Genomic DNA, 53,732 nt, shown 5'->3' on the forward strand with positions numbered 1-53,732 from the left:
CGCCCGACCGTCCGCGGTTCCGTCATGAACCCGAACGACCATCCGCACGGCGGTGGTGAGGGTAAATCCCCGATCGGCCGTCCCGGCCCGGTTACCCCGTGGGGCAAGCCGACCCTCGGTTACAAGACCCGCAAGAAGAAGCTGGCTTCCGATAAATTCATCGTCAAACGCCGCGGCGGCAAATAATTTCTGCGCGGGCCCGTGCCCGCGTGCTGAAAGGAGGACCTTTACGGTATGAGCAGAAGCTTGAAAAAACCGCCTTATGTAGAAGAAGCGCTGATGAAGCGCGTTGTGGCGCTGAACAAATCCGGCGAGAAGACCGTGCTCAAGACATGGAGCCGCGCGTCCACCATTTTCCCGGAATTTGTCGGCCATACCATCGCCGTGCACGACGGCCGCAAGCATGTGCCCGTGTATGTCACGGAGGACATGGTGGGTCACAAGCTCGGTGAGTTTGCCCCCACCCGTACGTTCAAGGGCCATTCCGGCTCTAAAGTCAGCAATTCCAGATAATGCAGGAAGGAGGAACCCCATGCCAGCAGTTGCACACCTGCGCTACGCGCGTATCGCGCCCCGCAAGGTTCAGATCGTGCTCGACCTCATCCGCAACAAACCGGTTGACGTCGCCGTCGCGATTTTGAAACACACGCCGAAATCGGCCAGCGAATACCTGATCAAACTGCTCCAGTCGGCCATCGCCAATGCCGAAAACAACCACGCCATGGATGTTTCCCGGCTGTATGTGTCGGAGTGCTTTGTCTGCCCGGGCCCCATGCTCAAACGGATCCGTCCCAGAGCGCACGGCCGCGCGTTCCCCATCCTCAAGCGCACGTCCCATGTGACCATCGCGCTCGAGGAAGCTGCGGAACCGAAAAACGCTTAAGAGGAGGGAAAGTATGGGCCAGAAAGTCAATCCGCACGGTTTGCGTGTGGGCGTTATCAAAGACTGGGATTCCCGCTGGTTTGCCAAGGACAATGTCTTCGGCGATCTCCTCGTGGAGGACTACAACCTGCGGAATTACCTTAAAAAGAAACTGTTTTCAGCCGGCATCCCGCGCATCGAGATCGAACGCGACGCTTCCCGCGTCCGCATTCACATCCACTGCGCAAAACCCGGCATGGTTATCGGCAAGGGCGGCGTCGAGATCGACAAGCTGCGTACCGAGCTCGAGGCCAGACTGGGCAAGCCGGTTTCCATCAATATCGTGGAAGTGCGCAGCCCGGACGTGAACGCGCAGCTCGTGGCCGAGAACATTGCCGCGCAGCTTGAAAAACGTATTTCGTTCCGTCGCGCCATGAAGCAGTCCATCGGCCGCGCCATGAAACTGGGTGCCAAGGGCATCAAAGTCACCGTCGCAGGTCGCTTGGGCGGCGCCGAGATCGCGCGCGTGGAGCACTACCACGAAGGCACCATCCCCCTGCAGACGCTCCGCGCCGATATCGACTATGGGTTTTCCGAAGCGAAGACCACCTACGGCCGCATCGGCGTAAAAGTCTGGATCTACAAGGGCGAGGTTTTGCCGGAAGTCCGCAGAGCACCCAAGGAAGGGGGAGAGCAGTAATGCTGATGCCCAAACGCGTCAAGTTCCGCCGTCAGCAGCGCGGCCGTCTCACCGGCCGGGCCCTGCGCGGCAATACCGTCACCTACGGCGAGTACGGCATCCAGGCGCTGGAGCCGGCGTGGATCACGTCCAACCAGATCGAAGCCGCCCGTATCGCCATGACCCGTTTCACCAAGCGCGGCGGCCAGGTCTGGATCAAGATATTCCCGCACAAGCCCATCACCGAGAAGCCGGCCGAGACCCGCATGGGCTCCGGTAAAGGCTCTCCCGAATACTGGGTGGCCGTGGTGAAACCCGGCCGTATCCTGTTCGAGATTGGCGGCGTGTCCGAGGAAATCGCCCGCGAAGCCACCCGCCTTGCGATGTACAAACTGCCCATCAAATGCAAGTTTGTTAAGAAGGAAGAAACGGATGGTGAGCAGTCATGAAAGCACAGGAGATCCGGACCAAATCGGTCGAAGACCTCAACAGCCAGCTCAAGGACCTCAAAGCTGAGCTTTTCAACCTTCGTTTCCAACTCGCCATCAACCAGCTGGAGAACCCCATGCGGATCAAGGCCGTGAAGAAGGACATTGCCCGCATCAAAACGGTGTTGCGCGAAACGGAAATGCGCGAAGGCGCCTAAGGCTTTGGAAGGAGGAACATCCATGAGCGAAAGAACCACACTGCGCAAAACCCGCGTGGGCCGCGTGGTGAGTGATAAAATGGACAAAACGCTGGTGGTTGCCATTGAGGACAACGTCAAGCACCCGCTGTATAAAAAGATCATCAAGCGCACGCTGCGCCTGAAAGCCCATGATGAGAACAACGAAGCCAAAATCGGCGACCGCGTTTCCATCACTGAGACCCGCCCGCTCTCCAAAGACAAGCGCTGGCGTCTGGTCAAGATCCTCGAAAGAGCGAAATAAGTCATCCGTTTAGGAAGGAGGCGGCACCGTGATTCAACAGCAAACGTATCTGAAAGTGGCAGATAACACCGGCGCGAAGGAACTGATGTGCATCCGTGTGCTCGGCGGCTCCCGTCGGCGCTATGCCAACATCGGCGATATCGTCGTGGCTTCGGTCAAAAAAGCAACACCCGGCGGCGTTGTGAAAAAAGGCGACGTGGTGAAAGCCGTCATCGTCCGTTCCGTCAAAGGCGTGGGCCGGCTGGACGGCACGCACATCCGCTTTGACGAAAACGCCGCGGTCATCATAAAAGAAGATAAAACCCCACGGGGCACCCGCATTTTCGGGCCGGTGGCGAGGGAACTGCGCGAGAAGGAATATCTCAAGATCCTCAGCCTTGCTCCCGAAGTGCTTTGATGGGAGGCGCAATTGTTATGAGCAAAGTGCACGTCAAAAAAGGCGACACCGTGCAGGTCATTTCCGGTAAGGATCGCGGCAAACAGGGCAAAGTGCTCGAAGTGAGCCCCAAAGAAGGCAAGGTCATCGTGGAAGGCCGCAACATGGTCACCAAGCATGTCAAGCCGCGCAAAATGGGTGAGCAGGGCGGCATTGTCAAAGCCGAGGGCGCACTGTATGCCAGCAAGGTCATGATCGTCTGCCCCAAGTGCGGAAAACCCACCCGTATCGGCCACACCATCGCCGAGGACGGGACCAAGACCAGAGTGTGCCGCAAATGCGGCGCAACTCTGTGAGTTTCAGGAGGATAGCACATGGCCAGACTCAGAGAAACCTATAAAAACGAAATCGCTCCTGCGCTAATGAAGAAGTTCAATTATAAAAGCGTGATGCAGATCCCCAAAATCGAGAAAGTGGTTATCAACGTCGGCTGCGGAGACGCGCGCGACAATGCCAAGGCCATCGACGCGGTGATGGAAGAGATCGGCATGATCACCGGCCAGAAGCCGGTGGTGACCAAGGCCCGCAAGTCTGTTGCAAACTTCAAATTGCGCGAGGGCATGAACATCGGCGTGAAGGTTACGCTGCGCCAGAACAGGATGTATGAGTTCATCGACCGCCTGTTCAACACGGCTCTGCCGCGCGTGCGCGACTTCCGAGGCATCAACCCCAACTCGTTCGACGGCCGCGGCAACTACGCGCTTGGCCTGAAAGAGCAGTTGATCTTCCCGGAAATCGATTATGATAAAGTGGATAAAGTGCGTGGCATGGATGTTATTTTTGTGACCACCGCGCAGACCGACGAGGAAGCAAGAGAACTGCTCACCCTGTTCGGCGCGCCGTTCCGTAAATAAGGGGGTTGTGTTGTGGCAAAGTTATCAATGAAAATCAAGCAGCAGAGGACGCCGAAATTCTCCACCCGGAGCTATAACCGTTGCAAAATCTGCGGCCGGCCGCACGCCTATCTCCGTAAATACGGCGTCTGCCGTATCTGCTTCCGCAATCTTGCCTACAAAGGCGAGATTCCCGGTGTGAAAAAGGCCAGCTGGTAATACAGCTCGAAAGGAGGTTTCGACGCATGCAAGTCACCGATACCGTCGCCGATATGCTTACCCGCATCCGCAATGCAAATTCGGCTAAGCATGATACCGTCGATATCCCCGCGTCCAATTTGAAGAAGGCCATCGCCCGTATTCTGCTCGACGAGGGGTATATCCGGAATTATACCGTTATAGAAGATAATAAGCAGGGCACTATCCGCATCAACTTGAAATATGGCCCGAGCAAGTCCCATGTCATCACGGGTCTGCGCCGGGTCTCCAAACCCGGCCTGCGCATGTACGCAAACTGCGAGGACATGCCGAAAGTGATGAAAGGCCTTGGCATCGCCATCGTTTCCACCTCCAAGGGCATCATGACCGACCGCGAGGCGCGCAAGGAAAACGTGGGCGGCGAAGTGCTGGCCTTTGTGTGGTAAGGAGGGTTTTGTATGTCGCGTATCGGTAAACAGCCGATTGAAATACCGAACGGCGTAAACGTCACGCTGGCGGAAGGCAACACGGTCATCGTGAAAGGCCCCAAAGGCGAACTGACTCAGTCGTTCCATCCCGATATCAAGATCACCATCGAGGGCAGCGTTATCCACATCACCCGCCCCGATGATGAGAAGGAACACCGCGCGTTGCACGGTCTCACCCGCTCGCTCGTCGCCAACATGGTGCACGGCGTGGTCGAAGAGTACCACAAGGAACTCGAAATCAACGGTGTCGGTTACCGTGCCGCCAAGCAGGGTAAAAAAGTGACCTTCAATCTCGGCTATTCCCATCCGGTCATCGTTGAGGAGGTGCCGGGCATCACCATCGACGTGCCCGCGCCCAATAAGATCATCGTGCATGGCCCGGACAAACAGCAGGTCGGCCAGTTTGCCGCGGAACTCCGTGAAAAACGTCCGCCCGAACCTTATAAGGGCAAAGGCGTCAAGTATGCGGACGAAGTCATTCACCGCAAAGAAGGTAAAGCCGGTAAGGGCGGTAAGAAATAAGGAAGGAGCGAGAAGCCATTATGATCAACAAACCCGACAACAACAAAGCACGGCTGCGGCGGCATAAGCGTGTGCGCGGAAAGATTTCCGGCACCGCCGAGCGTCCGCGTCTGAACGTATTCCGCTCCCTCCATCACATCTACGCGCAGGTCATCGACGATGTCGCGGGCGTGACGCTTGTCGCCGCATCCACGATGGATAAAGATTTCGAAGGAACGGGCGGAAACAAAGAGGCGGCCAAAAAAGTCGGCCTTGCAATCGCCAAAAAAGCGGCGGAAAAAGGCATTATCGAAGTGCGGTTCGACCGCGGCGGATTTGTCTATCATGGCCGTATCAAAGAACTCGCAGATGGCGCCCGTGAGGGCGGCCTGAAGTTCTGATTGAGGAGGGATGGCTTTGGCACGGAATAATTTTCGTTCTAATAATAGAGAAGAATCCGATCTGAATGAAAAGGTCGTCGCAATCAACCGTGTTTCCAAAACGGTAAAGGGCGGCCGTATCTTCAAGTTTGCCGCGCTGGTCGTCGTGGGCGACGGCAAAGGCAAAGTCGGTTTCGGCATTGGTAAATCAGGCGAGGTGCCCGACGCGATCCGCAAGGGCATCGAAGACGCGAAGAAAAACCTCTTCACGGTGGCGCTCAAAGGCACCACCATCCCGCACGAGATCGTCGGCGCGTTCGGCGCGGGCCGCGTGCTGCTCAAACCCGCCGCCCCCGGTACCGGCGTGATCGCCGGCGGCCCTGTGCGCGCCGTGGTTGAAGTGGCCGGTATCAAAGACATCCGCACCAAAGCGTTGCGCTCCAATAACCCCTGCAATGTGGTCCGCGCGACCATCCAGGGGCTCAAGAGCATCCGGGGCGCCGAGCGGGTCGCCGAGATCCGGGGCAAAACCGTCAAGGAAATCCTGGGCTAAGGAGGAGCAGCCATCATGGCAGAACTGAAAATCACGCTGCTCAAAAGCCTGAGTGGCAGAAAAGCGTCCCATATCGCCACCGCGCACGCGCTTGGCCTGCGTAAGATCCGCGATGAGGTCACGCAGCCGGATAACCCCCAGACGCGGGGCAAAATCAATCAGATCAGCTATCTCGTCGAGGTAGTGGAAGCATAAAAAGGAGGTGCGAAGCCCATGAAGCTGTATGAACTCTCGCCCGCCGAAGGCGCGTCCAAAGACGCGTTCCGCGTAGGCCGCGGCATCGGTTCCGGCAACGGCAAAACGTCCGGCAAGGGCCATAAGGGCCAGAAAGCCAGAAGCGGCGGCGGCGTGCGCCCCGGTTTTGAAGGTGGCCAGATGCCCCTTGTGCGCCGTATCCCGAAGCGCGGTTTTACCAACATCTTCGCCAAGCCCTATGCGCACGTCAATGTGCAGGCCCTCAACGTGTTTGAGGACGGTGCGGTGGTGGACGCAGCGGCGCTCAAAGAAGCCGGACTGGTCAAAAAGGCTCCCTACGGCGTGAAAGTGCTCGCCCAGGGTGAGCTGACCAAGAAGCTCACCGTCAAAGCTTCCGCTTTTTCCGAAGCCGCAAAGCAGAAAATCGAAGCGGCCGGCGGAACCACCGAGGTGATTTGAGATGTTTGATACGTTCCGTAATGCATGGAGATCGCCCGAACTGCGCAAAAAGCTGCTCTATACGTTGCTTGTCATCGTCATCTTCCGTATCGGCGCGGCCATCACGGTTCCCTATCTGAACCTGACCGCGCTGCATAACGAAATAGCCAGCGGCGGCAATAGCCTTATGGGATATATCGACATCCTCACTGGCGGCGCCCTTTCGCGCGCCACCATCTTTTCCATGTCCGTCACGCCCTATATCAACGCCACCATCATCATCCAGTTGCTCACCGTGGCCATTCCGGCCTTGGAGCGCTTGAGTAAGGAAGGCGAAGTAGGGCGTAAAAAACTCAACAGTATCACCCGCTATTTCACCATGATCCTCGGCCTTGGGCAGGGCCTCGGCATGTATTTTTATCTGCGGGGTTACGGCATCACCGAGTATAACACAGGTTTTTCCGCCGTGTTTTCCGCAGCCGTCATTGTGGCGGTGTTCACGGCGGGCAGCTGCCTGATGATGTGGCTTGGTGAACAGATCAACGACAAAGGCATCGGCAACGGCATTTCCATTCTGCTTTTTGCCGGTATCGTCAGCCGCGGCCCGTCCATCGGCAGCGCCATCTCGAAATACTGGCAGATCGGCGGGCAGTATCATGTGCTCATCCCGCTGCTCGTGGTGCTGGGGCTCTTCGTGGTGGTCGCCATCGTGTTCATGAACGACGCCGAGCGCCGCATCCCGGTGCAGTATGCCAAACGCGTGGTCGGCCGTAAGATGTACGGCGGGCAGAGCTCTTATATTCCCATTAAAGTGACGATGTCCGGCGTCATGCCGATCATCTTCGCGTCTTCCATCGTGAGCATCCCGTCCATCATCGGCGGTTTCCTTCCCAAGACGTCCACTGTTTACAAGGTGTTCACCTGGTTTGGCTATACATCGTGGCTCTACGCGGTGGTCTATTTCGTTCTCATCATTCTCTTTAACTTCTTCTATGTCGCCATCCAATACAACCCCTTTGAAATTTCTAACAACCTTCGTAAAAACAACGGCGGCATCCCGGGTATCCGTCCGGGTAAACCCACCGCCGATTATATCCAGCGCGTCATCTCGCGCGTGACGCTCATCGGGGCGGTCTTCCTCGGTCTGGTGGCCGTACTGCCCATCGCGCTTTCGGCGGGCGCGGGCCTGAACATCGCGCTCGGCGGCACCAGCCTGCTCATCCTGGTGGGCGTGGCGCTGGACACGCAGCGGCAGCTCGAGTCGCAGATGATGATGCGGCATTACAAGGGATTCCTTGAGTAACACGGACGACCGGCGGCACGACCGCCACCGGCCCAGACGGGAGGCAACAATGAACCTGATCCTATTGGGAGCCCCGGGCGCCGGCAAGGGCACGCAGGCAGAAAACATCTGTGCACATTTCCACATTCCCACCATTTCCACCGGCAACATGCTGCGCGAAGCGGTGAAAAACGGCACGAAGCTCGGCCTGGAAGCCAAGGCCTATATGGATGCGGGCAAACTGGTGCCCGACGCCGTCCTGGTGGGCATGATCCAGGAAAAGCTGAAAGAGCCGGCGTATCAGAACGGCTTTATCCTCGACGGTTTCCCGCGCACGGTGCCGCAGGCCGAGGCGCTCGATCAAATGGGCGTGCGGATCGACACCGTGTTGGAGATCGACGTGCCGGACGAACGCATCGTGGCGCGCATGGCGGGCCGCCGGGTCTGTGAGATCTGTGGCACGTCCTATCACACCGAATACCGTCCGCCGAAAACGGAAGGTATCTGCGACGCGGACGGCGGCAGGCTGGTGCAGCGCGCCGACGATGCGCCCGAGACCGTCAAGGCGCGCCTGGAGGTCTACCACACGCAGACCGAGCCGGTCAAGGCATATTATGCCAAGCAAGATAAACTTTCCGTGGTGGAGGGGCAGGAGGATATCGCCGATACCACCCGCCTGACCCTGCAAACGTTAGAAGGCCGGTCATGATCATTCTGAAAAACGAGCATCAGCTTCAAAAAATGCGGGAGGCCGGCCGGATCTCTCAGCTGGCCCTGCTGGAGGGCGGCAAGCATGTCGAACCCGGCATCACCACCGCAGATCTGGATCATATCATGCATGAATTCATTGTCCGGGCGGGTGCCAAACCGTCGTTCCTCGGATACGGCGGGTTCCCGGCTACCGCGTGCATCTCGGTCAACAACGAAGTCATCCACGGCATCCCGGACAAAAAGCACAAGATCCAGAATGGCGACATCGTCAGCATCGATGTGGGCGCTATTTACGAGGGTTTCAACGGCGACAATGCATGGACGTTTCCGGCCGGCACGATCAGCGACGAGGCGCAGGCGCTGCTGGACGCCACCCGCGAGAGTCTGTTTGAAGGTATCCGGGCGGCAAAGCCCGGCAACCGCGTCGGCGATATCGGCCATGCGGTGCAGTCCTATGTGGAGGCGCGCGGCTTTTCGGTGGTGCGCCCTTATGTGGGGCACGGCGTGGGAGAAGACATGCATGAGGAGCCGGATGTTCCCAACTATGGGCGCGTGGGACATGGCGCAAGGCTTGTTCCGGGCATGGTAATCGCGATCGAGCCCATGATCAATCAGGGCGCAAAGGAAGTCCGTACCCTGCAAAACGGCTGGACGGTCACCACGGTGGACGGCAGCCTGTCGGCACATTTTGAACACACCGTCGCCATCACGGAAAACGGCCCCGTGATTCTTACGGCCCCGTGATGGGGGAGGTTTCATGGAGATACAGACCGGAAGCGTCGTGCTCTCCCTGGCCGGGCACGACAAGGGCGGCACCTTTGCCGTGATTGATTTTGCAGACGACAGCCATGCGCTCATAGCGGACGGCAAACGCCGCAAAACGGAAAAACCCAAACGCAAAAAGTGCAAGCATTTGCAGGTGGTAGGCCGTCTGGACCTGCCGGATGCGGGCAGGGCGACCAATCGCCAGATCAGGAAAGCGCTCGGTGCATTCGGCGCCGATGCGGCTGCGGTTTCCGGGGGAGGAATTTAGCTTGTCCAAAGACGACATGATCGAGCTTGAAGGTATTGTGAGAGAAGCGCTGCCCAACGCGATGTTTCAGGTGGAGCTTCCCAATAATCACATGATTCTGGCACACATCTCCGGCAAACTGCGCATGAACTATATCCGCATCTTGCCGGGAGACAAAGTCACCGTGGAAATGTCCCCATACGACTTGACCCGCGGGCGCATCACCTGGCGCTCGAAATAACCGTTCAACGCGACGGCCGCTCCGCGGCCGTGTCCATCCGAAAGGGAGGAACCGTAAGATGAAAGTAAGGCCTTCGGTAAAGCCCATGTGCGAAAAATGCAAGGTTATCAAACGCAAGGGGCGCATCATGGTCATTTGCGAAAATCCCAAGCATAAACAGCGGCAGGGCTGATCTGCCGGAAAACAATGGAGGTGTAACCATATGGCTCGTATAGCCGGCGTGAATCTGCCCAACGAAAAACGGGTGGAGATCGGTTTGACGTATATTTTCGGCATCGGCCGCAAATCAGCGGACGACATTATCAAAGCCACCGGTATAAATCCCGACATCCGTGTCAAGGATTTGACCGAAGAACAGGTCTCCCTGCTGCGTGATATCATCGACAAAGAGTACACCATCGAAGGCGACCTGCGCCGCCGTGTCGCGCTGAACATCAAACGTCTGGTGGAAGTCGGCTGTTACCGGGGCGTGCGCCATCGCAAGGGCCTGCCCGTCCGCGGCCAGCGCACCAAAACGAACGCACGCACGCGCAAAGGTCCGAAGAAGACCATTGCGAATAAGAAGAAATAATCAGGGAGGGATATTGAATGGCCAACAAGGCTGTTGCCAATAAAAAGGGCGCTACCGCCACCCGCAAACGCCGTGAGCGCAAAAACATCGACCGCGGCGCCGCGCACATCCAGTCGACGTTCAACAACACCATCGTCACCATTACCGATACCCAGGGCAATTCGATCTCCTGGGCAAGCGCGGGCGGCCTGGGCTTCCGCGGTTCCCGCAAAAGCTCCCCGTTCGCCGCGCAGATGGCGGCCGAAACCGCCGCCAAAGTGGCGATGGAGCATGGCATGAAAACCATCGAAGTCTTCGTCAAGGGCCCGGGCGCCGGCCGTGAAGCGGCCATTCGTGCCTTGCAGGCCGCGGGTCTGGAAGTGAACATGATCAAGGATGTCACGCCCATCCCACACAACGGCTGCCGTCCTCCGAAACGGCGTCGCGTTTGATTCAGAAACAGGAGGTGTTTGAATACAATGGCAAGATATACGGATTCCGTTTGCAAACTCTGCCGCCGCGAAGGCCAGAAACTGTTCCTGAAAGGCGAGCGCTGCTATTCGGATAAATGTTCGGTGGGCCGCCGCAGCTACGCGCCGGGCCAGCATGGCCAGGACCGCAAGAAAGTCTCCGAGTACGGCATCCAGCTGCGCGCCAAACAGAAAGCCCGCCGCTATTACGGCGTGCTGGAGCGCCAGTTCCGCCACTACTTCGAAATTGCCGAGTCCAAGCCCGGCATCACCGGTGAGAATCTGTTGCGTCTTCTGGAGCTTCGTCTGGATAACGTGGTCTACCGTCTCGGCTTTGCCAGCTCGCACGCTCAGAGCCGCCAGATGGTGCGCCACGGCCACTTCACCATCAATGGCAAAAAAGCCAATATCCCGTCCATGCGCGTGCGGGTCGGCGATGTGGTCGCCGTCAAAGAAGGCAGCCGCACCAACGAATTCATCAAGAGTGTGGTGGAAGCCAATGCTTCCCGCCCGATTCCCAAGTGGCTGGAAATCAACCGCGAGGCCCTTTCGGGCACAGTAGCCGTGCTGCCCAACCGCGAAGACATCGACCTGTCGGTTGAAGAGCATCTCATCGTCGAGCTGTATTCCAAGTAAGGCGATGCCCTCGCAGCTTTGCCGCAGCGCGGCAAAGCACAGCGGACCGCCCTGCCGGGCAACCGGCGCGGCCGGTTTTCAGGAATCGATGCGGGCGCGTTTGCGCCTAACCGTCAGGAGGGTTGTTCATGATTGAAATTGAGAAGCCGAGGATCGAAACAGCGGAGCTCACGTCAGACGGTTCTTATGGCCGCTTTGTGGTGGAGCCGCTGGAGCGCGGCTATGGTACGACGCTGGGCAACAGCCTGCGTCGTGTGCTGCTTTCCTCGCTTCCGGGCGTGGCGGTGACACAGGTCAAGATCGACGGCGTGCAGCATGAGTTTTCCACCGTGCCGGGCGTTAAAGAAGACGTCACCGAAATCATCCTCAACATCAAGGGCCTTACGGCCAAGCTGCACAGCGACGGCCCAAAGGTTGTATATATCGACGCCGAAGGCGAATGCAAAGTGACCGCCGGGGACATCAAAACCGATTCCGAAGTGGAGATTTTGGACCCCAACATGCACATTGCCACGCTGGCGGCGGGTGCCAAACTGTATATGGAGATCACACTGGATAAGGGGCGCGGCTATGTCGCGGCCGAGCGCAACAAGCAAAACCTCCAGCCCGCCATCGGGGTTATCCCGGTGGACTCCATCTATACGCCGGTGCTCAAAGTGAACTATGCGGTGGAGAACACGCGCGTCGGCCAGATTACCGACTATGACAAGCTCACGCTTGAAGTCTGGACGGACGCCACCATTTCCGCAAAGGAAGCGGTGTCCATCGGCGCGAAGATCCTCAACGAACATCTGGGCCTGTTTGTGGCGCTCTGCGCGGAAACGCAGTCCACCGAGATCATGGTCGAGAAAGACGATAAGAGCAAGGAAAAAGTGCTGGAGATGACGATTGAGGAGTTGGACCTTTCGGTGCGGTCGTTCAACTGCCTCAAGCGCGCGGGCATCAATACGGTGGAAGACCTCATCAACCGCACGGAAGACGATATGATGAAGGTGCGCAACCTTGGCCGCAAATCGCTGGAAGAAGTCATCAGCAAGCTCAATTCCCTTGGGTTTTCTTTAAAAAGGGATGAGGAATAAGTCCCTCGTCGCGCACAAAAAGGAGTGAGTGCAATGCCCGGAACCAGAAAACTTGGCAGATCGACAGACCATCGTTTGGCCATGCTCAGAGCCATGGTGACGTTCCTGTTGGAAAACGGCAAGATCGAAACCACGCTGGCTAGAGCCAAAGAAGTCCGTTCGCTCGCCGAAAAAATGATCACGCTTGGCAAAGAGACGGATCTCCATTCCAAACGGCAGATCTACTCGTTCATCACCAAAGAAGCGGTATCCAAAAAGGTGATCGACGAACTCGGCCCGAAATATAAAGAGGTAAGCGGCGGTTACACCCGCATTTACAAAATCGGCCCCCGGCGCGGCGACGCGGCGGAAATGGCCATCATTGAACTGATCTGATCTTTTTGTTGCTATCCGCCCTTTTCCAAAATGCCAGCGGCGCGTTTTGGAAAAGGGCGGTTTGTTTTGTATCCAAATGCGCTTTCGCATGCATATTTGCCCCTGCACCGTGCAAACTACCCGCAGAACGAGCACCCCATGCGAAAGGAGCAAACACAATGCCGGATAAATTTGAGCGCAAGCAAAACGGCGGCACCAGGCAAAAGGGACATACCCCCGCACCGGCGGGCGACCAGATCGGTGAAAATGCCGAAGAAGGCCGCTGGGCAAAAGAAGAAGGTAAAAAGCAAGACCGCAGATCGTAAGACAAACATCACCCGCTGTTCTACAGTTGAACAGCGGGTGATTTCTTATACCGCACAAAACAGGCCTATTTCTTCAGCCGTTTCGCCGTCAGGGACTGCACCGACACCTGAAACACCGCGACGGCGTCCATCATCCGCAGGTCAAACACAAAGGTCTTGCCGGGCCGGTAGTGCCGCATGATGCACTGGAGCGCATGCGCTTTTTCGGCATCGCCCAGCAGTCGGGCGGTACCCCGGCCGATCACGCTCTCATATTCCATGCTATAGCCGCATGCCGAATCTGCTTCCAGCAGGCGGTGTGCACCATCCATCTCAAAGGACACCCGCGGGTCTGCCGCAAGGCAGTCCAGCTTTTTGCCGGTTTTGGCGCAATGAAAATAGAGCAGGAGTGTGTCGCAGGCCTGCTCAAATCCGAAATTCATCGGCACGATATATGGGCTGTCCGCATCAAAAAAAGCCAGGCGGCAGACATCGCAGCGTTGCATGATGGCGATTTGTTCGTCCGGATCGGTCACTTCACGGTCGTTTCTTCTCACTGGGTGGGCCCTCTGCTTTCCGCGTTTCTCAGATGGCCTTCAGGATGCCTTCCACCACATGGTTGGACTGGACGGAGGCTTTCTGTTCAAATTCCTCATAGGTGATGGGCGCGGTTTCGTCTGCCAGATCGGAGATGGTGCGCACGATCAGAAACGGTACTTCGTTGAGGAAGCATACGTGCCCGATGGCGGCGCCCTCCATCTCGCAGCACACACCGCCCAGTTCACGGATAAGTGCTTTGGTCTCGCCTGCTTCCACAAAGCAGTCGCCGGACGCAATATCCCCCATGCGAAAGCACTCCACTTCCGGTGTGGCTGTGCAGACGTTCCGGGCAATCTCCGCCAGGCGCGCATCGCAGGTGAAGCGCGCCTGGAATGGATAGTATTTTTCCAACAGGGAGGCCGGGTTAAAATCGTGGTAGAAAACCTCGTTCCCGATGACCACATCGAGGGTGTGCAGGTCTTTGGCAATGCCGCCCGCAATGCCCATATTGATGATGCAGTCTACCCCGAACGCGTCGATAAGGTGCTGGGCGCAGGCCGCCGCGTTCACTTTGCCGATGCCGCTGCACGCAAACAGGACGGTATTGTTTCCATATGTGCCTTCCCACACTTTATAGAAATGCGGAGTGGAGAGCGGTTTGGCACCGCATTTTTGGATGATGCTCTCAATTTCGACCGGCATGGCCGACAGTACGCCGATTTTTGCCATAGGATCACCTTCCGTTCGTGCGTTGCCGCACGGTTTTCACGTTCTGCCGGATGGTTCCGGCAACCAATTGCCATTATACCATAGAAAAGGTTGCGAAAACAGGAAAAGTATTTTATTATAGAAGGAGTTTATTTGTCCGAGAGGGAAAAACGGGTCTGCCTGTTGGCTGGGAGGAATCGATTTGGATCGCGAAGATGTGTTCCAGTTCATGGAAGAAAACGATGTGAAATTTATTCGTTTTCAGTTTACCGATATCAGCGGCATCATGAAAAACATCGCCATCAACTACTCCAATCTGGAAAGTGCGCTGGACGGCGTTTTGTTCGACGGGTATGCGGTGGACGGGTTTTCCCGCTCCGAAGAATCCGAGATGCTGCTGGTGCCCGAGCTGGATACGCTGAATATTTTTCCGTGGCGGCCCCAGCAGGGGAAAGTGGTGCGTTTTATCTGTGATGTGCTTTCGCAGGACGGCACGCCGTTTGCGGGTGATCCGCGCTATATTCTCAAAAAGATGGTCGCCAAAGCCGCCGCCAAAGGCTATATGTTCTTAGTGGAACCGGAATGTGAATTTTTCCTGTTCCACACCGACGAGCATGGCCTGCCCACCACCCAGACGCACGACACAGCCGGTTATTTCGATCTGGCGCCTATCGATCTGGGCGAAAACGCCCGGCGGGAGGTCTGCCTGTCGCTGGAGAACATGGGCTTTTTGGTGGAATCCAGCCACCATGAGGTGGCTGCCGGACAGCATGAAATTGATTTCCGGTATGATGATGCACTCAAAACGGCGGACAACATCGAGACGTTCCGCATGGTGGTCAAGATCATTGCGCAGAAACACGGCCTGCATGCCACGTTCATGCCCAAGCCGTTGCATAATGAGGCCGGTTCCGGTATGCACATCAATATGTCGCTGGTGCGGGGAGAACAAGACGTTTTGGCCGATCCAAACGACGAACTGGGCCTTTCCAAAGAGGGCTATTATTTTATCGGCGGCATCATGAAGCATATTCGCGGCCTGACCGCCCTGTGCAATCCGCTGGTCAACTCCTACAAACGTCTGGTGCCCGGCACCGAGGCGCCTGCCTATATCCTGTGGGCGCGCAAAAACCGCGGGCCGCTCATCCGTGTGCCGTATTTCAAAGACGGGCGCGCACGCGTCGAACTGCTCAGCCCGGATCCCGCCTGTAACCCGTATCTGTCGCTGGCCGCGTTGCTCGGCGCGGGGATGGAAGGCATTGAGAAACAGATTACACCGCCGCCGGAGATGAAAGCCAACATTCAGGATATGAGTCCGCGCGCCATCCGGGAAGCGGGTATCGAGCGCCTGCCCGCCACGCTTGGCGAGGCGCTGGACGCATTGGAGCAGGATGCGCTGCTACGGGAAATTCTGGGCGAACATGCGTTCCGCAGCTATCTGAGCACCAAACGGGCCGAGTGGGATTCATACTGTGAAACGGTGCACCCCTGGGAAACAGGCCGTTACCTGTCTATCTATTGAGAAGAGGAAGCGGGTGCAACGGCTCACCCGCGCCACACAAAACGTACATTTGGAGGGTGTAGATTGAGTGACGGGATGCTTGTCGTGTGTGGACAGCGTGCTTTCTGCAAAAATCTTTGTGATCTGATCGCTTCGTCGATCGCGATCCATCCCATCGTCGCCACCTCCGGCGCGGAAGCGCGCCGCAAAACGTCCATGCATGAGATGGAGGCGGTGTTGCTGGCAGGCAAGCTGCCGGATGAAAACACGCTGGACCTCGCACTGGAACTGTCACAGAGCGGCGTGGCCGGTGTGATGATCGTCATCGACCGGGGCACGTTGTTTGAGGCGCATGAGGTGCTGGACGGCAGCGGCGTGACCATTTTGGCAAACCCCTTGACCAAAGATGCGCTGATACAGGCTATCCGTCTGGTGATGAAGGTGGCGGAAGGCGGCGGTACGCTCGACCGCGCCAAGCTGATGCTGGTGCAGCAGAAAGGGTGGACCGAACCGCAGGCGCACCGATATATCCAGAAACTGAGTATGGACAAACGTCTGCCACGCGAGTTGGCGGCACAACTGGTCATCAAGGCGCTGGAGCGCGAACAGCAGGCCAAAGAGGAATCATAAAACAGCAGCCATGCCTTGAGGGCATGGCTGCTGTCTGTTTGTGCGTGGTTTGTTCCGGTTTATTTAAACAGATAGAGCGAAGCGCCGGATACACCATTGGAGGAAGAACCGGAAGTCGAGGTGCTTCCGTATGCAGATGCGTTGACGAGGGTTGCGTTCGCTTTTACATAGGAGGTGATCTCCGAACTGGAGCTCATGCCTGCTCCGCTGCTGTCGGAAAGCAGGAAATATGTGACCTTGCCCTCCTTGACCAGCTTCTTGAGCTCCGAGAGGGTGATGCCGTTGTCCGAACCGAGGAACCCGCCGTATGCTACGGCCGGGAGTCCGGTGTCCACGATGAACGCCGCCACATCGTCGGCTCTGGCCGCCACTACCAGATAGCTGCCGGCTTTATAATGCGCTACCAAATAGGTTTCCAGCGCTTTGGTGCCGCTGTCGGCCGTGGTGAGGTTTTCCTGGTTGGTGGTCATGCCCGCTGTTTGGGTGTCGGTGGCCAGTTCCGGTCCTGCATACGGCATGGTGCTGTTGATGGGCGGATACCACACTACTGTCAGGCACCAGTAGAGCGGTCCCGTCAGCATGGCTGCCAGCATGCAGCCGGTTGCGATCAGCCGGATCAGATTTGCGCGGCGCAGCCGGGGAAGGATGCGTGGCAGGAACAGGCCGATGAGAGCCGCGCCCGTCAGCACCGCCATAAGCGGGATCATCCACCCGCGCAGCGCCGGGTAGCCGGAGATGTAGACGGTCTCGGAGACGAACATAGCCGCCAGGGAGGCGGGCAGCAGCCATTGTTTCCAACCCTGCCGATCGCGGAATGCCTTGAACATTTGCACCAGGCCGATGCCAGCCAGCCCGGCGATGCCCGGTGCGAGGATGCAGAGGTAGTACCGGTGGAAGAAGCTGGCGAAGCTGAAGAATCCGACCATAGTGCCCAGCCACAGCGCCCAATAAAGAATCATGGCTGCTTTTTCGTTCCGTTTTTTCCAGGTCGATCTGCTTGCGCAGGCTGCGATGCCGAAGAGAGCAAGGATGATGAGCCAGGACGCCTGCCCGTACATGGTGCTGCCCCACAGACGGAACATGCCGGCGGTGCCGATGTCGTTGCCATTGCCGCTCATGCCGCCCGTGCCGCCGGGCCTGCCGCCTGTGCCGCCGTTCTGCCCGCCGGCGTTGTTGTTCGTGCTGCCGCCGTTGGCATTGTTGTTATTGGCGGTGTTTCCGTTTTGTCCGCCGGGCCCGCCAAAGCCGCCCGTACCGCCGTTCTGCCCGCCGGCGTTGTTGTTTGTGTTGCCGCCGTTGGCATTGTTGTTATTGGTGGCGTTTCCGTTTTGTCCGCCGGGCCCGCCCATGCCGCCGTTCTGCCCGCCGGCATTGTTGTTGTTCGTGCTGCCGCCGTTTTGTCCGCCGGGCCCGCCCATGCCGCCCGTGCCGCCGCCCTGCCCGAACAGCCGTTCCGCTCCGTTGTGGCCCGTGATGAGCTCCCAAACGGTGTTGTTGGTAGAGCTGCCCACATACGGGCGTTCGGACGCGGGCGTGAGGTCTACCGCCACCGTCCACGAGAGAGAAACCGCGAGCATGATGCCGATGCCTACGATGGCCGTGAGGATCCGTTTGCCGATCTTCTGTTTGGAAAATATAAGAAAAACAATGCCCATGGCCGGTACGGCAAGGTAGGCTTCCAGCATTTTGACATTGAAGCCGATGCCGACCATCAGTGCCGCCAGAAAGAAATACCGGGCCTTGCCGGTCTCAATGGAGCGGAAGAGGAACCAGGTGGCCGCCAACAACACGAAGACCAGTTGGAGGTCCATGGTATTGTTGCGCGCGGCCACCACCACCGAGGGCGTGAGCGCGAGCACCAGCGCGGAAATCAGCCCCGCCGGCCTGCCGAACCGTTTGGCCACCAGTAGGTACATCATGAGGGAACAACCGGTGCCGGCCAACGCCTGCGGCAGCAGCATGGCCCAGCCGTGGTAGCCGAAGATGAGGACAAAGATTGCCTGCACCCAAAGCCCGATAGGTGGTTTGTCCACCGAAACCACGCCTGCCGGGTCGAAGGCGACGAAAAAGAAATTGTGGACGTTTTGCGTCATGCTGCGGATGGCCGCCGCATAGTAGGCGTTGCCGTAGCCCACACTGGAAATGCTCCAGAAATTCAGCCCGAACGAAAGTGCCGCGATGCCCGCCAGAATCAGCAGGGCCCATTTTCGGGACAGTTGGCTGGAAGAACTCTTGTCTGGTAAAACGATCATATCTTGCATATGCTCACCCCGTTTGGTCGATGTTGCCGCATGCTTTTCAAGCTGCGTACAGGATACCGCACAGAGGTGAAGGGTGCATGTGCCCTCTGTGAAATCTGCATGAAAGCGGGCACAGCCCACGTTTCGGTTCGGGAAAATGAAGCGGGGATACTGCGTGACAAAGCGCTGCACCCTCCGGATGAGCGGCGGGCACGGTGCAAAATCATCCGTTCGGTGGATTCCTTTTCCGCACCTTTCTGATAACATAGCAGGTGGAAGGTGATGAAAATGGAAACGATTCTGACGGTGAAGAACCTGTCAAAGCGGTTCAAAGAAAAAGAAGTGCTGAAAGGCCTGGATTTTACAGTGGACGCAGGGGAGATCCTCTGCCTGCTCGGGCCAAACGGTGCCGGAAAAAGCACGACCATCAACATCCTCACCGGCGTGCTGGGGCACGACGGCGGTGAGGTGCTCTATCACGGCCAAAGCATCCGCGGCCGCCTGCGCGCCTACCGGCAGCGGCTGGGCGTGGTGCCGCAGGACATCGCGCTGTATGAGGAACTCACGGCTGAGCGCAACCTGCGGTTTTTCGCCGGGCTGTATGGCCTGCGTGGGCGGGAACTCGACCGTGCGACGGACGAGGCGCTGGCGCTGGCGGGGCTGGAAGACCGGCGGCGCGATGTGATCAAAACATTTTCGGGCGGGATGAAACGGCGGCTGAATATTGCCTGCGCTATTGCGCATCGCCCGGAGCTGGTCATCATGGACGAACCCACCGTGGGCATCGACCCACAGTCGCGCAACCACATCCTCGAAAGCATCCGCACCCTGCGCGGTCAGGGCATGACGGTGCTCTACACCACGCATTACATGGAGGAGGTGGAAGCCATCTCCTCCCGCATCATCATCATGGATCACGGGCAGATCATCGCGGAGGGCACCAAAGAGAGCCTCAAGCAGGCCTATGAGGATCAGCGGCGCTACACGCTCACAGTGGAAGGTGCGGAAGGACTGCAGGCGTCAGACCTTTACAGGGTCGAAGGAATCGTTTCGGCGCAGATCGGGGAACATGCCGTCGAAATCACGTCGCTGCGCGGAGTGGCCAATCTCGACCGCATCATTGCCCTGTTGTATGAAAAAGGGGTGGAGATTCAAAACATTACCAGCGAGGAAGCAAGTCTGGAGACGGTATTCCTTAAGCTGACCGGCCGCACCCTGCGGGATTGACGGAAAGGAGGAAAAATATGCGGCGCTTTGGCATCATTTTTCGCATAGACCTGTTCAATGTGTTCAAAAATCCGGTGCTGGTGGGCTACAACACCTTGTTCACGGTGGCGCTGGTGTTCACGCTCGGTTATCTTAACGGCGGCGCCTATGCCGACGGCTGGACGGCTTACCGGTATTATCTGGTGTCGTTTTTGGTCTACTCGGTGCTCACCGGCTCGATGACCGCGTCCAACGCCTTTATGGAGCGGGATATCAAAAAACCCAATCTGCGCATTCTGTTTTCACCGGCGGGCAGCTTCCCTATCTATTTTTCAAAAATTCTGGCTTCGGCGCTGTTCGATTACATTTGCCACGGAACGCTGGCGGTGGCGCTGGGCGCGCTGTTCCATTTCCCCAATTTCGGGCAGTTCTGGCTGTTGCTGTTGGTGCTCATTCCACTGGAACTGGCCTCCGCCGCGCTGGGGACGTTTTTCTGCTGTGTGCTGCACAGTGAGGAAAGCACCAGCAGTCTGCTCAGCACAGTCATCGGCGTGCTGGCGTTTTTGGGAGGGACGTTCTTTTCGCTGGACAGCATGGGTGGGGTGGTGGCGCTGATTTCCCGCTGCTCGCCCGTCAAATGGATCAATGACGCTCTGTTTGCCCTGCTTATCGACGGCAATGCCGCCGTGGCCGCCCCGCTGTTTTTCGGCGCGTTGGCGGCCGCCGCCGCGCTGACGGCGGGTTGCGTCCGCTTTTTCCACACGGAGGATTATGTATGCTGACCATTTTACGGAACGATTACAGCCGCATGCGCAAGCGTCTGGCAGGCATCCTGATCTTTACGGTCGTCACGCTTGTTGCGATGGGGCTTGCGGTCTACCTTGCCCACCAGCCGGTGAAAGGCCATATTGCGCTGGTGACGGCGAACGCCGCCGCGCCGGTCCACTCTGCCCGGCTGGATGTGACGGTGCTGCGCAAAGCGCCTCCGGAATCGGCGCTGGTGCGCGGGCAGTACGACGCGTTTGTCTTTGATGAGGGCGGCGGGCGCTACCGTGTTCAGACATTGCGCAACGCGCAGTTCAAGGCGATGGTGCAGGCCCTGCTGACCGATCCGCAGGCAAAAGTGCCCAGCCAGAGCGGCGAACGCGGCGTGGGGGAAAATGTCATCGGGTTTTCCATGCTCTTTCTGCTGATGAGCACGATCACCAACCTGCTGATGTTTGGGGAAGACAAGGAGCAGGGGCAGCTTTCCCGCATCGAGGTCACGCCGGTTTCGGGCGTCGGCTACCTGGCCGGGCACTGTGTATACGCGCTGACGATGTTTCTGCCGCCGCTTGTGCTGCTGGCGGGGCTGCAAGAGGCGGGCGTGGCCATCGGGTTTTCGCTGGGGATGTATGCGCTGCTGTTCCTGGCGCTGGCGGTGCTTGGCATCCCGCTCGCGTTGCTGCTGTACACCCTGCTTGACAAGGCGGACAACGCCACCATGCTCGGCTCCAGCATTCTTGTATTCACCACGGTGCTGGCTGGCGGATTCTATGCCAACAGCCGAAAAAACGCCGTGCTGGATACGCTGGTCGGCGCGCTGCCGCAGAAACAGTTGCTGCTGTTTGCCGCGCAGGCGGAAAAGGGCGTGGGCGTAGCGCATGCGGGGCATCTGCTTTATGTGTTTGCGTGGGGCGTGGCGCTGTTTGCGCTTTCCGGATTTCTTCTGCGTCGCAGGCGGCAGCGCGGATAGCGGGCTTGCCAACCGGACGGTTTTATCATACAATCTGGGAGGTGAAAGCATTTTCCAAACGGGGAGGGGAGCGGGCCATGCGGTTGCCGGATACGCTGGGCGCGGCGTTGTTGACAAAACTGAAGATGCCTGCGCCGCGGCGCGGATACATCGCGCGCCGCGGGCTGTTTGAAAAACTGGCGCGCTGGGAATCGTTCGGCGTGATCTATATCCGGGGTGCGGCGGGCATGGGCAAAACCACGCTGGTCAGCTCGTTTTTGAAAGAACATACTGCTTTGCATGCCGCATGGTTGTCGCTGGACGCGGAGGACGACGACCTGTTTGTTTTCTGGCATGATTTCGCCGCCGCCATGGCTACGTTGCCGGGTATGGACGCCAAGCGGCTGACCGGGCTGTTTGATGCAGGCGAACTTTCCGGCGCGCAGGCGGACGTGATTGCGCGCCGGGCGCTGGAAGCGGCGGACGGCATGGAGCCCGGCTTACTGGTGCTGGACGATCTGCACCTGTTGCGGGACGAAGGCCTGCTGCACACGCTGGAAACATTTATCGCCGCGCTGCCGGAGCAGCTGCATCTTTGTCTGCTCTCGCGCGAGGCCCCGGCGGTTTATCTCGGCGGGCTGGCGGTGGAGGGCAGGCTGCTGTTCATCGACGGCGAGGCGCTTGCAATCTCTGCGGAAGAAGGCGTGCGCTTTTTGCGCGATACGCTGGGGATGGAAGAAGCGGACGAGCGCGCCGCGCGCCTGGCCGCGCAGGCGGAGGGCTGGATCGGCGGATTGCAACTGCTCGCCGCGGCCGACGGCATGGGGGCCGCAAGCCCACGCACCGGGCGCGCGCTGGCGGGGGAGTATCTTACACATGAGATTTTTGCCACACTTTCCGGTGAAGAGCAGCGCTTTCTGACCGTGACTGCTATCCTGCCGTATTTCGACGCGGTGCTCTGCGCGACGCTGCTGGGGCCGGGTGCCTACCATGAGATCATCGGGCGGCTGGTGGGCAAAAACCTTTTCCTCATCTGCGTGGACGAAGAGTGCGGCGTTTATCGTTACCACAGCATCCTGGGGGACTATTTGAAGCAGCAGTTCGCCGCGCTGCCCCAAGACGAGCAAACCGTGCTGCACCGGCGGGCCGCCGCAGCATTCCTTTCGCGCGGGGAGCGGCAGGCGGCTTTGCCGCACCTGCTGGCTGCAGGGGCCTATGCCGAGGCGGGGCAGCAGCTTGCGCTGCTTTCCACCCGTGCCGAGACCTGGCATTATCTCAATCGGCTGCCGCTCGAGGTGGTGATGGAGGATCCGAATCTTGCCATCCAGTCCGTCTATTATAATTTGCTGGTGCACCCCGATATGGAGCGCGCCAGGCAGGTGTTCCGTGCGTTCCGGGAAGACCGGGCGGGCGAGATATTTGCCCGCACGTTGGGACAGGCGGGTATCTATGTGGGGGAAACGGTGGATTTCAAAAACCCGCCCGCGCCGGTGTCGCCCGAACAGATCGAGCAGACGGGTCTGGGCCCGCTTTCGCAGGCGCTGGCTTATGTGCAGGGCGCGTCGCTGCTGCTGGAGCGCGATGAGTATGCGGAATGCGCGCGTTTTGCTGCGCGGGCATACGATATCGCCGGAGGACGCAGCCCGTTTGTAGATTTTTACCTGTTTTCATCGCGTGCGCAGTTGGCGGAGGAGACCGGCGAGCTAAACGAAAGCCTTCGCATGTATGGGCAGATGGCGGACGCGGTGGCGCGCTCGCCCACCACCAGCCTACTTGGCGTCTACCACGCCATAGGGCGCACCGGGGTCTATCTCAAGCGGTTGGAAAAAGAACCGGCCGCCGCCGCGCTGGAGGAAGCCGACCGGGGCCTGAAAGCGTTTCCCCATTTTCCGTTTTTGATGACCTATGGCTATGCCTATAACCGATTGGAATACGACCTGATCTTCGGCCCGGTTGACGCGGCGATGGACGGGCTGGAAAACTTGCTCCGCTGGAGCACACGGGATTTTCAGAGCGTCCTCGTATGCGACCGGCTGCTGCTGTATCCGTTGGTGCAGCGCTGCCTGCCCGCCGTGTGGGAGGAACGGTTCTTTGCCGAGTATCAAGCGGACGGTGGGCATATCCCGTTTTCCGCGCGGCTGGTGGGGGCGCGGCTGCTGTGGCGGCGGGGCCAACGCGGCACCGCCCTGCGGCAGGTGGAGGAGGCGCTGGCGTTCTCGCGTGCTAACCACAACCGTCTGGCGCTGGTGGGTGCGGGCCTGCTCAAAGCCGCCATGCTGCTCGAAAGCGGAGGGGAGGCGCGCACCGTGCGCAACTTGCTGCGCGAGGCGCTTCATTACGCATGGGAAAACCACATTTTGCTGCCGTTTTATGTGGAGCGTGCCGCATTGGGGGACGCGCTGCACGCTCTGCCCGGCGCGGAACTGGCATCGGGAGAGCGGGCGTTCTGGCAGGAAGTGTGTGCGTTGGCGCCTCCTGCGGCACCTGACGGAGTGGAAACGCTGAGTGCCCGGGAGTGCGAGGTACTGCGCGAACTGGCGCACGGCCTGACCAACGCGCAGATTGCGGATAGGCTGTGTATCACACCGGCCACCGTCAAGACACACTTATGGAAAGCTGGGCGTGTCCACGCGGGTGCAGGCCGCAGAGGAAGCGCACAGGCAGGGTCTGCTGCCGTGAACCGGCGCAAACACATACGGCCCCGCGCGGCAATGCCGCACGGGGCCGTATGTGCGTATCGGGTTACAGGGACATAGATGCCGTTATGGCACGCATGCCGTTTTTAAACAGCAGGAGCAACTGTGAGGAATAGGCTTTGACATAAAGCGGATCGCCCTGGAACAGGCTCACCCAGAACCACTTGTTGCGCTCCTGGCGCTCATGTGACCACTTCTGGATGCCCAGGCTCCAGTTGTATACCCCGCCGCAGACAAAGCTTTTTTTCTGCACCCGCGCGGGGATGAAGCGCCCGTTTTGATCCAGTCGGCAGGACGAGATCGCGTGGTTGCAGAAGAAATTAAGCTGGTCGTACCGGGACCGCAGGATGACCGGCGTTACCGGCGAGGTGAGCAGCGAGGAGACAAAATCATTTTCGTTCTGATAATTGAGAATCTTCCGTTTTTCAGCGGCGACGGTTTCCGCGTATTTTTCTAAAAATGCAAGGCTGAAACCCGGCGAGTTGAACGTGACGCACTGCCGGATATTGGCGCGCACCGGTTCCGGTGAAAGGAACGTGCAGATCTGCGCGACGTGCCCGCCCAGTGAGTGCCCGACGAAATAAAGCGTGTGCCCCGGCTGGCCGAACAGATCGGCGCGCTCGTCAATGTAGGCCAGCGCTTCGCGATGCTGGTCGATGAGCAGGTTGTTGGAGATGTCCAGACTGGCGTGCCAGTCGTTGAGATGGTCTTTGGGATTTTCGCTGCCGCGGAAGACCACCGCGGAGGTATGGTCGTCGATATGTACGGTGAAGCCGTAGAGGCCGGATTCGACAGGTGTGTTGTGCGCGCAGATGCCGGTGACGATCCAGCCTGCGTAGGCGTCGTTGTTCGGATCGGTGAGAAAATGCACCTGATCGTCATAGACCCAGGCGTGCACGCCGGTGAGCTTTGGGGGCCGGAGCGGATCGTTGGGTGTACCCAGAAGCCGACGGTAGGAAGCCAGCAGGTCCCCCACGCTGCATGTCACATGCGCCTGTCCGCGGGAAGGCCACGGCGTGCCGTCCGCGCGCAGCGGGTCGAAATATACCAGCTGCGCCAAAAAACTAAAATCCTGTTCCGTCAGATCATTCTGCAACCCGTCCATCTCCCAAGAGCCGCCCGCAGGCGAATTTCCACAACAGTGTATGCCCATAGTAACATGGAGGTGTGCGCCTGTCAAATCTTAAAATGTAAAGTTTTTTGCACAGCAGACTTTGCGGTGGAAATTCCGGTATCTTCGCGGCCTGGAATTCCGGATTTCTATCCAGTCCGGCGGTTGTGCCGTGCGGTCGAAGCCGCGTTTTCCGCATGCATCTCGGGCATTTTTGAAAATCAAAAGCCATTGGCTGCGTTTTTACGCGCCGCTTCTTCCGGAATGGCGTATGCGTGCAGATGCTCGATTTCGGTTTCAGGCAGTCAGCATGGCAAACAGGGCCGCAATCCGGCCCTTTGCCGCCGCGGCTTTGCGCGGCAGGCCGCGGCAGAACGCTTCCGCCTGCCGACAGCTTTCCGCATCCGTGGTTTCACCGCTGTAGCGCGCCTTCAGATACAGCTCCGTTGTGCCGGCAAAGCCCGTGATGCCGAGAATTCGTTCCACCTCGCGCGCATAGCGCTGGGGCGTTTCGCTGGGGCCGCAGGGGCGCCCCAGCCGTGCGAAGAACCGCAGGCAGTAAAGATACAGCGAGATGACCTGCGTGTTCCGCGGTTTCCGCCGTAGCCTGGCAAACCATACGGCGCGCCCGGCCATTCGGCCTGCCAGAGCCAGCGCGCACAATCCTATTGCTGTCAGCACGATCACCCAGGGAGAAACAGGTCCGCCCGTGGTTTTGCCGTCGGCCGCCTGCCCGGAAGAAGCCGGTGCGGCCGGTGCGGATGACGCGGCGGAAGACGGGACGGAGAGGGTGGACGGGATGGAGGAAGCAGCTTTGCTGCTCTGCGCGGATTGTACCGATGACGCGCCTACCCCGGACGCGGAAGGCCCGATGCCGGGCGTGGGGTCCTCGGTTACGTAACCGAGCAGTTGGGTATACACTTCGACCCATGCGTGCGACTGGTTGTTGGTGACAATGTGTGTACCGTCTCCGTCTTCGCCCGGAGGGGAAACATATCCCTCCACATAACGGGCGGGATAGCCGGCCGCGCGGAGCAGCACCGTCATGGCGGTGGCGAAATGGACACAATAGCCCTCGTGTGAACGGAACAGGAAATCGTCCACAAATTCCGATCCGGCGGGCGCGGCGGGTACATCGGTGCGGTAGCGGCAGTTTTTTGCCAGCCATGCGCGGATAGCGTCCGATGCCTCCAGGGCGTTGCGGCTGTTCTGCGTGAGGGCCTTTGCCAGCGCGAGGGTGCGCTTGGTGACGGAGGCGGGCAGAGCGGTGTCGGCGGCGTATGCGGCTGTGCTTTCCTGCATCAGCGCGGTGTAGCTGTCGGGGGTGCCGGTGCGCACAGTTTCCAGAAACGGCTCGGTTCGCTGGTCGTAATCCGCTTCCAGAGAGGCAAAGGCGGTGCTCTGCATGTCGATGTACGGGTATTCCAACGTATAGCTGTTGCCGGTACGCAGTATGGATGCGGCCTCATATGATCCGTTTTGGAACAGCGGAAACCGGATGCTGCCGGATTGCCATTGCGTGAACCCGAGCGGCAGGAACAGCGTGCGGTATCCGCCGCGCAGCAGGTGAACGGTGAGGGTGCGCAGGGATGCGGAAGCACGCTCCGGGAGCGGTTGATATGGACGAAACCGTGCGGAGCCGGAAAGGAAGGCAGATCCCATCATCGGGTGCAGGGTTTCGAATGAGGAAAAATCGGAGGCGGTCTGTGTTTTGTCCACCGTCCAGGTGCCGTCGCGATAGGTGGTATAGGCGCGCCCCTTAAGATAAAACGGCGCTATACCGGTGACCGAGAAGATCTGCGTATCGTCCGGATACAGCGGACCGCCGAGCTGCTTGGTGGTGATGTTGTCCGCAAAGCCGGACAGCCCGCCTTTGAACAGGTCCGCCAAGCCTTTGATTTGCAGGCGCTGCATGTCCTGCACGGCGGGGAGTTGTTCAAGCCCCGCCAATATGGCGAGCGTGACGAGGAACGCGGCGCCGAGAAAACCGTTCAGCGCGCCCAGGCGCCGCAGGCGATGCCGGGAAGGCGGTAGCTGCATGTCCAGAAAAAGCGCCGCGCAGAATAGGCAGAAGAGCGCCGTCACGCGGATATCCACGTCATAGCCGCCGGCGGCCAGATAGGTGATGCCGATCAGTCCGCCGGCGGCCCAGAAAAGGGTGCCGGTGCGTGTACGCACGGCATAAAACCCCAATATGGCGACCGGCATGGCGACAAGGTAAAACAGCCATGGGTAAAGCAGCGTCTGTGGGGAAGCGAGGATGTCCGTGAGGTGGAAAAGGGCATACAGGATGAGCGCGATGCCGGCGGAGACCCAGGCAAATACGGAGAAATACAGGGATTTCCGGCCGCGTACGCACAGGATGAGCGGCAGGAGCACCGCTGTGTCCAGTCCCAGCAGGGGCCACGGGGAGTCGGTAAATGTGTGCGGGATCAAAAATGCCTTGAACAGTTCATGCGTGAGTGCGGCCGCCGAACCCAGCAGCAGTGCCATACGGATGAGCCGATCTGCGGTCGCCTGCTTCATCCGGGCTCTCCCTTTGTGTCGGCGGCGCGCGGCGCTCCGTCCTGCACGGTATCCATGGAAAGGACGCGGCAGTTCATACCCGCTTGCACGAGCGGCGTAAGCCGTGCGTCCGTGTCGAATGGCGCAGTATCTGTGACCCACAGCAGCGCCGGTTGCGCGCCTGCCTGCCGCCAAGCGAGCAGTTTACGTATCAGCGCATCGGTCAGTCGAGCGGTGCAGAGCAGTATGCCGTCGGCCTGCGTGCCGGACAGAGCGGTAGGAAGATCGTCCGCAGAGGGATGGTCCGCTGCGGCTGCCCAATGTCTCCCCAGCGCCTCCAGATCCTGTCTGCCTGCCGGATGGCACAGACGCGGACCGTCCGAGCCTGTGTAAAGGACGGTCACCTCCAACCCGCTCTCCAGCGCGGTGAGCGCCGCGCGCAGCGGTTCCTCGGCCAGCCGGTCGAATTCCGCGGGTGTACCTGCCTGCGGCGCGAGGTCGGCGGCGATGACCATACCGCGTCGTGTGGATCGTTCATACATGCGGCTCATAAAAGCGCCGGTATGGGCGGTCAGTTTCCAGTGGATGCCGTGCAGCGGGTCGCCGGCGGCGTATTGCCGGACACCGTCGTAGTTTCCGGAGGGTATGCCGGATTGTGAAACGGCGGAGTCCCCCTCCTGCCGGTGGTACGCTGGTGCGCCCGCAGTATCCAGGCGCGGTGCGACTACGGTTTCCAGCGTGGCATGGCCGTGCATGGAAAAATTGAACAGGCCGCTGATGTCGCGTACCGTGAACCGTTCCAGCCGGATACGGCAGAGCCCCACGTGCGCGCATGCGACAGGCAGCGTGAACTGCCGCGTTTGCCCGGGTGCGAACGTCAGTGTCTGGGTGAAACGCTGTGCCTCGCAGCCCGGTTGGATGACTTCCGCTGTGACCGTTACGCAGGGCAAAGGCAGGAGGCTACGGTTTTTCAGCGTGAAAACGCCCTCCGCGGCTGCACCGCGGACCAATGCCCGTCCGCGCAGGCAAACGCTGCACTTCATCCGCAGAGCGCCCGCCAGTGCGCAGACAGCCGAGCACAGAAGCAGGGAGACGAGCAGGGCGGCGGGAAAAAATCCGCCGATGGGGCGCATGACCAGTGCAGGCAGCAGGGCGATGGCAACCAGCACGAAAAGCAGCAGGAGTTTGTATGGCAAACGCATGGGTATTCCTCTTTACGGCCGGCTCTGCACCAGGGAAGGCGCGGGAATTCCGGCAAACACCTCGTCCAGCACATCCTGTGTGGTCCGGCCGTCCAGCCGGGCGGCACCGTTCAGACGGATACGGTGGCAAAGCGCATGCGGGGCCAGCGTGCGCACATCGTCCGGCACAACATACCCGCGCCCGCGAAGCAGCGCGTAAGCGCGCGCCAGTTGCAGGAGCGCCAGGGAGCCGCGCGGGCTCACGCCCAGCTCCACGCCCGGATGCCGACGGGTGCCGGTGATGACGGCGACGATATAACGGGCCACGCTCTCGTCCACCCGCACCTGTTCCGCCGTTTTGCGGATGCGCAGAAGGTCCGCCGCGGTGGCAACGGGGGTTAGACGCGTTTTCTGTCCTTTGCCGTCCAGCAGAATGCGCACTTCTTCCTCAAAAGCGGGGTAGCCCAGTGAGATGCGGATGAGGAAACGGTCGATCTGGGCCTCCGGCAGCGGATATGTGCCGACGAATTCGATGGGGTTCTGGGTGGCCAACACCATGAAAGGCTGCGGGAGCGGGTAGGTCTGGGAATCGACGGTGACCTGGTTTTCCTCCATGATCTCCAACAGGCCCGCCTGTGTTTTGGGCGAGGCGCGGTTGATCTCGTCCGCCAGTACGAAATGGCTGATGACCGGGCCGGGCCGGAACGTGAAGACACCGTCTTTGGGGTTGAAAACGGAAAAGCCGGTGATGTCCGACGGGAGAATGTCGGGCGTGAACTGGATACGCCGGAAGTCGCAGTCCACCGATGCGGCCAGCGCCGAGGCAAGCCGCGTTTTTCCCACGCCCGGGATATCCTCCAGCAGCACATGGCCCCCGCAGGCAAGGGCGGTCACCACCAGTTCGATGGCATCCCGTTTGCCGACGATGACGTTCTCCACATTTTCGATGATGCGCTCTAAAATACGTTGGGCGTCCTCCATCATTTTTCCTCCAGCAGCCGCGTCTGTTCCCTGAAAAGAGGATGGACAGCACAGACGCACCTCATACATACGACGGCGAAAACAGGCACAAACCGGGCAAAAGATCGTACAAATTGTAGAATAAACTCATAATATTACAAAAAGCGGCGGCAGGCGCACGGTCTGTCGATGATCTGATGCGGAAAACCTAAGATCCGGCGTTGGTCCAGCAGGCGCGTGCGGCTTCAAGGTTCTCGGCGAACGCCTGGTCGGCGGTGCGCGAGCCGCTGAAGATCTGCAGCACGGGGGAACCCTGCGCAGGCCAGTCAAACAGGCGCTGGTAATAGACCGGCTGAGTGGAAAGCATGTAAAGGGTGTCCCCTTGCCAGAGATCGGCTGCGCTTTTCAGCAGGCGAGGCAGAGCGTTTTCCTGTTTCTTGTCCAGAAGAAAAGGGGTGGGGGTTCCGGTCGCCGAGATAAACAGGGCAAGTTCCTCATCCGAGGTGAGGTCGGAAAGGAACGTCTGCGCCAGCGATGGAGCGGCGGCTTTGGCAGGCACCACGGCGATGCCGGGGATATAGGCGGCAAGCAACGCGGCGCTTTTCGAGCCGTCCGGCGCTGGGAGCGGCATGACGCGAATATCCGTGTTTTCCTGTGAGGTGTCCGCGGCGAAAGCGGACAGATAGCCGATCGGCATCATGGCCGCGTGCCCGGCGCTGAAGGCTTTGACGGCCGCATCCTGGTTCATTGTCAGAGGTGTGCCGTAGGAGTTCTGAGGCACGAGCTGCTCAAAAGCCTGCAACCCCACCAGGCGCCCCTGTTGCCCGTAAACGTCCGGACTCTGCATGGACAGGTAGGTCTGTATGGACGCCTGTCCCTCATATTGTGTCCACCAGGTGGCCACATTGTCCGTCCAGTCGTCCGCATGATCCGCGCTCCATGCGAACGGGGAAAGGCCGGTCTGGCGGATCTGCGTGCACAGGGTTGCAAACGCCGACATGGTTTGCGGCACCTGCCAGCCGTTTTGTGCGAACAGGTTCGCGTGGTAGAGCAGGCCGCCGGTCTGCGCGCCCCAGGGATAGATATAATATTGCCCGTTCAGCGCGCAGGAAGCGGCGACGCCGGCGCGCAGTTCGGTAAGGAGCGGCGTGCCGCCGCCGGAGCCGGTATAGAGGGTGTTCAGGTTGGCCAGCAAGCCCGCCGAAGCGTCCTGCTGCCAGTTGGTGCGGGCAAGGAAGATCAGGTCGGGCGTGTTCGGCCCGGACTGGAGCAGGGCGGTGTAATGTTGTGTCAGGTGGTTGTCCGCTGTGATCTTCAGCGCAATATCCGGATGCGCTTTGGAAAACGCTTTGGAAACGCTGTCCATCCAGTTGGTTCCGTACAGGCTGCCGTCATAGGTGATGCGCAGTGTCTTTTGGACGGGCCGGCTGGTTTCCTCCGTGTTTTTGGTGCAGGCTGTGGCCAGCAACAGCAAGCAGACGGCCAGAACCGCTGCCAGGGCCTTTTTCATGCGCATTTACCTCCAACGCCGTAGGATTTCCTTCTTATTCTACCATTATATACGCTTATCCTGCCGGTTTTCAAGGGCAACACAAAGGGCTGCCGGAAACATATCTTTCCGGCAGCCCTTTTGCAACAGGTATCGTTACGCGTTCACGCGGTCACGCACATTCTCTTTGTTTTTGGGATCAACTTTCCAGAGATCATCGGCGGTTTCCGCCCAAAGTTCGGCCTGTTCCTTGGTTTTGGAGGTCAGCACATCCACATCTTCGGGGCTGAGGGCCTCGGTGGAATGCGCGCCGGTCGCTTTGACCATACCGGCCAGCGCTTCGGGATTATCCAGCAGCGGGCAGGGGCGCAGCATGTTTTTGTTGAACGGCTGGCCTTTGTGGTAGGCCATGAACAGCGGGGATTTCAGAATCTCCATCACGGATTTCTCGCGGATATTGTAGTTGGAGTAATGAATGAACGCGCAGGGTTCCGCGTCGCCCGCGGAGTTGATGTGGAAGTAGCGGCGGCCTGCGGCGATGCAGCCGTCCACATAGGCGCCGTCGTTCCAGAAATCCAGCACGAAGATCGGCTTGGTGGCCCGGATCTCGTTGACGCGTTTGTACATATGTGCGCGCTGTTCCGGGGTGGCGAGCAACTCCTTGTGCGCGTCCGCGCCCACCGGCATATAGGTGAAATACCAGCCGAAGAGCACACCTTTTTCAATCATGAAATCGACGAACTCGTCGCTGCCGACGTAATCGGTGTTTTTGCTGTGGTAGCAGACGGACATGCCAAACGCCAGATTGCGTGCATGCAGGATGTCCATGGCGCGGATGACGCTCTGATAAACGCCCTTGCCGCGGCGCATGTCGGTGGCTTCCTCGAAGCCCTCGATGCTGATGATCGGCACGAAATTGCCCAGGCGTTCCATTTCGGAGGCGAATTCCTCGTCAATGAGGGTGCCGTTGGTGAAGGCGGCAAAGAAACAGTCGCTGTGTTTTTCACATAAGCGCAGGATGTCTTTTTTGCGCACCAGCGGTTCGCCGCCGGAGAAGACGTAGAAATAGATGCTGAGCTTTTTTCCCTGCTCAATGACGTTGTCCAGCTCTTCAAACGTCAGGTTGTTCTGCTTGGCATATTCCGCCGCCCAGCAGCCGGTGCATTTGAGGTTGCAGGCACTGGTAGGATCCATGAGAATGGTCCATGGGATGTTGCAGTCCAGCTTCTCAGCCATTTTCTGCTGTTCGGTGAAGCCGATGATGCTGGCGTTGACCAGAAAGTTGGTGGCAAACTTTTTGCGCTGGTTGGGATTGAGCTTGGTCAGATAGTTGATGAGATATCCGCGCCACGGGCTGCTCTCGTCATGCCACATATCGTCGAACTGCTTGATGATGTTCTGATAGAACGGGTCGCGGCCCTTCACGAGTACTTTCGCGATGCTGATGAGGCGGTCGAAGTGCTTCTCCGGCTCATGCTCCAGATATTTCACGGCTTCTGTTACCAACAACGACATCGCTTGCTTCTTGATATCCATAACTGAACTCCCCCATGACCTGTTACTTCTTGTATCAAAAACCCGCACGGGGCTATTTTGCCAGATGATAACCGTGCATATGGTTTTCAATTTTAAGCAGCAAATTCTCCACGGCACGCCCGAGGCTCTGGTCGAGCGGCGCCTGAAAAAAACCGTGCCGCTTGAATGCCTCGTAATGGTTGCGCGCCTTTTCAAAAAAACCGGCGTCCTGCCGTTTTCGGATGTAGCCGGCCGGCTGCGGATGCTCTACTTCTTTGAGAAAATCCCGCAGAGCATTCGAAATTTCCTGGCAGGCCAGACGCACATTGTCGTTAAATTGCCCAACCAGTTTTTCCTCATCCTGCCTGTCGATAAAATTAAACCGCAGCACCGATGCGTCGCCGCCGAACAGATGGATCTCCGCCCGCAGATTTTGCAGATAGGTATTGTTCCACATATTCATGGGCAACACGGCCAGCCCCTGCTGGTAGCAGATGGCGCCTGCCTGTTTCAGTTTTCGCCAGACATACACACGGTATTTGGACGGGTGCGATGGCAGTTTGTAGACCAACGCGGCCCAGTCCGCCGTGCCACTTTCATCACTCAAGGTAATTCACGGCTTTCCGTCCCTTCCAAGAAAGTGCCAACCCGCATTCCGATGTAACAGACGCTACATTTCTCGCACATTTATTGTAATACCTGTTACAAGTGTTGTCAACGTGGAGGAACGGTCGAGTTTTCAAAAGAACGACAAAGATGGTTTGACAAAATATGAATATTTTATGAATGTTGTTGGATGGATTACAAGAATAAACGATGGACGAACCATCCGAATGCAAAAATGAACGCCCGCCCGAGCACAAAGCGCCGGGCGGGCGTAAAACCGATGGTGTTATGATTTTTTGCTTCCGGCGCGTGCACGCTGGTTGTGGTCGAGAATGGCCTTGCGGATGCGGATGCTTTTCGGTGTGACCTCAAGCAGTTCGTCCGGCGCAAGGAATTCCAGCGATTCCTCCAGACTCATGGTGTGGGGCGGCACCAGGCGAAGCGCCTCGTCGCTGCCGGAGGAGCGCATGTTGGAAACGTGCTTGCGTTTGCAGACGTTGACGACCAGATCTTCGCTCTTGGGCGAATAGCCAACGACCATGCCCGCGTAAACCGGCGTGGCCGGGCCGATGAACAGCGTGCCGCGCTCCTGCGCGTTATACAGACCGTAGGTGATGGATTCACCGGTCTCGAACGCGACGAGGGAGCCGTAGTTGCGGCCCGGAATCTCGCCCTTATAGGGCTCGTAGCCATAGAACACCGAGTTGAGAATGCCCTCACCCTTGGTATCGGTGAGAAACTCGCTGCGGTAGCCGAACAGACCGCGCGAAGGAATCAGGAATTCCACGCGCATGCGGTTGCCCATCGGCTCCATGTGCTGAAGTTCGCCTTTGCGCACGCCCATTTTTTCCATGACCGAGCCGAGCGCATTCTCAGGCACGTCAATGACCAGCTCCTCAATCGGCTCCAGTTTCTGGCCCTCTTCTTCTTTAAAAAGAACCTGCGGCGTGCTCACCTGAAACTCATACCCCTCGCGGCGCATGGTCTCAATGAGAATGGAAAGGTGCATTTCGCCGCGTCCGGCCACCTTGAACGCATCGGCGTTTTCGGACTCGGTCACGTGCAGGGAGACGTCTTTGAGCAGCTCTTTCATCAGCCGGGCGCGCAGCTGGCGGGAGGTCACGAATTTGCCTTCCTTGCCGGCGAACGGGCTGTCGTTGACGGCGAAGGTCATTTCGATGGTCGGGTCGGAGATCTTTACGAACGGCAGCGGTTCGACGGCATCGGTGGCGCAGATGGTATCGCCGATGAACGCGTTCTCGATGCCCGAGAAGGTGACGATGTCGCCAACCTTGGCTTCGGTGACCGGGGTGCGCTTGAGCCCCTCGAACTGGTAGATGTTGGTGACCTTCGCGCGGTACGGGTCGTGGTCGCCGTGGAAGTGTGCCACCATAACCTCCTGCCCTTGCTTGAGGGTGCCGCGGTCGATGCGGCCGATGGCGATACGCCCGACAAACTCGTTGTAGTCGATGGAGGAAACCAGCAGCTGCAGCGAGCCGGTGTCGTCGCCTTCCGGCGCAGACATATACTCAATGATCTTTTCAAACAGCGGGGTGAGGTCGGTGCCCAGCGTGTCGCGGTCGAGGCTGGCAATGCCCTGCCGGCCCGAGCAGTAGATAAACGGACTTTCAAGCTGCTCATCGTTGGCGTTGAGCTCCATGAACAGCTCGAGTACTTCGTCCTCCACCTCGGGGATGCGGGCATCCGGCTTGTCGATCTTGTTTACCACTACGATGACCTTGTGCCCCAGACTCAGCGCCTTTTGCAGCACGAAGCGGGTCTGCGGCATAGGACCCTCGGCGGCGTCTACCAAAAGCAGAACGCCGTTGACCATTTTCAGGATGCGCTCCACCTCGCCGCCGAAATCGGCGTGGCCCGGGGTGTCCACAATGTTGATCTTAATGCCTTTGTAGTTGGCGGAGGTGTTTTTGGCCAGGATGGTGATGCCGCGTTCACGCTCCAGATCGTTGGAATCCATCACGCGGTCCTGCACGGTCTGGTTTTCACGGAAAACGCCGCCCTGCTTGAGCATTTCGTCCACCAGTGTGGTTTTACCGTGGTCGACGTGGGCGATGATTGCGATGTTTCTCAGGTCACTGCGTACCAATAGAATCTGCTCCTCTCAAAAAAGCCGCGGAAACTTGTTCCTTATATTCCGGTAAAGCGCGCTGCGCGCAGAATTTCATACCGTCAACTCTCTCATTTTACCCTTTGCGGGTGGTCTTGTCAAATGCGGTCGCGGTGCGGCGGCGCGGCCGGAGCTTCGTTTTGTCCCGTGGGTACGCCCGACGCGGGCCGTTTGACGCCGGTTTCGGGAAAATAGATAAAACAGGGCGCATGCATGCCGGGAAAATCGTGGTTTTGACGCGTGCGGCGGCAAGACAATGACGGAAGACGCCGCCGCTTGTCAAAATGTGCAAAAAAATCAGGAAGACTAATCAAATTTTTGGCGCTGCGCGCTCTTGCAACTTTACACAGCGAGGCATATAATTAGGCTTGCTAAATAAAAGGCGACCTAATTAATTGTAGAATGGGGAAAGGGGTGAAAACATGCGGGAAAAAGACGCGTCGGATGAATTGGTGCACCGGTATTTTCTGACCATCCTCCAGTTCCACCGCGTGTTTATGAACGAAAACAAGCAGCCGCCCGACAAGTTTCCCGAATCCACGTATACCGGCACGCTCAGAAAACACGCGCACACCATCAAGCACAGCGAAAAAATGCTGATGTTTGCCCTGCACGCCGTATCCCGCGAGTTTCCAAATGATGTGAACGTGAGTGATCTCAGCCGCCTGCTGCATGTCAAGCCGCCGTCCATCACCGCGCCGCTCAACCATCTGGAAAAAATGGGGCTGGTGCGGCGTGTGCAGGATGAACATGATCGCCGCATCGTCCGTGTTCATATCACGGACGAAGGGCAGGACTTTTTGCGGCAGGCCAAAGACGTATTTTATGAACGCACACGCGGGCTCATCGACTATCTGGGCGAAGAAAAGGCCAAACAGTATGTGTCTTTGATGGAAGACGTGCTGGCGTACATCAAGACCAAACACGAACAACATGACCAGCGCGACCAAATCTGACGGAGGTGCTTATGCTAAAAATCTACAAAAACCTCAAAGGCTATATCCCCCACATCTGCGTCATCCTGGTGCTGATTTTCGCGCAGGTGCTCACCGACCTCTACCTGCCGACATTGATGTCCGACATCGTCAACACCGGCATCATGAAAGAAGACGTGAACTATATCCTGCACATGGGCGGGCTGATGATCGGCGTGGCCGGCATCGGCATCGTCTGCGCCGTGGTGGCGGTCATGATCGGCTCGCGCGTGGCGATCGGGCTGGGCGGCATCCTGCGCAGCAAGATCTTCCGCCATGTGGAAAAATTCTCGCTGCACGAGTTTGATAAATTCGGCTCGTCCACCCTCATCACCCGCACCACGAACGATATCATCCAGATTCAGACCGTTACCATCCTCATCATCAACATGATGCTGCGCGCGCCGCTCACGGCCATCGGCGGCATCATCCTTGCCTACCGGGAGGACAAAAGCCTCACGATCATCTTTGCCATCGCGCTGCCGGTGCTGATTGCGGTCATCGCCATCATCATGAGCAGGGCCATGCCGCTGTTCAAGCAAGTGCAGAAAAAGCTTGACAAGATCAACCTCGTGCTGCGCGAGAACCTCACCGGCATCCGCGTCATCCGCGCGTTCAACCGCATCGGCCATGAGAACGCGCGCTTCGACGAGGCCAACCAGGACCTGACCCGCACGTATATCACTGTCAACCGCATCATGGCGTTTTTGATGCCGGTGCTGATGCTTGCGCTCAACGTTATGCAGTTGTCCATCATCTGGTTCGGCAGCGTGCGGGTGGACGCGGGCAGCATGAACATCGGCGCGCTGGCGGCGTTCATCCAGTATGCCGCGCTCATTCTCATCAACTTCATCATGCTGGCCATGATGTTCATCTTCATCCCGCGCGCGCAAGCGGCTTCCGAGCGCATCAGCGAAGTGCTGGAGACGGCTCCGGAGATCCTTGATCCCGCCGAGCCCAAACATGCGGACGGCGAACAGGGTTATGTGGAGTTCCGCAACGTCTGCTTCAGCTATCAGGGAGCTGAGCGCCCCGCGCTTTCCGGCGTGAGTTTCTCCGCGAAACCGGGCGAGACCACCGCGATCATCGGCGGCACCGGCAGCGGCAAATCCACACTGGTCAACCTCATCCCGCGGTTTTACGATGTGGACGAGGGGCAGGTGCTGGTGGACGGCGTGGACGTGCGTGAGCAGTCGCAGAAAGAGCTGCGCGCCAAGATCGGCTTTGTGCCGCAGAAAGCCATCCTTTTTACCGGCACCATTACCGCAAACCTGCGTTATGGAAAAAAAGACGCCACCGATGAGGAAATTACCCATGCATCGGAAATCGCGCAGGCATCCGGGTTTGTAGGTGAAATGCGGGAAGGCTACGACACGGTGTTGGCTGAAGGCGGGCTGAACCTCTCCGGCGGCCAGAAGCAGCGGCTCTCCATCGCCCGTGCGCTGGTGCGCCGCCCGGAAATCTATGTGTTCGACGACAGTTTCTCCGCCCTTGATTTCAAGACCGACGCCAGGCTGCGCGCCGCATTGAAAAAAGAGACCGGCGACGCCACGGTGCTGATCGTGGCACAGCGCGTGGGCACCGTGATGGGAGCCGACCGCATCATCGTTCTCGACGACGGGAAAGTGGCCGGTATCGGCACACATGAGGAGATGATGAAGACCTGCGAGGTCTATCGTGAAATCGTGTCCTCGCAGCTTTCGGAGGAGGAACTGGCATGAGTGAACAGAAAAAAACAGCCGGCCCGATGAACCACGGCGGACCGGGCGGTTCCCTCGGCCGGCCGGTGGAAAAGGCCAAGGATTTCGGCGGCACGCTCAAACGCCTGCTGGGCTATCTGCGCCCGCAGCGCATGCGGCTGACGGTGGTGGTCATTTTCGCCGTGCTCGGCACTGTTTTTATGGTGGTCGGGCCCAAGATCAGCGGGCAGGCCATCAACAAGCTGACCGACGGCTTCATCGCCAAATCGGCTGTGAACAACGTTTCCAAGATTCAGACACAGGCGGCTCCCAATATCAAAAAGCTGCTCGATGGGATGTCCGCTGCGAAAGCGCAGGCGAAAGCCGCCGCGGACGCGAAAGTGGAGGCGCAGTTTGGCCAGGCGGGCGCGGATGTGACGAATTCAGCCGCATTGGCGGCATCCGCTCGGGCTACGGCGGAGGCGCAGGCCATGCAGACCGCACAGGCCGCGGTGCTGAAGCAGGCAAACCTGACGCAGGCGCAGTTTGACGCCATGCAGGCGTTTTACAACCTGCCCAATGTCAAGACCATCAAAAGCGCCAATGAAAAGGCAGACACCGTTCAGAAAATCTTCGATCTGAGCAAGCAGATGCCGCAGAGCAGCGGCAACAAGGCGAGCATCAAAGAGTCCGACCTCAAAACGGCGCTCGCGGATATCCGCGAGACCGGCGGCGCCGTGCCGTTCGGCGACATCTTCCGCATCATCGTTCTCATGCTTGCGGTTTACGCGCTGAGTGCGATCTTTACTTTCGTGATGCAGTACCTCATGTCCACCGTGGCGCAGAAGACGGTGTACGATATGCGGCGCGACGTGGACCTCAAGCTGGCCAAACTGCCGCTGAAGTATTTTGACGGGCACAGCAACGGCGAAATTCTTAGCCGCGTGACCAACGATGTGGATACCATTTCCACCACCCTGCAGCAGAGCCTCACACAGCTCATCCAGTCGGTGCTGCAGTTGGTTGGCTTTATCATTATGATGCTGACCATCAGTCCGGCGCTTACCGGCATCACGCTGGCCACGCTGCCGCTGTATATCTTCGCGACCGCGATGATCGCCAAACAGTCCCAGAAACATTTCGCCAGACAGCAGAAATACCTTGGCCAACTCAGCGGGCACACCGAGGAGATGTTCACCGGCCACAAAATCGTCAAGGCCTTCGGGCATGAGGATGAGGCCATCGACATTTTCGAGGATTCCAACGAGAAACTGTACGCCGCGGGCTGGAAGGCGCAGTTCCTTTCCGGCATCATGTTCCCGACGATGAACTTCATCAGCAACATCGGCTATGTGCTCGTTTCGGTGTTCGGCGGCCTGTTCGTCACCAAAAACTGGCTGAATGTCGGCGATATTGTCGCGTTCATCCAGTATTCCCGCCAGTTCACCATGCCGATCATCCAGACAGCCAACATCACCAACATCATCCAGTCCACCATCGCCTGCGCCGAGCGTGTGTTCGAGGTGCTGGATGAGGATGAGGAAACTCCCGAACCCGCAAACCCGCCTGTGCTGGAAAATCCGCTGGGCAACGTGGTGTTCGAGCATGTCAAGTTCAGCTATAAGGATACGGAGCCGCTGATGGAGGATATGAACCTCCACGTCAAAAAGGGCGATACCATCGCCATCGTGGGCCCCACGGGCGCCGGCAAGACCACGCTCGTCAACCTGCTGATGCGCTTTTATGAGATCAAGGGCGGCAAGATCACGTTTGACGGCGTGGACACGCGCGAGATGCGCCGCGGCGACCTTCGCACCCTGTTCGGTATGGTTTTGCAGGATACCTGGCTGTTCACCGGCACCATTGAGGCAAACATTGCCTACGGGCGCGAAGGGGCGACTCATGAGGATGTGGTGCGCGCCGCCGAAGCCGCGCACGCCGACCACTTCATCCGCTCGCTGCCGGATGGCTACAACACCGTGCTCAATGAGGAGGCCACCAATATTTCGCAGGGGCAGAAACAGTTGCTCACCATCGCGCGCGCGATTCTGGCCGACCCGGCCGTGCTTATTCTGGACGAAGCGACCAGCTCGGTCGATACCCGCACCGAGGTGCTCATCCAGCATGCGATGGCCAAATTAATGGAAGGCCGCACCAACTTCGTAATCGCGCACCGGCTTTCCACCATCCGCGACGCCAAGATGATCCTGGTGATGAACCACGGTTCGGTCATCGAGCAGGGCAACCACGAGGAACTGCTTGCGAAAGGCGGCTTCTATGCCGACCTGTACAATGCGCAGTTCTCCGGGGCAAGCATCGACGAGGCGGGCTGACCGGTTCGGTTCCCCGCAGCGCAGACAGACGAAAGAGCGGCAGCCAAATGGTTGCCGCTCTTTCGCGCGTGGATGTTCTTGCGCTCTGGATTACTGCCGCAGCGTGAAGCGGCTGACCGCGTCCAGCAGCATCTGGGCCTGACCGGAGAGCTCTTGGCTGGATGCCGCGGTTTCCTCGGCGGTGGCCGAATTGTTCTGCACGGACATGGAGATCTGCTGCACCGAAAGGTCTACCTGCGTGATGGCGTTGGCCTGCTCGTTGCTGGCTTCTCCGATGACATGCAGCAGATCGGCGACCTGTGCGGCGTTGGCTGTGATGACCGAGAATTTTTCGGCCGTCTGTCCGGCAATCTCAGTGCCGGCGTGGACTTTCTGGATGCTGGTTTCGATCAGTTCGGCGGTCTCATGCGCGGCGTTTGCGCTCTTGGTGGCCAGGTTGCGCACCTCGTCGGCGACTACGGTGAAGCCCTTGCCGTATTGCCCCGCGCGTGCGGCTTCCACCGCCGCGTTGAGCGCCAGAATATTGGTCTGGAATGCGATATCGTCAATGGTCTTGATGATTCTGGAGATATTCTGTGCGGATTTGCCGATGTCTTCGATCGCCCGCAGCATATCCTGCATGCTCTCATTTCCTTCGTCGGCACGGGTCTTGGTCTCATCCGCAAGCTGGTTGGCCTGCGTGGATTTCTCCGCGTTTTCACGCGTCTGCGAGGACAGTTCCGCTACCGAGGCGGTGACTTCTTCGATCGCGCTGGCCTGCTCCGTGGAGCTTTGCGAAAGCGTCTGGCTTGCGTCCGAAACCTGGCGGGAGCCGGCCGATACTTCGGAAGCGGCGATCTGCACGCTCTGAATCAGCTCGTTGAACGAGATAATAGCGTGGTTGAACGACTCCTGCATCTGGCTGTATGCGCCCGAATAGCTGCTGGTGATCTGCACATTCAGGTTTCCGGCCGCCACCTCGTTCAGGCCGGACTGCAGTTCCGAGATGGGTTCGGCAAAGGCCTGCATGGTTCGGTTCATGCCGGAAATGATGTTGCGGTACCCTCCCTGGAAACGGTCTTCGTCCACGCGCGCGGACAGATTGCCTTCCTGCGCGGCTTGCGCCATTCCCGTGGCCTCGGTGATGAGATCGCGGATGCTCTGAAGACCTTCCGTCACCGCGGGCGTGAGCTGATCCGCTTCGCAATAGCGGCCGACTTTGCGAACCAGCTCCAGCGAACTGGTGTCGCCTTTTGCAAGCTTGAGGAAGATGGTCTGGATCAGCAGGAAATGCTCACGCACGTTGTTGACATCCGTGGCAAGTTTGGCCATCTCGCCCTGATAATCCTCTCGTGCTTTTGCGACAAAGTCGTGCTTTTGCACGTTGGTCAGGATGGTGCGCACCTCGTTGAGCGGGAGGAGGATATTGTCCAGTGTCTGGTTGAAGCCGTCGAGAATCACGGCGTAGCGCCCGTTCAGGCTGCCGGTATCCCCGCGCGTTTCCAGGTCGCCCACGGCGCCGGCGGCGGCCATTTTATCCGTTTCGCTCTGAAGAGTTTCCAGAGCCACGGCGAGCAGACCCAGGCTTTCGATCAGTTTGGCGGGATAACCCTGATAGGGGTTGTCCGTGGCAATCTGCCCGCCGTCGGCAAGGGTGGTCAGCCGTTCGATCACCACGTCCATCGGCTCTTGAATATTTTGGAACGCAAGGTTGATCCCGTCTACGATCTCTCCGTAGATGCCGCGATAGCGGGACGTGTCGCCGCGCGCGGTCAGGTTGCCTTCCGCGCCGGCGGCGGCAAGCTGTACGACATCGGCATGCAGCGAAGAGATCACTTGGCGGATCGTTTCCATGCTGGCACCCATTTGGCCGAATATGCCGGGGTCATCGGTGGCGATGGGCTGGAGGTGTTCGCCGTTTGCAAGACTTCCCAGCGTTTGGGTTGCGGATTCGATGGAGAGATTGACGATCATGAAGATATCCAGCATTCTGTCGATGATTTCGCGATAAATGCCCTGATGCTGGGAGGAATCCACCTGCACGGCAAGGTTGCCCTTGTTGCAGCCTTGCATCAGGTGATCCACGTCGTTTTTCATAGCAATCAGGTGTCGGCGCACATCGTCAAACGCACGTGCCAGCACGCCAAGCTCGGAAGCGTCGTCTGTGTCGATGTCCAACTCCAGGTTGCCGGCCGCGAGCAGACGGGCTGCCTGGGTGATTTTGCCGAGCTCGTTGCGGATGAAGGATGCGACCCGGCCGGAGAACCGGTTGGCGACCCAAATGACTCCCAGTGCGCAGATAGCCATCAGCGCGATGCCGATGAGCATCATAATCGTATTGTTTTGCAGGCGCGAGCTGGCGGCTTGGCTGGTGTCCCGCTGGGCGGAAGAAACGGCGTTGTCCACCGTGCGGTAAACGTTGAGCGCCGCGGCGGTAGAAGTATTCAGCCCGGCAATGTCCTTTGCCTGAGCCATTTGCAGGCGGGGGTTGGTGATGGCGTCGAATTCGGTCATCACACCTTTCAGGCGGGTGTAATCCTGCCGCACTTCAGGCACGGAGTTCAGCTTATACAGCCGCGCAAGCTGGGTGTCCATGTCTTTCCGGTAAAGCGTGTACTGCTGCTGGTCGAATGTGATGTCGGCGGCGTCGGTGCGCTCGGCCATACGCAGAACGATGACGCGGGTTTGCAGATAGTCTGAGGAAAACTGCTGCAGGATCTCCAATTCGGACATATTGATGTTGTAGACGATGGAGGAATTCACAAGGCTTACGATGAAGATGGCGATGCTGATCGCGCCTAAAATGACGGACGAGACGATAACAGGCAGGCGGCAGGCTATGTTGATTCGGTATGCAAGGCTGTTCTTTTTCTCTATCTTGGCTTCTGTGCTCGGTTCCATTACGGAATCCCCTTTCATCTAAACAAAATTCAATCAGATAAGGTAGAATACGGTGTCTTCATGGCGCCGGGGGCTGCAAAGGCAAAAGACAGAACCGTATCGAGACAATGCCCACATGGCCTCTGCATGCGGCAAATCGCCGGGCATGCGGTTGGTGCGGCCAAAAGGGTTAAACCATGTAATCGGCCACGACGCGGGTCATGGTCACTTCCCGGATAAATTCCTGAACACGGATATGCTCCGGATGGACCTGATAGCCCTCCAGCGCATCGTGGTCGTTGAATTCCGAGTAGAGCACCACGTCGTAGCCGCCGGGGTTGTAGTTGATGCCGACTTCCATTTTGTAGGCGCCCGGCACCACTCCCTGCAGCGCTTCCAGTCTCTTTTTCATCTGGATGGCGTTGGCTTTTTTGTCCGCTCCGGCAGCGAACTCTTTCAATTTCCACATGACAATATGCTTGACCATCACTAACTTTCCTCCGTATAAAATGATATCGGATACGGTGCGGGTGCACCGTTTATGCGCCGTTGTTCCAGTATTTGCGGTCCAGACTGCGGTATTGCACCGCCTCCGCGATGTGCGCGGGAGCGATGGCGGCGCTGCCTTCCAGGTCGGCGATGGTGCGCGCCACCTTGAGGATGCGGTCATAGGCGCGGGCGGAAAGCCCCATATTTTCGTAGGCGGCGCGCAGCAGCGAGGCTGCCGCGGTATCGAGCGCACAGTGCTCGCGCAGCATGGCGGGCGTGAGGCGGGCGTTGCAGGCGATGCCGCTGCCCGCGTAACGCTTTTGCTGGAGGGCGCGCGCCCGGTTGACCCGTGCCCGGATGGCCGACGAGGCCTCGCCGGCTTCGCCGTGCAGTTTTTCAAAGGAGACCGGAGGCACTTCCACATGCAGGTCCAGCCGGTCGAGCAGTGGGCCGGAGATGCGCGCGAGATATCTGGATACTGCGCCCCGGGAGCAGGTGCAGGGGCGGGATGGGTGCCCGAAGTAGCCGCAAGGGCAGGGGTTCATCGCACAGACCAGCATGACCGAGCACGGGTAGGTGAGGGTGCCGGACACGCGCGAGATGGTCACGGTATGTTCCTCAAGCGGCTGGCGCAGCACTTCCAGCGCGTCGCGCGAAAATTCGGGCAATTCGTCGAGGAACAAAACGCCGTTGTGTGAGAGGGAAAGCTCGCCGGGCTTGGGTATCCGTCCGCCGCCGGCCAGCCCCGCCGCCGAAATCGTGTGATGCGGCGCGCGGAACGGGCGGGTGCGGATAAGCGGCGTATCCAGGGTGCCCGCGATGGAGTGGATCTTGGTGGTCTCGATCGACTCGCCGAACGTCATATCCGGCAGGATGGACGGCAGACGTCTGGCCAGCATGGACTTGCCGGCGCCCGGCGGGCCGACCAGCAGCACGTTGTGCCCGCCGGCCGCCGCGATTTCCAATGCCCGCCGGGCCTCGAACTGCCCGCAGACATCCGCGAAATCCGGCGCCGGTTCTCCCTGTGCGTCCGCTTCGGGCGGCACTGCGGGGATGATGGGTGCGCCGCCCGTCAGGCAGCAAACCAGGCTCTGCAGGTCCTCTACCGGGCAGATCTCGATGCCCGAGACCACCGCGCCCTCGGCGGCATTGGCTTTCGGCACGAAAAAACGGCGGAAACCGGCCTCCCGGGCCTTGATGGCCATGGGCAGGACGCCGTTGACCGGTTTGACTGTCCCGTTCAGCGAAAGCTCTCCCGCGAACGCGCAGCCGGAGAAGTCGCCCGAAAGCTGCCCGGTGGCGCAGAGCAGCGCGAGCAGGACCGGCAGGTCGTAGAGCGGGCCTTCCTTTTTGATATCGGCAGGCGCGAGGTTGACCGTGATGCGGCTGACCGGAAAAGAATACCCGCTGTTTTTCATGGAGGAGCGCACGCGCTCGCGCGCTTCCCGCACGGCGGCATCCGGCAAGCCGACGATGTCGAACGCGGGCAATCCCTGCGAGATATCCGCTTCCACATCCACCACAAAAGCGTCCATGCCGTATAATCCCAGACTTTTTAACTGCGCAAACAATGGCATCTTCCTTTTTTGCAGCCGGCGTGCGGCCGATCTGCCCTGCGGCGCGAAATACCGCCTAGTATATGGAATTACTGCGATTATACACGGAAAAACACCCGCATGCAACAAGGAAATGGAAAAATCCGGCGAAAAAGCGCAAAGCGGCCCGACTTCCACGAAAACCCCGCTCCGCAAGCCCCTTGATTGCACGGGCGGGCTGTGCTACTATGGTATCGCCGCCCTGTTCAGTCGAGGTTCAGCGTCAGTAATTCCAGAACGGCGTGGATCTCATAATCCGGTCGGAATTCCGTGGTGTTGACGCGGCCGGAGTAGTTGGCCCACACGGCCTGCATGCCCGCGCCGTGCGCGCCATAGATGTCGTTGGTGAGATTGTCTCCTATATATATCGCCTCGTCCGCCGTTATGCCGAGCGCGTCAAGGGAGGCGCGGAAGATGCGGGGGTCGGGCTTGTCGCAGCCGAACGTGCCGGAGACGAGGATGTTGTCGAACAGCCCGCGGAAACCGGTGTGGTCGATCTTGTGGTTTTGCAGCACCGGGTTGCCGTTGGTGATCATGCCGAGCAGGCAGCCGTCCGCTTTTAGCGCGTGCAGGCAGTCTTCCGCGCCGGGGACGGGAACGGTATGGTCGGCGAAATGTTCGTTCCAGAAGTCTAAGAGTTCCCGGTCGGACGGGCGTTCCGTGATGCCCAGCGCATCGTGGAACAGATGGAAAAGGCCCGGTCTGGCCGTATTACCGCCGTCGTCCATGCGCAGGAAGGTTTCATAGATCCGGTCGTATTCCGCACCGGCGGCGTGGGGAAAATAGCGATGCAGAAACAGCGGCGCAAATACTTCCATCATGGCGCGGCGCTCGATCAGTGTGTCGTCCAGATCGAAGATGACGGCTTTCGGTTTGGGCATATTCATTCTCCTCCGTGATTCCGCCCGCGCGCAGGCGCTGCGCCGGCCGGTTGTTTCCACGGAATATTGTAACAGGTATTTTTATGTATTTCAATTCGCCCGCATTGCGGCTGCGTGCGCACAGAGGGAAGCATATGGATTTTGAAGAGTTCGGGGGCGCGATTTTCGACCTGGACGGGACGCTGCTCGATTCGATGGGCGTCTGGCATGCTGTGGACGTTGCGTTCCTGGCCAAGCGCGGCATCCCCTGCCCGCCCGATTACGCCGCGGCGCTCAAGCCGCTCAACTATACGCAGGCCGCGGTCTATACCAAAGATCGATTTGAGCTGCCCGAATCCGAGGAGGCGATCATCCGGGAGTGGGACGACCGGGTGCGCGCGGCCTATGAGGCCGGGCTGCCGATGAAGCCGGGCGCGGCGGTGTTTTTGCACTGGCTGAAGGCGCAGGGCGTAAAGATCGGGCTGGCCACCGCGTCGTCGCAGACTTTATATGAAGCGGGGCTGAAGGCCAACGGGGTCTACGGCCTGTTCGACGGGTTCGTCACGCTCGATGAGGAGAACCTGCGCGGCAAGAAATTCCCCGACATCTACCTGCGGGCGTCGGAGCGGATCGGGGCGGGGCCGGAGGGCTGCGTGGTGTTTGAGGATATCCTAGACGGCATCCGCGGGGCCAAAGCCGGCGGCATGCGGGCGGTGGGCATCTACGACGCCTGTTCCGAACCCGAGAAGGCGCAGATCATGGCGGAAGCGGACGCCTATTATATGGATTTTACCGAGATCGAACGATGAACGGGGAGGGGAACCGGATGAAAACCGTTCTGGTCACCGGCGCGTCGCGGGGCATTGGCCGTGCGGCGGCGGCGGCCTTTGCGCGCGAGGGATACCGCGTGTGCATCAACTACCACCGGCACCGCACTGAAGCGGAGGAACTGGCCGCCCGCCTGCGCGCGGAGGGTGCGGATACGCTGGTGCTTGGCGCGGATGTGGCCGACGCCGCCGCTGTGCGGGAGATGGTGCGGCAGGCGGGTGGGGTGGACGTGCTGGTGAACAACGCCGGCATCGCCGGGCAGCGGCTCTTCACCGATGTGACGGAGGAGGAGTGGCAGCATACGCTGGCGGTAAACCTCACCGGTCTGTTCCACTGCGCGCAGGCGGTGCTGCCCGGCATGCTGCGGCGCAAGGCGGGGAAGATCATCGCGCTTTCCTCCATTTGGGGCATTACGGGCGGGTCGTGCGAGGTGGCGTATTCCGCCGCGAAAGCGGGCGTGATCGGGCTGGTGAAGGCGTTGGCCAAAGAATTGGGCCCGTCGAACATCCAGGTCAACTGCGTGGCGCCCGGCGTGATCGACACTGATATGAACCGCGCGCTTTCCGCGGCCGACCGTGCCGCCCTCTGCGAAGAGACCCCGCTGATGCGCATTGGCACGCCGGAAGACGTGGCGCGCTCCATCCTGTTTCTTGCGGGGCCGGGCGGCGATTTCATCACCGGGCAGGTGCTCAGTCCCAACGGCGGCTTTGTGATCTGAGCGGGCACTCCGGCAAACCATTCCTCACAAAAAACAAACGGGACGCGCCGATGGAAATTCGACCGTCCCGTTTTTGTTTTAGCTGATTTCGGAGGATAAACCCGGTGGGAAGCGTCAGGCCCAGCGCGGCATGGGGTGCGGACCGGCAAGGCGGCAGAGCACGTCGTCCATGTCCTGCGCGGCGACTTCAAGCGCTTTGTACCGCCCGACGCCCGGCGTTTCCGCGCCCTGCACCAGGATGGGGTCGAAGGTGGCTACACCGAGGTGCTTGAAAATGTCGTGACAGTATTTAACCGCATAGTTCATCTGCCCGTAGAAAATCTTCGGGTAGACCCCACCGGAGGACTGCACATAAACCATACGCCGCTCTTTGTCACCCAGCAGGCCGTGGAATCCGGTGGAGTCGATGGAGAAAAGGTGGTCGATCAGCAGAATGCAGTCAAAATATTGTTTCAGTCTGGAAGGAAAACTCATGCCCCACATCGGCGCGGAGATCACATAGGTGTCGGCCTGCTGAAATTGTGTGCAGAGCTGGTTCATTCTGTCGATGACGGCCTTGTCTTCCGGGCTGAGCGCTTCGTAGGCCGGGCCTGCCACCAGGTGGCTCTGCCGGTCGAAATGCTGGTGGCCGGGCATGGGGATGTCGCTGGTGTACAGGTCCAGTTCTTCCAGTTGGTAATCGGTCTCCTGTGCCATCAGGCGTTGGATGAACGTGCGGGCGGCCTGTTTGCTCACCGATTCGGTTTCGGGTTTCGGGCTTGCCGAGATATACAGCAGTTTTTTCATAAACAGATGGTTCCTTTCCTAAACAGTGATTTTATTTACAGAAAACATGCTTGCCGATCCGCAGCAGGATGGGCCGTGAGCGGATCCACTGGCTGATGGCGGTGTCCGGGTTATAATAATACAGAGAACCGTTGCTTGGGTCCCATCCGTTGATGGCGTTCTGTGCCGCGCGGAACGCCGATTCCGCCACCGGCTGGTTGAACTGGCCGTCGGTCAGGCAGGTGAATGCGCCCGGCTGGTAGACGACGCCCGCAATGGTGTTGGGAAAGAGCGGGCTGTCCACCCGATTGAGGATGACCGCCCCGACTGCCACCTGCCCGACGAACGGCTCGCCCCGGGATTCCGCAGAGATGACGCGTGCGAGCAGTTGGTAGTCGCTCTGGCTGTATTGCCCATATCCGCCGCTGCTTCCGGCGGGGAGGCCGATGGCGCGCAGGGTGGCGCTGCCGGCTACGCCGTCCGCCGTCAGACCGTTTTTGCGCTGAAACGCGATCACTGCGGCGCGTGTACCGGCACCGTATACGCCGTCCACCGTACCGGTATAATAGCCCCAGCTTTTCAGCCGCGTCTGGATCTGCCGCACTTCCGAACCGGTGGAACCCAGCCGCGAGAGTGTCTGGATGCCTTGCTCGTTTAGTCGGTTCCTGGCAAGCGCGACGAGCAGCACCCCAAGGACAAGGAGAATGCATATCTGCAAAAAACGGATTGCTTTTCGTTTGGTATTCATAATTTTCCCCCTCGCCCATCATTTTTTCCACCTCTGGACGGTTTATCCCCGTCCCATTGGAATTTTTGGCGAAATGCGGTATTTCGGCGCATTGCAAAAAGAAATGTCGAAAAAGTGCTGAAAAATGCTTGACAACCCATTCTGCATTTGCTAATATAGTAGGGCACCTTTACGGAGGGCACCGCGAAACGGCCCGCCGAAAGCCGCATGAAGCAAGCGTTTTGTGCGTGCGGCGGCCGGGGAACGGTCTCCTGAAAGGGTGCGGGCAAAAAATATTCAAACAAAACGCTTGACAGATTGATTGCTCTGTGGTATACTACTTGAGCGCTTCTGCTCCGGCAGACCGCCAAAAAAAGAATTTCAAAAAAGTTCTTGACAAAGCGGAATGTTGTGTGGTATACTAAGCGTCGCGCCTCTGGGGTTCACGCCCCACGGTGCGGTTCCGGACCTTGAAAATTAAACAACGTCTAAACACAAACCCTGTGTTCAATTCGGTACTTTGAGTACCAAAACGCGGATTTATCCGCAAACACATTTGGATTTTTAAGCCAGATGTTCAAAGAGCTTTCAAAAGCTCCAAAGCGTGTCTTTTCAGGCTTCGGCCTTTTAAGAACCATATGTTGGAGAGTTTGATCCTGGCTCAGGACGAACGCTGGCGGCGCGCCTAACACATGCAAGTCGAGCGGAGTCCTTCGGGACTTAGCGGCGGACGGGTGAGTAACGCGTGAGCAACCTGGCCTTCAGAGGGGGATAACGTCTGGAAACGGACGCTAATACCGCATGACATGGCGGAGTCGCATGGCTCTGCCATCAAAGGAGTAATCCGCTGAGGGATGGGCTCGCGTCCGATTAGGTAGTTGGTGAGGTAACGGCTCACCAAGCCCGCGATCGGTAGCCGGACTGAGAGGTTGGCCGGCCACATTGGGACTGAGACACGGCCCAGACTCCTACGGGAGGCAGCAGTGGGGGATATTGCACAATGGAGGAAACTCTGATGCAGCGACGCCGCGTGAGGGAAGAAGGTCTTCGGATTGTAAACCTCTGTCTTTGGGGACGAATCAATGACGGTACCCAAGGAGGAAGCCACGGCTAACTACGTGCCAGCAGCCGCGGTAATACGTAGGTGGCAAGCGTTGTCCGGAATTACTGGGTGTAAAGGGTGCGCAGGCGGGGCGGCAAGTTGGATGTGAAAACTCCGGGCTCAACCCGGAGCCTGCATTCAAAACTGTCGCTCTTGAGTGAAGTAGAGGCAGGCGGAATTCCCGGTGTAGCGGTGAAATGCGTAGATATCGGGAGGAACACCAGTGGCGAAGGCGGCCTGCTGGGCTTTTACTGACGCTGAGGCACGAAAGCATGGGTAGCAAACAGGATTAGATACCCTGGTAGTCCATGCCGTAAACGATGATTGCTAGGTGTGGGGGGTCTGACCCCTTCCGTGCCGGAGTTAACACAATAAGCAATCCACCTGGGGAGTACGGCCGCAAGGTTGAAACTCAAAGGAATTGACGGGGGCCCGCACAAGCAGTGGAGTATGTGGTTTAATTCGAAGCAACGCGAAGAACCTTACCAGGTCTTGACATCCACCGAATCCCCCAGAGATGGGGGAGTGCCCTTCGGGGAGCGGTGAGACAGGTGGTGCATGGTTGTCGTCAGCTCGTGTCGTGAGATGTTGGGTTAAGTCCCGCAACGAGCGCAACCCTTGTGAATAGTTGCTACGAAAGAGCACTCTATTCAGACCGCCGTTGACAAAACGGAGGAAGGTGGGGATGACGTCAAATCATCATGCCCCTTATGACCTGGGCTACACACGTACTACAATGGCCATCAACAGAGGGAAGCAAGGCCGCGAGGTGGAGCGAACCCCTAAAAATGGTCTCAGTTCAGATTGCAGGCTGAAACCCGCCTGCATGAAGATGGAATTGCTAGTAATCGCGGATCAGCATGCCGCGGTGAATACGTTCCCGGGCCTTGTACACACCGCCCGTCACACCATGAGAGCCGGGGACACCCGAAGTCGGTTGGGTAACCGTAAGGAGCCCGCCGCCGAAGGTGGAATCGGTAATTGGGGTGAAGTCGTAACAAGGTAGCCGTATCGGAAGGTGCGGCTGGATCACCTCCTTTCTAAGGAGACTCGTTTCTTTAGAAACAGTGTCAGCGCAGGGATTTGTGGAAAGATGTTGTTTAATTTTGAGGGTCCGGGCGGACGCGGTTCGCTTTTAAGCCGCCGGCCATGCAGATCGGATTGGGAGCGAACAGCCCCGATGCAGGAAGCATGACGGCAGTTTGAAGACGGGCGGCGTCCCAAAGAACCTTCAAACGGTGGAAAAGAGAATAGGACGACCGATTCCCAGGCAAAGCGTGGGGTATAGCTTTCAGGCTGAGCAGTCCGAGAACAGGAGATTTTCCTGAACTTGCGCCGCGCAGCGGTGAACTTGCCGCTACGGTGAGTAGGGGGTGTAGCTCAGCTGGGAGAGCACCTGCTTTGCACGCAGGGGGTCAGGAGTTCGATTCTCCTCATCTCCACCACGCCTGCGGCGGATATGACGCGCCAAGGCAGCCGAAAACGAAAATGCAAAGCCGCGAGGCCAAGCGTCGACGTTGAGGAAGCCAAAGCATGCATGCCGGTGCAGGCAAACCAATGGCCCGGGCGGGAACGGACGACCGAGATGCTCGGATTGCATGGGCTCATAGCTCAGGTGGTTAGAGCGTGCGCCTGATAAGCGCAAGGTCGGTGGTTCGAGTCCACTTGAGCCCACCAGCGGGCAGTGCCCGCACACAATTCGCGGGAAGTTTGTTCAAAGCAGAGGTCGGCCGCCGCGAAAGCGAGACGGATCGAAGCAAGAACAGATGGATCGCAAAACCGCTTGCAAAAGAGGTAAGATTTCAGGCTGAGCAGCCGCGTAAGCAACGACTTTCCTGAACTTGCCTCCGCCGCAGGCGGGGGGACCTTGAAAACTGAATAATGTTCTAATCTGCAATTTTTTTAATGAACGAAGCGAGTAGCGGCGGAAGTTTCAGGCTGAGCAGCTGTGTAAGCAGTGGGCTTGCTTGAACATACGTCTTGCGAAGCAAGTTCGTTGGGTAAAATTCCGATTGACACATAAGGTCAAGCTACAAAGAGCGCAAGGGGAATGCCTTGGCACCAGGAGCCGATGAAGGACGCAGCGATCTGCGAAAAGCCACGGGGAGTCGAAAGCAGGCATTGATCCGTGGATATCCGAATGGGGCAACCCGGCGGAGCCATACTCCGTCAGCGTGCAGTGAATCCATAGCTGCACGTGGGGAACCGCCTGAACTGAAACATCTAAGTAGGGCGAGGAAGAGAAATCAAACGAGATTCCGCAAGTAGTGGCGAGCGAACGCGGAGAAGGCCAAACCGGAAGTGGAAACACTTCCGGGGTTGTGGACAGCGTAAACCATTGCAATCACTTAGCCGAACGGCATGGGACGGCCGATCATAGAAGGTGAGAATCCTGTAGGCGAAAAGTGAGAGCAGGGGGCTGTATCCAGAGTACCACCGGACACGAGAAACCCGGTGGGAAACCGGGGGGACCACCCTCCAAGCCTAAACACTACCTGGTGACCGATAGCGTATAGTACTGTGAAGGAAAGGTGAAAAGCACCCCGGGAGGGGAGTGAAATAGAACCTGAAACCTTGTGCTTACAAGCACACAGAGCACGTCAAGGTGTGATGTGGTACTTTTTGTAGAACGGTCCGGCGAGCGTATGAATGCAGCAAGGTTAAGGGCCTCTGGTCCGCAGCCGAAGCGAGAGCGAGTCCGAATAGGGCGTCAAGTTGCATTTATAGGGCCCGAAACCGAGTGACCTACCCATGCTCAGGGTGAAGTGGCGGTAAAACGCCATGGAGGCCCGAACCGACCTCCGTTGAAAAGGCGGCGGATGAAGTGTGGGTAGCGGAGAAATTCCAATCGAACTCGGAGATAGCTGGTTCTCCCCGAAATAGCTTTAGGGCTAGCCTTGTGTTAGATTACCGGAGGTAAAGCACTGAATAGCCGCGGGGC

57 protein-coding genes, 2 tRNA genes and 2 rRNA genes (2 of these 61 only partly in view) are annotated in these 53,732 nt (G+C 58.8%); 44 read left to right on the plus strand and 17 right to left on the minus strand.

What is annotated here, in order from left to right; genetic code table 11:
• From rplB to ETHHA_RS15395, 29 genes are all read left to right on the plus strand, one after another.
• Window positions 1-186, plus strand: partial view of a 50S ribosomal protein L2 gene (gene rplB, locus ETHHA_RS01905; RefSeq protein ID WP_013484336.1) — the final stretch only. The gene continues 648 nt to the left of window position 1, outside the view; only the last 186 of its 834 coding nucleotides appear in the window; its start codon lies beyond the left edge, outside the window; its stop codon occupies window positions 184-186.
• Between the two features lie 48 nt (window positions 187-234).
• Complete coding sequence (gene rpsS / locus ETHHA_RS01910; protein ID WP_013484337.1) at window positions 235-513, plus strand: 30S ribosomal protein S19; 279 nt, start codon at window positions 235-237, stop codon at window positions 511-513.
• 19 nt (window positions 514-532) lie between these two features.
• On the plus strand, window positions 533-883 hold the full coding sequence (gene rplV, locus ETHHA_RS01915) for a 50S ribosomal protein L22 (protein ID WP_013484338.1): 351 nt from the start codon (window positions 533-535) through the stop codon (window positions 881-883).
• A 13-nt stretch (window positions 884-896) separates the two neighbouring features.
• The gene (gene rpsC / locus ETHHA_RS01920; RefSeq protein ID WP_013484339.1) at window positions 897-1,562 is read left to right on the plus strand and encodes a 30S ribosomal protein S3; all 666 of its coding nucleotides are present in this window, start codon (window positions 897-899) and stop codon (window positions 1,560-1,562) included.
• Window positions 1,562-1,990, plus strand: a complete 429-nt coding sequence (gene rplP / locus ETHHA_RS01925) for a 50S ribosomal protein L16 (protein WP_013484340.1) — start codon at window positions 1,562-1,564, stop codon at window positions 1,988-1,990. Before rpsC ends, rplP begins: the two co-directional genes overlap by 1 nt.
• Window positions 1,987-2,187, plus strand: coding sequence for a 50S ribosomal protein L29 (gene rpmC / locus ETHHA_RS01930; RefSeq protein WP_013484341.1), 201 nt, complete (start codon window positions 1,987-1,989; stop codon window positions 2,185-2,187). Before rplP ends, rpmC begins: the two co-directional genes overlap by 4 nt.
• 22 nt (window positions 2,188-2,209) lie before the next feature.
• Window positions 2,210-2,470 carry a 30S ribosomal protein S17 gene (gene rpsQ / locus ETHHA_RS01935; RefSeq protein WP_013484342.1) on the plus strand — a complete coding sequence of 87 codons (261 nt, stop codon included), beginning with the start codon at window positions 2,210-2,212 and terminating at the stop codon, window positions 2,468-2,470.
• 28 nt (window positions 2,471-2,498) lie between these two features.
• Window positions 2,499-2,867, plus strand: coding sequence for a 50S ribosomal protein L14 (rplN, locus tag ETHHA_RS01940; protein ID WP_013484343.1), 369 nt, complete (start codon window positions 2,499-2,501; stop codon window positions 2,865-2,867).
• 17 nt (window positions 2,868-2,884) lie between these two features.
• Window positions 2,885-3,202: a 50S ribosomal protein L24 gene (rplX, locus tag ETHHA_RS01945; protein ID WP_013484344.1), complete on the plus strand. Its 318-nt coding sequence runs from the start codon at window positions 2,885-2,887 to the stop codon at window positions 3,200-3,202.
• 18 nt (window positions 3,203-3,220) lie between these two features.
• Complete coding sequence (gene rplE / locus ETHHA_RS01950) at window positions 3,221-3,760, plus strand: 50S ribosomal protein L5 (RefSeq protein WP_013484345.1); 540 nt, start codon at window positions 3,221-3,223, stop codon at window positions 3,758-3,760.
• Between the two features lie 12 nt (window positions 3,761-3,772).
• The gene (locus ETHHA_RS01955) at window positions 3,773-3,958 is read left to right on the plus strand and encodes a type Z 30S ribosomal protein S14 (protein ID WP_013484346.1); all 186 of its coding nucleotides are present in this window, start codon (window positions 3,773-3,775) and stop codon (window positions 3,956-3,958) included.
• A gap of 26 nt (window positions 3,959-3,984) precedes the next feature.
• The gene (gene rpsH / locus ETHHA_RS01960; protein ID WP_013484347.1) at window positions 3,985-4,383 is read left to right on the plus strand and encodes a 30S ribosomal protein S8; all 399 of its coding nucleotides are present in this window, start codon (window positions 3,985-3,987) and stop codon (window positions 4,381-4,383) included.
• Window positions 4,384-4,395: 12 nt separating this feature from the next.
• Window positions 4,396-4,947: a 50S ribosomal protein L6 gene (rplF, locus tag ETHHA_RS01965; protein ID WP_013484348.1), complete on the plus strand. Its 552-nt coding sequence runs from the start codon at window positions 4,396-4,398 to the stop codon at window positions 4,945-4,947.
• Window positions 4,948-4,967: 20 nt separating this feature from the next.
• Window positions 4,968-5,327, plus strand: a complete 360-nt coding sequence (gene rplR / locus ETHHA_RS01970; RefSeq protein WP_013484349.1) for a 50S ribosomal protein L18 — start codon at window positions 4,968-4,970, stop codon at window positions 5,325-5,327.
• Between the two features lie 10 nt (window positions 5,328-5,337).
• Window positions 5,338-5,859 (plus strand): 30S ribosomal protein S5, encoded by a 522-nt coding sequence (rpsE, locus tag ETHHA_RS01975; protein WP_049776521.1) that lies wholly within the window; start codon window positions 5,338-5,340, stop codon window positions 5,857-5,859.
• Window positions 5,860-5,874: 15 nt separating this feature from the next.
• Window positions 5,875-6,054, plus strand: a complete 180-nt coding sequence (rpmD, locus tag ETHHA_RS01980; RefSeq protein WP_013484351.1) for a 50S ribosomal protein L30 — start codon at window positions 5,875-5,877, stop codon at window positions 6,052-6,054.
• A gap of 18 nt (window positions 6,055-6,072) precedes the next feature.
• The gene (gene rplO, locus ETHHA_RS01985) at window positions 6,073-6,513 is read left to right on the plus strand and encodes a 50S ribosomal protein L15 (protein WP_013484352.1); all 441 of its coding nucleotides are present in this window, start codon (window positions 6,073-6,075) and stop codon (window positions 6,511-6,513) included.
• Between the two features lies 1 nt (window position 6,514).
• Window positions 6,515-7,795 carry a preprotein translocase subunit SecY gene (gene secY / locus ETHHA_RS01990; RefSeq protein ID WP_013484353.1) on the plus strand — a complete coding sequence of 427 codons (1,281 nt, stop codon included), beginning with the start codon at window positions 6,515-6,517 and terminating at the stop codon, window positions 7,793-7,795.
• A 49-nt stretch (window positions 7,796-7,844) separates the two neighbouring features.
• A complete protein-coding gene (locus ETHHA_RS01995) occupies window positions 7,845-8,483 on the plus strand; it encodes an adenylate kinase (protein WP_013484354.1) in 639 nt (212 codons plus the stop codon).
• Window positions 8,480-9,229 (plus strand): type I methionyl aminopeptidase, encoded by a 750-nt coding sequence (gene map / locus ETHHA_RS02000; protein ID WP_013484355.1) that lies wholly within the window; start codon window positions 8,480-8,482, stop codon window positions 9,227-9,229. Before ETHHA_RS01995 ends, map begins: the two co-directional genes overlap by 4 nt.
• Window positions 9,230-9,242: 13 nt before the next feature.
• Window positions 9,243-9,518 carry a KOW domain-containing RNA-binding protein gene (locus ETHHA_RS02005; RefSeq protein WP_013484356.1) on the plus strand — a complete coding sequence of 92 codons (276 nt, stop codon included), beginning with the start codon at window positions 9,243-9,245 and terminating at the stop codon, window positions 9,516-9,518.
• A gap of 1 nt (window position 9,519) precedes the next feature.
• Window positions 9,520-9,738 carry a translation initiation factor IF-1 gene (gene infA, locus ETHHA_RS02010; RefSeq protein ID WP_013484357.1) on the plus strand — a complete coding sequence of 73 codons (219 nt, stop codon included), beginning with the start codon at window positions 9,520-9,522 and terminating at the stop codon, window positions 9,736-9,738.
• Between the two features lie 58 nt (window positions 9,739-9,796).
• The gene (rpmJ, locus tag ETHHA_RS02015) at window positions 9,797-9,910 is read left to right on the plus strand and encodes a 50S ribosomal protein L36 (RefSeq protein ID WP_013484358.1); all 114 of its coding nucleotides are present in this window, start codon (window positions 9,797-9,799) and stop codon (window positions 9,908-9,910) included.
• A 30-nt stretch (window positions 9,911-9,940) separates the two neighbouring features.
• Complete coding sequence (rpsM, locus tag ETHHA_RS02020) at window positions 9,941-10,309, plus strand: 30S ribosomal protein S13 (RefSeq protein WP_013484359.1); 369 nt, start codon at window positions 9,941-9,943, stop codon at window positions 10,307-10,309.
• 17 nt (window positions 10,310-10,326) lie between these two features.
• Window positions 10,327-10,740: a 30S ribosomal protein S11 gene (rpsK, locus tag ETHHA_RS02025; RefSeq protein ID WP_013484360.1), complete on the plus strand. Its 414-nt coding sequence runs from the start codon at window positions 10,327-10,329 to the stop codon at window positions 10,738-10,740.
• Window positions 10,741-10,767: 27 nt separating this feature from the next.
• Entirely contained in the window at window positions 10,768-11,394 is a 627-nt protein-coding gene (gene rpsD / locus ETHHA_RS02030; RefSeq protein WP_013484361.1) for a 30S ribosomal protein S4, read from the plus strand.
• A gap of 128 nt (window positions 11,395-11,522) precedes the next feature.
• The gene (locus tag ETHHA_RS02035; RefSeq protein ID WP_013484362.1) at window positions 11,523-12,473 is read left to right on the plus strand and encodes a DNA-directed RNA polymerase subunit alpha; all 951 of its coding nucleotides are present in this window, start codon (window positions 11,523-11,525) and stop codon (window positions 12,471-12,473) included.
• A 33-nt stretch (window positions 12,474-12,506) separates the two neighbouring features.
• Window positions 12,507-12,848 (plus strand): 50S ribosomal protein L17, encoded by a 342-nt coding sequence (rplQ, locus tag ETHHA_RS02040; protein ID WP_013484363.1) that lies wholly within the window; start codon window positions 12,507-12,509, stop codon window positions 12,846-12,848.
• Between the two features lie 158 nt (window positions 12,849-13,006).
• Window positions 13,007-13,153, plus strand: coding sequence for a hypothetical protein (locus tag ETHHA_RS15395; RefSeq protein ID WP_013484364.1), 147 nt, complete (start codon window positions 13,007-13,009; stop codon window positions 13,151-13,153).
• Window positions 13,154-13,218: 65 nt separating this feature from the next.
• On the opposite strand, the gene ETHHA_RS02045 is transcribed toward ETHHA_RS15395, so the two are convergent.
• Window positions 13,219-13,689 (minus strand): pyridoxamine 5'-phosphate oxidase family protein, encoded by a 471-nt coding sequence (locus ETHHA_RS02045; protein WP_013484365.1) that lies wholly within the window; start codon window positions 13,687-13,689, stop codon window positions 13,219-13,221.
• 28 nt (window positions 13,690-13,717) lie between these two features.
• A complete protein-coding gene (locus ETHHA_RS02050) occupies window positions 13,718-14,401 on the minus strand; it encodes a 5'-methylthioadenosine/adenosylhomocysteine nucleosidase (RefSeq protein ID WP_013484366.1) in 684 nt (227 codons plus the stop codon).
• Between the two features lie 181 nt (window positions 14,402-14,582).
• Here ETHHA_RS02050 and glnA point away from each other — a divergent pair, with 181 nt between their 5' ends.
• Both glnA and ETHHA_RS02060 read left to right on the plus strand, forming a co-directional pair.
• The gene (gene glnA / locus ETHHA_RS02055) at window positions 14,583-15,902 is read left to right on the plus strand and encodes a type I glutamate--ammonia ligase (RefSeq protein ID WP_013484367.1); all 1,320 of its coding nucleotides are present in this window, start codon (window positions 14,583-14,585) and stop codon (window positions 15,900-15,902) included.
• Window positions 15,903-15,965: 63 nt separating this feature from the next.
• On the plus strand, window positions 15,966-16,511 hold the full coding sequence (locus ETHHA_RS02060) for an ANTAR domain-containing response regulator (protein WP_013484368.1): 546 nt from the start codon (window positions 15,966-15,968) through the stop codon (window positions 16,509-16,511).
• Between the two features lie 59 nt (window positions 16,512-16,570).
• Here the strand turns inward: ETHHA_RS02060 and ETHHA_RS14245 are convergent, their stop codons facing one another.
• On the minus strand, window positions 16,571-18,772 hold the full coding sequence (locus tag ETHHA_RS14245) for an ArnT family glycosyltransferase (protein ID WP_049776522.1): 2,202 nt from the start codon (window positions 18,770-18,772) through the stop codon (window positions 16,571-16,573).
• Window positions 18,773-19,039: 267 nt separating this feature from the next.
• Between ETHHA_RS14245 and ETHHA_RS02070 the strand changes: the two genes are divergently transcribed.
• From ETHHA_RS02070 to ETHHA_RS02085, 4 genes are all read left to right on the plus strand, one after another.
• Complete coding sequence (locus tag ETHHA_RS02070; RefSeq protein WP_041687035.1) at window positions 19,040-19,978, plus strand: ABC transporter ATP-binding protein; 939 nt, start codon at window positions 19,040-19,042, stop codon at window positions 19,976-19,978.
• A 17-nt stretch (window positions 19,979-19,995) separates the two neighbouring features.
• Complete coding sequence (locus tag ETHHA_RS02075) at window positions 19,996-20,739, plus strand: ABC transporter permease (RefSeq protein ID WP_013484371.1); 744 nt, start codon at window positions 19,996-19,998, stop codon at window positions 20,737-20,739.
• Window positions 20,733-21,692: an ABC transporter permease gene (locus ETHHA_RS02080; protein ID WP_013484372.1), complete on the plus strand. Its 960-nt coding sequence runs from the start codon at window positions 20,733-20,735 to the stop codon at window positions 21,690-21,692. Before ETHHA_RS02075 ends, ETHHA_RS02080 begins: the two co-directional genes overlap by 7 nt.
• A 77-nt stretch (window positions 21,693-21,769) precedes the next feature.
• A complete protein-coding gene (locus ETHHA_RS02085) occupies window positions 21,770-24,427 on the plus strand; it encodes a helix-turn-helix transcriptional regulator (protein WP_013484373.1) in 2,658 nt (885 codons plus the stop codon).
• Here the strand turns inward: ETHHA_RS02085 and ETHHA_RS02090 are convergent.
• The 8 genes from ETHHA_RS02090 to typA form a co-directional block, all read right to left on the minus strand.
• Window positions 24,414-25,472 carry an Mbeg1-like protein gene (locus ETHHA_RS02090; RefSeq protein ID WP_013484374.1) on the minus strand — a complete coding sequence of 353 codons (1,059 nt, stop codon included), beginning with the start codon at window positions 25,470-25,472 and terminating at the stop codon, window positions 24,414-24,416. The genes ETHHA_RS02085 and ETHHA_RS02090 overlap by 14 nt on opposite strands.
• 303 nt (window positions 25,473-25,775) lie before the next feature.
• Entirely contained in the window at window positions 25,776-28,004 is a 2,229-nt protein-coding gene (locus tag ETHHA_RS02095) for a DUF4129 domain-containing transglutaminase family protein (protein WP_013484375.1), read from the minus strand.
• Entirely contained in the window at window positions 28,001-29,185 is a 1,185-nt protein-coding gene (locus ETHHA_RS02100; RefSeq protein ID WP_013484376.1) for a DUF58 domain-containing protein, read from the minus strand. The genes ETHHA_RS02095 and ETHHA_RS02100 overlap by 4 nt, the downstream gene beginning before the upstream one ends.
• Before the next feature lie 12 nt (window positions 29,186-29,197).
• Window positions 29,198-30,145, minus strand: a complete 948-nt coding sequence (locus ETHHA_RS02105) for an AAA family ATPase (RefSeq protein WP_013484377.1) — start codon at window positions 30,143-30,145, stop codon at window positions 29,198-29,200.
• A gap of 187 nt (window positions 30,146-30,332) precedes the next feature.
• The gene (locus tag ETHHA_RS02110; RefSeq protein ID WP_013484378.1) at window positions 30,333-31,634 is read right to left on the minus strand and encodes an ABC transporter substrate-binding protein; all 1,302 of its coding nucleotides are present in this window, start codon (window positions 31,632-31,634) and stop codon (window positions 30,333-30,335) included.
• Between the two features lie 135 nt (window positions 31,635-31,769).
• Window positions 31,770-33,149, minus strand: coding sequence for a radical SAM/SPASM domain-containing protein (locus ETHHA_RS02115; protein WP_013484379.1), 1,380 nt, complete (start codon window positions 33,147-33,149; stop codon window positions 31,770-31,772).
• A 52-nt stretch (window positions 33,150-33,201) separates the two neighbouring features.
• A complete protein-coding gene (locus ETHHA_RS14250; protein WP_013484380.1) occupies window positions 33,202-33,735 on the minus strand; it encodes a Chromate resistance protein ChrB in 534 nt (177 codons plus the stop codon).
• Between the two features lie 285 nt (window positions 33,736-34,020).
• Window positions 34,021-35,841: a translational GTPase TypA gene (gene typA / locus ETHHA_RS02125; RefSeq protein ID WP_013484381.1), complete on the minus strand. Its 1,821-nt coding sequence runs from the start codon at window positions 35,839-35,841 to the stop codon at window positions 34,021-34,023.
• Between the two features lie 443 nt (window positions 35,842-36,284).
• On the opposite strand from typA, the gene ETHHA_RS14255 reads away from it, so the two are divergent.
• Genes ETHHA_RS14255 through ETHHA_RS02140 form a run of 3 tightly spaced genes read left to right on the plus strand, consistent with a single transcriptional unit; the run spans window position 36,285 to window position 40,848 of the window.
• On the plus strand, window positions 36,285-36,818 hold the full coding sequence (locus ETHHA_RS14255) for a MarR family winged helix-turn-helix transcriptional regulator (protein ID WP_013484382.1): 534 nt from the start codon (window positions 36,285-36,287) through the stop codon (window positions 36,816-36,818).
• An 11-nt stretch (window positions 36,819-36,829) separates the two neighbouring features.
• Window positions 36,830-38,557: an ABC transporter ATP-binding protein gene (locus ETHHA_RS02135; RefSeq protein ID WP_013484383.1), complete on the plus strand. Its 1,728-nt coding sequence runs from the start codon at window positions 36,830-36,832 to the stop codon at window positions 38,555-38,557.
• Window positions 38,554-40,848, plus strand: coding sequence for an ABC transporter ATP-binding protein (locus ETHHA_RS02140; protein WP_013484384.1), 2,295 nt, complete (start codon window positions 38,554-38,556; stop codon window positions 40,846-40,848). The genes ETHHA_RS02135 and ETHHA_RS02140 overlap by 4 nt, the downstream gene beginning before the upstream one ends.
• A gap of 90 nt (window positions 40,849-40,938) precedes the next feature.
• Here the strand turns inward: ETHHA_RS02140 and ETHHA_RS14260 are convergent, their stop codons facing one another.
• The 4 genes from ETHHA_RS14260 to ETHHA_RS14265 form a co-directional block, all read right to left on the minus strand.
• Window positions 40,939-43,728 (minus strand): methyl-accepting chemotaxis protein, encoded by a 2,790-nt coding sequence (locus ETHHA_RS14260; RefSeq protein WP_013484385.1) that lies wholly within the window; start codon window positions 43,726-43,728, stop codon window positions 40,939-40,941.
• Window positions 43,729-43,897: 169 nt separating this feature from the next.
• Window positions 43,898-44,194: a Dabb family protein gene (locus ETHHA_RS02150; RefSeq protein WP_013484386.1), complete on the minus strand. Its 297-nt coding sequence runs from the start codon at window positions 44,192-44,194 to the stop codon at window positions 43,898-43,900.
• A gap of 52 nt (window positions 44,195-44,246) precedes the next feature.
• A complete protein-coding gene (locus tag ETHHA_RS02155) occupies window positions 44,247-45,767 on the minus strand; it encodes a YifB family Mg chelatase-like AAA ATPase (RefSeq protein ID WP_013484387.1) in 1,521 nt (506 codons plus the stop codon).
• Between the two features lie 230 nt (window positions 45,768-45,997).
• Entirely contained in the window at window positions 45,998-46,672 is a 675-nt protein-coding gene (locus ETHHA_RS14265; protein ID WP_013484388.1) for an HAD family hydrolase, read from the minus strand.
• 134 nt (window positions 46,673-46,806) lie between these two features.
• Here ETHHA_RS14265 and ETHHA_RS02165 point away from each other — a divergent pair, with 134 nt between their 5' ends.
• Both ETHHA_RS02165 and ymfI read left to right on the plus strand, forming a co-directional pair.
• Window positions 46,807-47,460 (plus strand): HAD family hydrolase, encoded by a 654-nt coding sequence (locus tag ETHHA_RS02165; protein ID WP_013484389.1) that lies wholly within the window; start codon window positions 46,807-46,809, stop codon window positions 47,458-47,460.
• Window positions 47,461-47,477: 17 nt separating this feature from the next.
• Window positions 47,478-48,197 carry an elongation factor P 5-aminopentanone reductase gene (gene ymfI / locus ETHHA_RS02170; RefSeq protein WP_013484390.1) on the plus strand — a complete coding sequence of 240 codons (720 nt, stop codon included), beginning with the start codon at window positions 47,478-47,480 and terminating at the stop codon, window positions 48,195-48,197.
• Between the two features lie 114 nt (window positions 48,198-48,311).
• Here ymfI and ETHHA_RS02175 read toward each other — a convergent pair whose 3' ends face one another.
• Both ETHHA_RS02175 and sleB read right to left on the minus strand, forming a co-directional pair.
• On the minus strand, window positions 48,312-48,983 hold the full coding sequence (locus ETHHA_RS02175; protein ID WP_013484391.1) for an FMN-dependent NADH-azoreductase: 672 nt from the start codon (window positions 48,981-48,983) through the stop codon (window positions 48,312-48,314).
• 31 nt (window positions 48,984-49,014) lie between these two features.
• Window positions 49,015-49,710 carry a spore cortex-lytic enzyme gene (gene sleB, locus ETHHA_RS02180; RefSeq protein WP_013484392.1) on the minus strand — a complete coding sequence of 232 codons (696 nt, stop codon included), beginning with the start codon at window positions 49,708-49,710 and terminating at the stop codon, window positions 49,015-49,017.
• A gap of 617 nt (window positions 49,711-50,327) precedes the next feature.
• Here sleB and ETHHA_RS02185 point away from each other — a divergent pair.
• From ETHHA_RS02185 to ETHHA_RS02200, 4 genes are all read left to right on the plus strand, one after another.
• Window positions 50,328-51,831: ribosomal RNA gene (locus tag ETHHA_RS02185) — 16S ribosomal RNA — on the plus strand.
• Between the two features lie 329 nt (window positions 51,832-52,160).
• A tRNA-Ala gene (locus tag ETHHA_RS02190) sits at window positions 52,161-52,236 on the plus strand.
• A gap of 155 nt (window positions 52,237-52,391) precedes the next feature.
• Window positions 52,392-52,468, plus strand: a tRNA-Ile gene (locus tag ETHHA_RS02195).
• Between the two features lie 346 nt (window positions 52,469-52,814).
• Window positions 52,815-53,732 (plus strand): 23S ribosomal RNA (locus tag ETHHA_RS02200); it runs 1,914 nt beyond the window's last position.
• The 16S and 23S rRNA genes sit together here with 2 tRNA genes alongside, the layout of an rRNA operon.

The organism is Ethanoligenens harbinense YUAN-3 (assembly GCF_000178115.2).
Taxonomy (GTDB): Bacteria; Bacillota; Clostridia; order Oscillospirales; family Ethanoligenentaceae; genus Ethanoligenens; species Ethanoligenens harbinense.

What these genes read in the sequence shown, in the direction of transcription:
- rpsM (WP_013484359.1), top strand. Translation starts at nt 9,941, where the DNA reads ATGGCTCGTATAGCCGGCGTGAATCTGCCCAACGAAAAACGGGTGGAG.
- rplP (WP_013484340.1), top strand. Translation starts at nt 1,562, where the DNA reads ATGCTGATGCCCAAACGCGTCAAGTTCCGCCGTCAGCAGCGCGGCCGT.
- ETHHA_RS15395 (WP_013484364.1), top strand. Translation starts at nt 13,007, where the DNA reads ATGCCGGATAAATTTGAGCGCAAGCAAAACGGCGGCACCAGGCAAAAG.
- rpmD (WP_013484351.1), top strand. Translation starts at nt 5,875, where the DNA reads ATGGCAGAACTGAAAATCACGCTGCTCAAAAGCCTGAGTGGCAGAAAA.
- rplQ (WP_013484363.1), top strand. Translation starts at nt 12,507, where the DNA reads ATGCCCGGAACCAGAAAACTTGGCAGATCGACAGACCATCGTTTGGCC.
- ETHHA_RS02075 (WP_013484371.1), top strand. Translation starts at nt 19,996, where the DNA reads ATGCGGCGCTTTGGCATCATTTTTCGCATAGACCTGTTCAATGTGTTC.
- ETHHA_RS02105 (WP_013484377.1), bottom strand. Translation starts at nt 30,145, where the DNA reads ATGGAGGACGCCCAACGTATTTTAGAGCGCATCATCGAAAATGTGGAG.
- secY (WP_013484353.1), top strand. Translation starts at nt 6,515, where the DNA reads ATGTTTGATACGTTCCGTAATGCATGGAGATCGCCCGAACTGCGCAAA.
- sleB (WP_013484392.1), bottom strand. Translation starts at nt 49,710, where the DNA reads ATGAATACCAAACGAAAAGCAATCCGTTTTTTGCAGATATGCATTCTC.
- ETHHA_RS02085 (WP_013484373.1), top strand. Translation starts at nt 21,770, where the DNA reads ATGCGGTTGCCGGATACGCTGGGCGCGGCGTTGTTGACAAAACTGAAG.
- rpsK (WP_013484360.1), top strand. Translation starts at nt 10,327, where the DNA reads ATGGCCAACAAGGCTGTTGCCAATAAAAAGGGCGCTACCGCCACCCGC.
- rplV (WP_013484338.1), top strand. Translation starts at nt 533, where the DNA reads ATGCCAGCAGTTGCACACCTGCGCTACGCGCGTATCGCGCCCCGCAAG.
- rplX (WP_013484344.1), top strand. Translation starts at nt 2,885, where the DNA reads ATGAGCAAAGTGCACGTCAAAAAAGGCGACACCGTGCAGGTCATTTCC.
- ETHHA_RS14265 (WP_013484388.1), bottom strand. Translation starts at nt 46,672, where the DNA reads ATGCCCAAACCGAAAGCCGTCATCTTCGATCTGGACGACACACTGATC.
- rpsC (WP_013484339.1), top strand. Translation starts at nt 897, where the DNA reads ATGGGCCAGAAAGTCAATCCGCACGGTTTGCGTGTGGGCGTTATCAAA.
- ETHHA_RS02035 (WP_013484362.1), top strand. Translation starts at nt 11,523, where the DNA reads ATGATTGAAATTGAGAAGCCGAGGATCGAAACAGCGGAGCTCACGTCA.
- ETHHA_RS02135 (WP_013484383.1), top strand. Translation starts at nt 36,830, where the DNA reads ATGCTAAAAATCTACAAAAACCTCAAAGGCTATATCCCCCACATCTGC.
- rpmJ (WP_013484358.1), top strand. Translation starts at nt 9,797, where the DNA reads ATGAAAGTAAGGCCTTCGGTAAAGCCCATGTGCGAAAAATGCAAGGTT.
- ETHHA_RS14260 (WP_013484385.1), bottom strand. Translation starts at nt 43,728, where the DNA reads ATGGAACCGAGCACAGAAGCCAAGATAGAGAAAAAGAACAGCCTTGCA.
- ETHHA_RS14245 (WP_049776522.1), bottom strand. Translation starts at nt 18,772, where the DNA reads ATGCAAGATATGATCGTTTTACCAGACAAGAGTTCTTCCAGCCAACTG.
- ETHHA_RS01995 (WP_013484354.1), top strand. Translation starts at nt 7,845, where the DNA reads ATGAACCTGATCCTATTGGGAGCCCCGGGCGCCGGCAAGGGCACGCAG.
- ETHHA_RS02100 (WP_013484376.1), bottom strand. Translation starts at nt 29,185, where the DNA reads ATGCGTTTGCCATACAAACTCCTGCTGCTTTTCGTGCTGGTTGCCATC.
- rplF (WP_013484348.1), top strand. Translation starts at nt 4,396, where the DNA reads ATGTCGCGTATCGGTAAACAGCCGATTGAAATACCGAACGGCGTAAAC.
- rpsQ (WP_013484342.1), top strand. Translation starts at nt 2,210, where the DNA reads ATGAGCGAAAGAACCACACTGCGCAAAACCCGCGTGGGCCGCGTGGTG.
- rpsS (WP_013484337.1), top strand. Translation starts at nt 235, where the DNA reads ATGAGCAGAAGCTTGAAAAAACCGCCTTATGTAGAAGAAGCGCTGATG.
- ETHHA_RS14255 (WP_013484382.1), top strand. Translation starts at nt 36,285, where the DNA reads ATGCGGGAAAAAGACGCGTCGGATGAATTGGTGCACCGGTATTTTCTG.
- ETHHA_RS02070 (WP_041687035.1), top strand. Translation starts at nt 19,040, where the DNA reads ATGGAAACGATTCTGACGGTGAAGAACCTGTCAAAGCGGTTCAAAGAA.
- ETHHA_RS02005 (WP_013484356.1), top strand. Translation starts at nt 9,243, where the DNA reads ATGGAGATACAGACCGGAAGCGTCGTGCTCTCCCTGGCCGGGCACGAC.
- ETHHA_RS02080 (WP_013484372.1), top strand. Translation starts at nt 20,733, where the DNA reads ATGCTGACCATTTTACGGAACGATTACAGCCGCATGCGCAAGCGTCTG.
- ETHHA_RS02095 (WP_013484375.1), bottom strand. Translation starts at nt 28,004, where the DNA reads ATGAAGCAGGCGACCGCAGATCGGCTCATCCGTATGGCACTGCTGCTG.
- rplE (WP_013484345.1), top strand. Translation starts at nt 3,221, where the DNA reads ATGGCCAGACTCAGAGAAACCTATAAAAACGAAATCGCTCCTGCGCTA.
- ETHHA_RS02140 (WP_013484384.1), top strand. Translation starts at nt 38,554, where the DNA reads ATGAGTGAACAGAAAAAAACAGCCGGCCCGATGAACCACGGCGGACCG.
- map (WP_013484355.1), top strand. Translation starts at nt 8,480, where the DNA reads ATGATCATTCTGAAAAACGAGCATCAGCTTCAAAAAATGCGGGAGGCC.
- ETHHA_RS02150 (WP_013484386.1), bottom strand. Translation starts at nt 44,194, where the DNA reads ATGGTCAAGCATATTGTCATGTGGAAATTGAAAGAGTTCGCTGCCGGA.
- ETHHA_RS02115 (WP_013484379.1), bottom strand. Translation starts at nt 33,149, where the DNA reads ATGGATATCAAGAAGCAAGCGATGTCGTTGTTGGTAACAGAAGCCGTG.
- rpsE (WP_049776521.1), top strand. Translation starts at nt 5,338, where the DNA reads ATGGCTTTGGCACGGAATAATTTTCGTTCTAATAATAGAGAAGAATCC.
- ymfI (WP_013484390.1), top strand. Translation starts at nt 47,478, where the DNA reads ATGAAAACCGTTCTGGTCACCGGCGCGTCGCGGGGCATTGGCCGTGCG.
- ETHHA_RS02090 (WP_013484374.1), bottom strand. Translation starts at nt 25,472, where the DNA reads ATGGACGGGTTGCAGAATGATCTGACGGAACAGGATTTTAGTTTTTTG.
- rpsD (WP_013484361.1), top strand. Translation starts at nt 10,768, where the DNA reads ATGGCAAGATATACGGATTCCGTTTGCAAACTCTGCCGCCGCGAAGGC.
- ETHHA_RS02050 (WP_013484366.1), bottom strand. Translation starts at nt 14,401, where the DNA reads ATGGCAAAAATCGGCGTACTGTCGGCCATGCCGGTCGAAATTGAGAGC.
- ETHHA_RS02165 (WP_013484389.1), top strand. Translation starts at nt 46,807, where the DNA reads ATGGATTTTGAAGAGTTCGGGGGCGCGATTTTCGACCTGGACGGGACG.
- rplR (WP_013484349.1), top strand. Translation starts at nt 4,968, where the DNA reads ATGATCAACAAACCCGACAACAACAAAGCACGGCTGCGGCGGCATAAG.
- rplO (WP_013484352.1), top strand. Translation starts at nt 6,073, where the DNA reads ATGAAGCTGTATGAACTCTCGCCCGCCGAAGGCGCGTCCAAAGACGCG.
- rpmC (WP_013484341.1), top strand. Translation starts at nt 1,987, where the DNA reads ATGAAAGCACAGGAGATCCGGACCAAATCGGTCGAAGACCTCAACAGC.
- ETHHA_RS02175 (WP_013484391.1), bottom strand. Translation starts at nt 48,983, where the DNA reads ATGAAAAAACTGCTGTATATCTCGGCAAGCCCGAAACCCGAAACCGAA.
- rpsH (WP_013484347.1), top strand. Translation starts at nt 3,985, where the DNA reads ATGCAAGTCACCGATACCGTCGCCGATATGCTTACCCGCATCCGCAAT.
- ETHHA_RS02110 (WP_013484378.1), bottom strand. Translation starts at nt 31,634, where the DNA reads ATGAAAAAGGCCCTGGCAGCGGTTCTGGCCGTCTGCTTGCTGTTGCTG.